The sequence below is a fragment of the Pseudomonas sp. B21-048 genome (genome assembly GCF_024748615.1).
Lineage (GTDB): Bacteria > Pseudomonadota > Gammaproteobacteria > Pseudomonadales > Pseudomonadaceae > Aquipseudomonas.
In genome coordinates this window covers 459,084-516,754 of sequence record NZ_CP087168.1, presented here as the reverse complement: position 1 = coordinate 516,754, position 57,671 = coordinate 459,084, and the positions used below count along the sequence as shown (strand labels likewise).

General features: G+C 59.0%; 43 protein-coding genes, 1 pseudogene and 1 riboswitch (2 of these 45 cut by a window edge). Of the genes and pseudogenes, 12 read left to right on the top strand and 32 right to left on the bottom strand.

All coding sequences use genetic code 11. The features are described 5' to 3' along the window. Nucleotides 1-604: the start of a phosphomethylpyrimidine synthase ThiC gene (thiC, locus tag LOY56_RS02315; protein WP_258619364.1), read on the bottom strand. It extends 1,286 nt beyond the left edge of the window; only the first 604 of its 1,890 coding nucleotides appear in the window; it begins with the start codon at nucleotides 602-604; the stop codon falls past the left edge of the window. Between the two features lie 161 nt (nucleotides 605-765). After that, nucleotides 766-871: riboswitch (TPP riboswitch) on the bottom strand. 205 nt (nucleotides 872-1,076) lie between these two features. Between thiC and LOY56_RS02310 the strand changes: the two genes are divergently transcribed. Then, nucleotides 1,077-2,516, top strand: a complete 1,440-nt coding sequence (locus LOY56_RS02310) for a TolC family outer membrane protein (RefSeq protein WP_258619363.1) — start codon at nucleotides 1,077-1,079, stop codon at nucleotides 2,514-2,516. Between the two features lie 65 nt (nucleotides 2,517-2,581). On the opposite strand, the gene waaA is transcribed toward LOY56_RS02310, so the two are convergent. Together waaA and LOY56_RS02300 are read right to left on the bottom strand one after the other, a co-directional pair. After that, nucleotides 2,582-3,859 carry a lipid IV(A) 3-deoxy-D-manno-octulosonic acid transferase gene (gene waaA, locus LOY56_RS02305; protein WP_258619362.1) on the bottom strand — a complete coding sequence of 426 codons (1,278 nt, stop codon included), beginning with the start codon at nucleotides 3,857-3,859 and terminating at the stop codon, nucleotides 2,582-2,584. Nucleotides 3,860-3,881: 22 nt separating this feature from the next. Next, nucleotides 3,882-4,772, bottom strand: a complete 891-nt coding sequence (locus LOY56_RS02300; RefSeq protein ID WP_258619361.1) for a LysR family transcriptional regulator — start codon at nucleotides 4,770-4,772, stop codon at nucleotides 3,882-3,884. Between the two features lie 104 nt (nucleotides 4,773-4,876). Here LOY56_RS02300 and LOY56_RS02295 point away from each other — a divergent pair, with 104 nt between their 5' ends. The 4 genes from LOY56_RS02295 to LOY56_RS02280 all read left to right on the top strand — a co-directional run bounded on the left by LOY56_RS02295 (nucleotide 4,877) and on the right by LOY56_RS02280 (nucleotide 8,441). Further along, nucleotides 4,877-5,209, top strand: a complete 333-nt coding sequence (locus LOY56_RS02295) for a multidrug efflux SMR transporter (protein ID WP_258619360.1) — start codon at nucleotides 4,877-4,879, stop codon at nucleotides 5,207-5,209. A gap of 249 nt (nucleotides 5,210-5,458) precedes the next feature. After that, nucleotides 5,459-6,634, top strand: coding sequence for an FAD-binding oxidoreductase (locus tag LOY56_RS02290; protein WP_258619359.1), 1,176 nt, complete (start codon nucleotides 5,459-5,461; stop codon nucleotides 6,632-6,634). Continuing rightward, entirely contained in the window at nucleotides 6,631-7,443 is an 813-nt protein-coding gene (locus tag LOY56_RS02285; RefSeq protein WP_258619358.1) for an aldo/keto reductase, read from the top strand. The genes LOY56_RS02290 and LOY56_RS02285 overlap by 4 nt, the downstream gene beginning before the upstream one ends. 32 nt (nucleotides 7,444-7,475) lie before the next feature. Beyond that, the gene (locus LOY56_RS02280; protein WP_258619357.1) at nucleotides 7,476-8,441 is read left to right on the top strand and encodes a metal ABC transporter ATPase; all 966 of its coding nucleotides are present in this window, start codon (nucleotides 7,476-7,478) and stop codon (nucleotides 8,439-8,441) included. A gap of 152 nt (nucleotides 8,442-8,593) precedes the next feature. Here the strand turns inward: LOY56_RS02280 and hldE are convergent, their stop codons facing one another. The 3 genes from hldE to LOY56_RS02265 all read right to left on the bottom strand — a co-directional run bounded on the left by hldE (nucleotide 8,594) and on the right by LOY56_RS02265 (nucleotide 12,303). Then, nucleotides 8,594-10,015: a bifunctional D-glycero-beta-D-manno-heptose-7-phosphate kinase/D-glycero-beta-D-manno-heptose 1-phosphate adenylyltransferase HldE gene (hldE, locus tag LOY56_RS02275; RefSeq protein WP_258619356.1), complete on the bottom strand. Its 1,422-nt coding sequence runs from the start codon at nucleotides 10,013-10,015 to the stop codon at nucleotides 8,594-8,596. 203 nt (nucleotides 10,016-10,218) lie between these two features. Continuing rightward, complete coding sequence (msbA, locus tag LOY56_RS02270; RefSeq protein WP_258619355.1) at nucleotides 10,219-12,021, bottom strand: lipid A export permease/ATP-binding protein MsbA; 1,803 nt, start codon at nucleotides 12,019-12,021, stop codon at nucleotides 10,219-10,221. Between the two features lie 33 nt (nucleotides 12,022-12,054). Beyond that, nucleotides 12,055-12,303, bottom strand: coding sequence for a hypothetical protein (locus LOY56_RS02265; protein WP_258619354.1), 249 nt, complete (start codon nucleotides 12,301-12,303; stop codon nucleotides 12,055-12,057). 18 nt (nucleotides 12,304-12,321) lie between these two features. On the opposite strand from LOY56_RS02265, the gene LOY56_RS02260 reads away from it, so the two are divergent. Next, the gene (locus tag LOY56_RS02260; RefSeq protein ID WP_258619353.1) at nucleotides 12,322-14,043 is read left to right on the top strand and encodes a bifunctional O-antigen ligase/aminoglycoside phosphotransferase family protein; all 1,722 of its coding nucleotides are present in this window, start codon (nucleotides 12,322-12,324) and stop codon (nucleotides 14,041-14,043) included. Next, nucleotides 14,043-15,257 carry an acyltransferase gene (locus LOY56_RS02255; protein WP_258619352.1) on the top strand — a complete coding sequence of 405 codons (1,215 nt, stop codon included), beginning with the start codon at nucleotides 14,043-14,045 and terminating at the stop codon, nucleotides 15,255-15,257. Before LOY56_RS02260 ends, LOY56_RS02255 begins: the two co-directional genes overlap by 1 nt. Before the next feature lie 34 nt (nucleotides 15,258-15,291). Here LOY56_RS02255 and LOY56_RS02250 read toward each other — a convergent pair whose 3' ends face one another. The 16 genes from LOY56_RS02250 to LOY56_RS02175 form a co-directional block, all read right to left on the bottom strand. Beyond that, entirely contained in the window at nucleotides 15,292-16,176 is an 885-nt protein-coding gene (locus LOY56_RS02250; RefSeq protein WP_258619351.1) for a glycosyltransferase, read from the bottom strand. Then, nucleotides 16,173-17,327, bottom strand: coding sequence for a glycosyltransferase family 4 protein (locus LOY56_RS02245; protein ID WP_258619350.1), 1,155 nt, complete (start codon nucleotides 17,325-17,327; stop codon nucleotides 16,173-16,175). Before LOY56_RS02245 ends, LOY56_RS02250 begins: the two co-directional genes overlap by 4 nt. Next, complete coding sequence (locus LOY56_RS02240) at nucleotides 17,324-18,208, bottom strand: DUF6625 family protein (RefSeq protein ID WP_258619349.1); 885 nt, start codon at nucleotides 18,206-18,208, stop codon at nucleotides 17,324-17,326. Before LOY56_RS02240 ends, LOY56_RS02245 begins: the two co-directional genes overlap by 4 nt. Nucleotides 18,209-18,260: 52 nt before the next feature. Continuing rightward, nucleotides 18,261-19,694, bottom strand: coding sequence for a PIG-L deacetylase family protein (locus LOY56_RS02235; protein WP_258619348.1), 1,434 nt, complete (start codon nucleotides 19,692-19,694; stop codon nucleotides 18,261-18,263). Between the two features lie 8 nt (nucleotides 19,695-19,702). Beyond that, entirely contained in the window at nucleotides 19,703-20,599 is an 897-nt protein-coding gene (locus LOY56_RS02230; protein ID WP_258619347.1) for an antimicrobial resistance protein Mig-14, read from the bottom strand. Continuing rightward, the gene (locus LOY56_RS02225) at nucleotides 20,599-21,729 is read right to left on the bottom strand and encodes a glycosyltransferase (RefSeq protein ID WP_258619346.1); all 1,131 of its coding nucleotides are present in this window, start codon (nucleotides 21,727-21,729) and stop codon (nucleotides 20,599-20,601) included. Before LOY56_RS02225 ends, LOY56_RS02230 begins: the two co-directional genes overlap by 1 nt. Continuing rightward, nucleotides 21,713-23,470 carry a carbamoyltransferase gene (locus LOY56_RS02220; protein ID WP_258619345.1) on the bottom strand — a complete coding sequence of 586 codons (1,758 nt, stop codon included), beginning with the start codon at nucleotides 23,468-23,470 and terminating at the stop codon, nucleotides 21,713-21,715. Before LOY56_RS02220 ends, LOY56_RS02225 begins: the two co-directional genes overlap by 17 nt. Nucleotides 23,471-23,786: 316 nt before the next feature. Continuing rightward, nucleotides 23,787-25,238, bottom strand: a complete 1,452-nt coding sequence (locus LOY56_RS02215) for a lipopolysaccharide kinase InaA family protein (RefSeq protein WP_258619344.1) — start codon at nucleotides 25,236-25,238, stop codon at nucleotides 23,787-23,789. Then, nucleotides 25,238-25,990 (bottom strand): lipopolysaccharide kinase InaA family protein, encoded by a 753-nt coding sequence (locus LOY56_RS02210; RefSeq protein WP_258619343.1) that lies wholly within the window; start codon nucleotides 25,988-25,990, stop codon nucleotides 25,238-25,240. Before LOY56_RS02210 ends, LOY56_RS02215 begins: the two co-directional genes overlap by 1 nt. Further along, entirely contained in the window at nucleotides 25,987-26,721 is a 735-nt protein-coding gene (locus LOY56_RS02205) for a lipopolysaccharide kinase InaA family protein (protein ID WP_258619342.1), read from the bottom strand. Before LOY56_RS02205 ends, LOY56_RS02210 begins: the two co-directional genes overlap by 4 nt. Beyond that, nucleotides 26,721-27,527 (bottom strand): lipopolysaccharide core heptose(I) kinase RfaP, encoded by an 807-nt coding sequence (gene rfaP, locus LOY56_RS02200; RefSeq protein WP_258619341.1) that lies wholly within the window; start codon nucleotides 27,525-27,527, stop codon nucleotides 26,721-26,723. The genes LOY56_RS02205 and rfaP overlap by 1 nt, the downstream gene beginning before the upstream one ends. Further along, on the bottom strand, nucleotides 27,527-28,648 hold the full coding sequence (locus tag LOY56_RS02195; protein WP_258619340.1) for a glycosyltransferase family 4 protein: 1,122 nt from the start codon (nucleotides 28,646-28,648) through the stop codon (nucleotides 27,527-27,529). The genes rfaP and LOY56_RS02195 overlap by 1 nt, the downstream gene beginning before the upstream one ends. After that, the gene (gene waaC / locus LOY56_RS02190) at nucleotides 28,648-29,709 is read right to left on the bottom strand and encodes a lipopolysaccharide heptosyltransferase I (RefSeq protein WP_258619339.1); all 1,062 of its coding nucleotides are present in this window, start codon (nucleotides 29,707-29,709) and stop codon (nucleotides 28,648-28,650) included. Before waaC ends, LOY56_RS02195 begins: the two co-directional genes overlap by 1 nt. 1 nt (nucleotide 29,710) lies before the next feature. Continuing rightward, nucleotides 29,711-30,745: a lipopolysaccharide heptosyltransferase II gene (gene waaF, locus LOY56_RS02185; protein ID WP_258619338.1), complete on the bottom strand. Its 1,035-nt coding sequence runs from the start codon at nucleotides 30,743-30,745 to the stop codon at nucleotides 29,711-29,713. Nucleotides 30,746-30,958: 213 nt separating this feature from the next. Continuing rightward, nucleotides 30,959-33,898: a bifunctional [glutamate--ammonia ligase]-adenylyl-L-tyrosine phosphorylase/[glutamate--ammonia-ligase] adenylyltransferase gene (gene glnE / locus LOY56_RS02180; protein WP_258619337.1), complete on the bottom strand. Its 2,940-nt coding sequence runs from the start codon at nucleotides 33,896-33,898 to the stop codon at nucleotides 30,959-30,961. Then, entirely contained in the window at nucleotides 33,895-34,074 is a 180-nt protein-coding gene (locus LOY56_RS02175; protein WP_258619336.1) for a hypothetical protein, read from the bottom strand. The genes glnE and LOY56_RS02175 overlap by 4 nt, the downstream gene beginning before the upstream one ends. A gap of 208 nt (nucleotides 34,075-34,282) precedes the next feature. Between LOY56_RS02175 and aceE the strand changes: the two genes are divergently transcribed. The 5 genes and pseudogenes from aceE (at nucleotide 34,283) to msrA (ending at nucleotide 44,231) form a co-directional block, all read left to right on the top strand. Next, nucleotides 34,283-36,928, top strand: a complete 2,646-nt coding sequence (aceE, locus tag LOY56_RS02170) for a pyruvate dehydrogenase (acetyl-transferring), homodimeric type (protein ID WP_258619335.1) — start codon at nucleotides 34,283-34,285, stop codon at nucleotides 36,926-36,928. A gap of 11 nt (nucleotides 36,929-36,939) precedes the next feature. Then, a complete protein-coding gene (gene aceF / locus LOY56_RS02165) occupies nucleotides 36,940-38,892 on the top strand; it encodes a dihydrolipoyllysine-residue acetyltransferase (RefSeq protein ID WP_258619334.1) in 1,953 nt (650 codons plus the stop codon). 280 nt (nucleotides 38,893-39,172) lie between these two features. After that, nucleotides 39,173-40,568 (top strand): annotated as a pseudogene (locus tag LOY56_RS02160) (alkaline phosphatase D family protein). A 223-nt stretch (nucleotides 40,569-40,791) separates the two neighbouring features. Further along, nucleotides 40,792-43,485: a bifunctional diguanylate cyclase/phosphodiesterase gene (locus LOY56_RS02155; RefSeq protein ID WP_258619333.1), complete on the top strand. Its 2,694-nt coding sequence runs from the start codon at nucleotides 40,792-40,794 to the stop codon at nucleotides 43,483-43,485. A 98-nt stretch (nucleotides 43,486-43,583) separates the two neighbouring features. Next, nucleotides 43,584-44,231, top strand: a complete 648-nt coding sequence (gene msrA / locus LOY56_RS02150; RefSeq protein WP_258619332.1) for a peptide-methionine (S)-S-oxide reductase MsrA — start codon at nucleotides 43,584-43,586, stop codon at nucleotides 44,229-44,231. Nucleotides 44,232-44,355: 124 nt separating this feature from the next. On the opposite strand, the gene LOY56_RS02145 is transcribed toward msrA, so the two are convergent. From LOY56_RS02145 to putP, 10 genes are all read right to left on the bottom strand, one after another. Beyond that, on the bottom strand, nucleotides 44,356-45,195 hold the full coding sequence (locus LOY56_RS02145) for a 23S rRNA (adenine(2030)-N(6))-methyltransferase RlmJ (RefSeq protein WP_258619331.1): 840 nt from the start codon (nucleotides 45,193-45,195) through the stop codon (nucleotides 44,356-44,358). Between the two features lie 229 nt (nucleotides 45,196-45,424). After that, on the bottom strand, nucleotides 45,425-45,748 hold the full coding sequence (locus LOY56_RS02140) for a hypothetical protein (protein ID WP_258619329.1): 324 nt from the start codon (nucleotides 45,746-45,748) through the stop codon (nucleotides 45,425-45,427). 348 nt (nucleotides 45,749-46,096) lie between these two features. After that, nucleotides 46,097-46,432, bottom strand: coding sequence for a tetratricopeptide repeat protein (locus LOY56_RS26925; RefSeq protein ID WP_408980370.1), 336 nt, complete (start codon nucleotides 46,430-46,432; stop codon nucleotides 46,097-46,099). Nucleotides 46,433-46,441: 9 nt separating this feature from the next. Continuing rightward, nucleotides 46,442-47,068: a tetratricopeptide repeat protein gene (locus LOY56_RS02135; RefSeq protein ID WP_258619327.1), complete on the bottom strand. Its 627-nt coding sequence runs from the start codon at nucleotides 47,066-47,068 to the stop codon at nucleotides 46,442-46,444. Nucleotides 47,069-47,228: 160 nt separating this feature from the next. Further along, nucleotides 47,229-48,221 (bottom strand): tetratricopeptide repeat protein, encoded by a 993-nt coding sequence (locus LOY56_RS02130; protein WP_258619326.1) that lies wholly within the window; start codon nucleotides 48,219-48,221, stop codon nucleotides 47,229-47,231. Between the two features lie 46 nt (nucleotides 48,222-48,267). After that, on the bottom strand, nucleotides 48,268-48,687 hold the full coding sequence (locus LOY56_RS02125) for a hypothetical protein (RefSeq protein ID WP_309474871.1): 420 nt from the start codon (nucleotides 48,685-48,687) through the stop codon (nucleotides 48,268-48,270). Between the two features lie 7 nt (nucleotides 48,688-48,694). Beyond that, entirely contained in the window at nucleotides 48,695-53,482 is a 4,788-nt protein-coding gene (locus LOY56_RS02120; protein WP_258619324.1) for an RHS repeat-associated core domain-containing protein, read from the bottom strand. Continuing rightward, nucleotides 53,482-54,219: a DUF4123 domain-containing protein gene (locus LOY56_RS02115; protein ID WP_258619323.1), complete on the bottom strand. Its 738-nt coding sequence runs from the start codon at nucleotides 54,217-54,219 to the stop codon at nucleotides 53,482-53,484. The genes LOY56_RS02120 and LOY56_RS02115 overlap by 1 nt, the downstream gene beginning before the upstream one ends. Beyond that, nucleotides 54,209-56,227, bottom strand: a complete 2,019-nt coding sequence (locus LOY56_RS02110) for a type VI secretion system tip protein VgrG (RefSeq protein WP_258619321.1) — start codon at nucleotides 56,225-56,227, stop codon at nucleotides 54,209-54,211. Before LOY56_RS02110 ends, LOY56_RS02115 begins: the two co-directional genes overlap by 11 nt. A 285-nt stretch (nucleotides 56,228-56,512) precedes the next feature. Next, nucleotides 56,513-57,671, bottom strand: the 3' portion of a protein-coding gene (gene putP, locus LOY56_RS02105; protein WP_258619320.1) for a sodium/proline symporter PutP. It continues 326 nt past the right edge of the window; 1,159 of the gene's 1,485 nt are visible here — the last part of the coding sequence; the start codon falls outside the window, past its right edge; it ends in the stop codon at nucleotides 56,513-56,515.

Genomic DNA, 57,671 nt, shown 5'->3' with positions numbered 1-57,671 from the left:
CGATCTCTTCACGGACAAATTCCGGCGTGATGATTTTCGGCACGCTGGCGCCGAAGCTGTGGCCGGCGTGTTGCTGGTCCAGCAGTCCCGCGGCACGGGCCACTTCGAGTTTCATGTTTTCGCGGATGGCGACGTATTCCATCTCGGCGGTGATGATGCCTTTGCGCGCATAGTGCATCTGGCTGACGTTGGCCCCGGCCTTGGCGCGGCGCGGGTTGTTCACGTGGGCGAAACGCAGCTTGGTCAGCTCGGCATCGGCGAGGCGTTCCTGGCCGAAGTTCGAACTCAGACCCGGCAGACGCTCGGTGTCGCCACGGGATTCGATCCACGGTGAACGCACATCGGCGAGGCCTTTGCGCACATCGATGATGACGTTGGGGTCGGTGTACGGACCCGAGGTGTCATACACCACCACCGGCGCGTTGATTTCGCCGCCGAAGTCGGTCGGGGTCACGTCCAGGCTGATTTCGCGCATCGGCACGAGGATGTCCGGGCGCGAGCCCTGGACATAGATTTTTTGCGAGCGGGTAAACGGCTGAACCGATTGCTGATCGACCTTGGCCGAATCACTCAGGTTGGTCGCATTTTTTGATTTTGTCGTCATCACGGGCTCTCCGAACACATCCAGGCAGTGGATTTTTGTCGGAGCGAACCTGTAAACGAATGGACGCACGGGCGCTGGAAATCAGCTGTGCTGTGCTCGATGCACGAGGGGTGTTCGATTGTCGAACAACATCCCGGACGAAGCACAAGAGGACTCGCCGGGTGACGAGAAATCTTGTTCCCTACGCAGGCGCTAACCTGATCAGGTTCAACGGGATCCGAAATTATTCGATCTCAGCCTTATAGCAAGGCACCCCGACAAGAACCCGGCCAGTCTAGACACAACCGGCAAAGAACGCCAACGCCGCGGCAATGACCGTGATGAATGGCATCATTAACCGATTGTTGCTGTACGCGCGTGCAACTACACTCGCTACGCCGTGCCGCGCCTTGACGCTCGGCCTTGACGCTGCAGCCTCCCGCGCCGTAGCCTTGGCGCTCAAATTATCAGCGTAATTTTTAGGGATAGCCTCATGCTGCGCAAACTCTCACTGGCCCTTGCCGTGTCTTGTGCGTCCAATGGAATGGCCTGGGCAGCAGAAGCGCCCTTATCGACCAAGACGGATCTGGTCAGCGTCTATCAGGAAGCGGTGGACAACAACGCCGACATCGCCGCTGCCCGCGCTCAATATGGTGCCCAGAAGGAAGTCGTGCCCCAGGCCCGCGCCGGGCTGTTGCCCAACCTGTCCGCCGGTGCCGACCTGAACAATACCCGCACCTCGATTGATCAGCCATCGCTGACCTCGACCCGCAGTGGCACGGTGTATCAGGCGACCCTGGCACAACCGATTTTCCGCGCCGATCGCTGGTTCCAGTTGCAGGCCGCCAAGGACGTCAACGAACAGGCCGCCTTGCAACTCTCGGCCACCGAACAGAACCTGATTCTGCAAAGCGCCGAAAGCTATTTCAACGTGCTGCGCAGCCAGGACACCCTGGCCTCGACCAAGGCCGAAGAAGCGGCGTTCAAGCGTCAACTCGACCAGTCCAACGAGCGCTTTGATGTCGGCCTGTCGGACAAGACCGACGTGCTGCAGTCCCAAGCCAGTTACGACACGGCGCGGGCCAACCGGATTCTCGCTCAACGTCAGGTGGACGACGCGTTCGAAGCGCTGATCACCCTGACCAACCGCCAGTACAACTCGATCCAGGGCATCGTCCATACCTTGCCGATCCTGCCGCCGGCACCGAACGATGCCAAAGCCTGGGTCGACACCGCCGCCAAGCAGAACCTCAATCTGCTGGCCAGTAATTACGCGGTGAGCGCCGCCGAGGAAACCCTCAAGCAGCGCAAGGCCGGACATGCGCCGACCCTGGATGCGGTCGCGCAATACCAGAAAGGTGACAACGACGCCCTCGGCTTTACCAACCCGAACCCGAACGGCGTGCGTTACGGTGGCGATGTCGAGCAGCGCACGGTTGGCCTGCAATTGAGCATCCCGATCTACAGCGGCGGTCTGACCAGCTCCCAGGTACGCGAGTCTTACTCACGGCTGGATCAGACCGAACAACAACGCGAAGCGCTGCGCCGTCAGGTCGTGGAAAACACCCGCAACCTGCACCGCGCCGTGAACACCGACGTCGAGCAGGTGCAGGCCCGCCGGCAGTCGATCATCTCCAACCAGAGCGCGGTGGAAGCGACCGAAATCGGTTATCAAGTGGGGACGCGCAACATCGTCGACGTGCTCGATGCCCAGCGTCAGCTGTACACCTCGGTGCGCAACTACAACAACACCCGCTACGACTACATCCTCGACAACCTGCGCCTGAAGCAGGCTGCTGGCACCTTGAACCCGGGGGATTTGCAGGATTTGACGCGTTATCTCAAAGCCGATTACAACCCGGACAAGGACTTCCTGCCACCGGATCTGGCCAAGGCTGCGGCGGAGCAATTACGGGCTAATCCGGCTCAATAAAAGCAAAAGATCGTCCGAAGGCTCGGGCCGCGTTCGGACGATCTTTTTGCTTCAGGCAACTCGGTCTAACGCTCGATCAACCGCCCCAACCCATCCAGCAACCGCTGCAACGCGCCCTGATTGGTGCGCATCACTTTCAGCCCCGCCTCTGCCATCCGCTGCGCATCGCTCGGTAATTCGAACAGCCGCTGCACCGCCAGCGCCAGACCCTCAGCATCATCGACCTCGGCCAACGCCCCGGCGCTGCGCAACTGCGCGGCGATTTCGAGGAAGTTGAACAGGTGCGGCCCGCTGAGCACCGGTTTGGCCAAGGCCGCCGGCTCCAGCAGGTTATGACCGCCGTTCGGCACCAGGCTGCCGCCGACAAACGCGCTGTCGGCCAACGCATAGAGAAACAACAACTCGCCCATGGTGTCGCCCAAAAGCACCGAAGTGTCTGCGGTAACCGGCTCGCCCGACGAACGCCGTACCGTGGCGAAATCCTGCTGTCGGCACAATTCGAACACAGGGTTGAAACGTTCCGGATGACGCGGCACCAGAATCAGCAAGGCATCGGGATGACTGGCCAGCAGTCGACGATGGGCAGCCAGCACCACCTCGTCTTCACCTTCATGCGTACTTGCGGCGATCCACACCGGGCGATCCTGTGCCTGCCACTGCGCACGCAATTCGCTGGCACGCTGCAGCAGTTGCGGGTCGATGGTCAGGTCGAACTTGATCGAACCGGTCACTTCAACGGTTTCCGGGCGTGCGCCCAAATCCCGGAAGCGCTGCGCCTCGGCTTCGGTCTGCACCGCGAACAGGCTCATCTCGGCGAGCATCGGCCGGGTCAGTTTATGGAAGCGGCCATAGCCTTTGGCCGAACGCTCGGACAGTCGCGCATTGGCCAGCGCCACGGGAATCCCGCGTTTGGCGCATTGGTGGATATGGTTGGGCCAGAGCTCGGTTTCCATGATTACCGCCAGTTTCGGCCGGGCCCGATCAAGGAATCGCTTTGCTGCGCAAGGCAAGTCGTACGGCAAATAGCAGTGCTGAATGCGCGGCTCGTTGGCGAACAGTGCCTGGATGCGCTCGGAGCCGGTCGGGGTCATGCAGGTGACGGTGATCGGCAGCGTCGGATAGCGTTGCAGCAAGGCACGAATCATCGGCGCCGCGGCGATGCTTTCGCCCACCGACACCGCATGCACCCAGAGGCCGCCCGGCTTCATCGCCGGCAGCGCAAGGGAGAAACGCTCGCCAATGCGCTTGGCATACGCCGGCGCCTTACGCGCCCGCAGCCAAAGCCGAATCGCTACCCATGGCAGCCCCAGATAAAACAGCGCGGTGTAGAGAGTTCTATTCATGGCGGCGGAGTTTATCGGTTTTTTAGCCAATCGCCTGCAAGTGCACGGCAAAACGTTCCGCCAGCCAACGGGCCGCCGGGCCGAGAGGCTCGTCACGGCGCCAGACCAGTTCGACAATCAATGCCGGCGGCGTCCATTCGCTGGCCAGTTCGACCATCAGATTCTGATACGTCGGGTACTGCACCACATGTCGTGGCAACCAGGCCCAGCCCAGGCCACGCATCACCCATTCAGCCATCACGTAGAAACTGTCGGCGCGCCAGACCTGCGGGCTGGCCGGCTCACTGCCGGGATAGACACTGGACTGCGTCGACATCAGCAACTGCCGATGCTGCGCCAATTGCTGGCAATCGACTTGCGCCTGCTTCGCCAAGGGATGCCCCACGCCGCACACGGTGACCATTTCCACGCTGCCCAGCACCCGCCGTTCGAGCGCTTCGGGAATCTGGTCGTGATAAAACAGCAAGCCCAGGTCAGCCCGGCGCTCCACCAGTTTGCGCGCGACATCGCCTTGGGCGGCACTGGTCAGCTGCACTTCGAGGCTGGGAAACTGTTCGGCCAGGGCCTCGAAGCTTTCAACCACTGCTTGATAGGGCATCGCTTCGTCCTGAGCCACACGCAGAGTCGCTTCCTGACCGCGCATCATCGCCAATGCCCGGCCATTGAGGCGTTCACATTGACGCAGTACTTCCCGCGCCTCTTCAAGCAGGGCGGTGCCGGCCTCGGTAAGTTTTGGCTGACGACCACTGCTGCGGTCGAACAGGCTGACGCCCAAATCTTCTTCCAGCAGCGCAATCGAACTGCTGACCGCCGACTGCGCCTTGCGCTGATCCCGCGCCACCGCGGAAAACGAACGCTGTTCCGCGACGCTGACAAACAAGCGCAGCTGTTCCAGATTCCATTGCATATTCATGGCTCAACCCATCTTCATAACAGATAGGTAATGACTTTACCGCATCTGACGGATCTCTAGAATGCCGACCTCAGAAAGCAACACTTTCACACGAGGATTGACCCATGACCGCTTACTACTACCTGGCTATCGCCATCTGCGCCGAAGTGATCGCTACCGTTTCGATGAAAGCGGTCAAGGGTTTCAGCACGCCATTGCCGTTGCTGCTGGTTATCGTTGGTTACGGTATTGCGTTCGGGATGCTGACCCTGGTGGTGCGCAGCGTTCCGGTAGGCGTGGCCTACGCGGTGTGGGCCGGCATGGGCATCGTAATGGTCAGCGTCGCGGCGCTGTTTATCTACGGGCAGAAGCTGGATGTGCCGGCGATGCTGGGGATGGCGTTGATTGTGCTGGGTGTTGTGGTTATTCAGCTGTTCTCCAAGACTGGCGGGCACTAAAGCCCAACCTTTGTGGCGAGGGAGCTTGTCGGAACGCCGCACCGTCCCGCTGGACTGCGCAGCAGCCCCAAAACCTGAACCCGGGATTCATCTGACACACCGAGACAGCCGGATTTACGACTGCTTTGCAGCCGAGCGGGAGTAGGCTCCCTCGCCACAGGTTTTGCATCCTCTCTATTGATCACCAACAAATCCCCTCTGCATCGAGTCTGTATACTGCGCCCTCGTCTTGAACACTGAGGTCGCTGCATGCCATCTGTTATTTCCACCGACATTCTGATTGTCGGCGCTGGTGTCGCCGGCCTCTGGCTGAATGCACGCTTACGCCGCCAGGGCTTTTCGACTGTGCTGGTGGAAAGCGCCAGCCTCGGCGGCGGGCAGAGCCTGAAGTCCCAAGGCATCATCCACGGCGGCGCCAAGTACGCGCTGCACGGTGCCCTGACCGGTGCCTCCGAAGCCATCGCCGATATGCCGCGTCGCTGGCGTGAAGCCCTGGCCGGCGATGGCGAGGTGGACCTGTCGGGCGTACGTGTGCTGTCTGATGCCCACTACCTGTGGTCCCCCGGCACCCTCGCCGGCAATCTCACCAGTTTTTTCGCCAGCAAGGCCGTGCGCGGGCGTGTCGACCAAGTCAAAGGCGAGCAACTGCCGCCGGCCCTGCAAGACAAACGTTTCAAGGGCAAGGTCTATCGCCTGGCGGAACTGGTAGTCGACGTGCCGAGCGTCATCCAGCGCTTGGCTGATCTGGCCGGTGACAGTCTTCTGGCCGGTCAGCACATCGAACCGCTGCTGGAAAATGGCGAACTGGTCGGTTTGAACGTCGACGAACGCGAGATTCGCGCCCAGCGCATCGTCCTCAGCGCCGGTGCCGGCACCGCCGACCTGCTCACGGCACTGGGCCTGAGCCAGCCCGCCATGCAGCGCCGACCCGTGCACATGATCATGGTCAAAGGTCCAGGCATCAAACCGCTGTACGCCCATTGCCTGGGTGGCGGGCCGAAGCCGCGCGTCACCGTAACGACTCACCCTGCCACCGATGGCCAGTGGGTCTGGTACCTGGGTGGCGACATCGCCGAAGCCGAAGGCGTGGCCCGCGATCCGGCAGCACAGATCGCCGTCGCGCAAAAAGAACTCGGCAATCTGCTGCCATGGATTGACCTGAGCAGCGCGCAGTGGGCGACTTTGCGGGTCGACCGCGCCGAACCCCTGCAATCGGGCCTGACCCGCCCGGACAACGCCTTCATCGCCGAGCAGGGTCGCCTGCTGGCAGGTTGGCCGACCAAACTGGCCCTCGCGCCGGACTTCGCCGATCGTGTCTTCGCCTCTCTGCAACGCGACGGCATTCAGCCGAGCCATCCCGCGCCGTTGCCGCAATTGCCAAAACCACCGATAGGTGTCCCTGCCTGGGAGCAACTGCTGCCATGAGCCAACCGACCCTGCACGACCTGCATCGCCCTTTGGGCAGCACCGGCCTGCTGGTTTCGCCACTAGGCCTGGGCACGGTAAAACTCGGTCGCGATCAAGGGGTGAAATACCCCAACGGCTTCAAGATTCCCGGCGATGACGAAGCACGCATGCTGCTCAAACTCGCGCGCGACCTGGGCATCAACCTGATCGACACCGCACCAGCCTATGGCCGTAGCGAAGAACGTCTTGGCCCGTTGCTGCGGGGTCAACGTCAGGACTGGGTGATCGTCAGCAAGGTTGGCGAAGAGTTTGCCGACGGCCAGTCGCGTCATGATTTCAGCGCTGCCCATACTCGCCTGTCGGTGGAGCGCAGCCTGCAACGTCTGGAAACGGATGTTATCGATCTGGTGTTGGTGCATTCCGACGGCAATGACCTGGCGATCCTCAATGACAGCGAGGTCTATGTCACCCTTGCCGAGCTCAAGCGCGAAGGCAAGATTCGCGGTTTCGGTTTTTCCGGCAAAACCGTCGAAGGCGGCTTGAAGGCTCTGGAACAAGGTGATTGCGCGATGGTCACCTACAATCTGAACGAACAGAACGAGAAGCCAGTCATTGACTATGCTGCTGCTCACGGCAAAGCGATCCTGGTCAAAAAAGCCTTGGCCAGTGGTCATGTCTGCCTGAGCCCCGGCGTGGACCCGGTGCGCGCCAGCTTCGAGTTGTTGTTTGAACACCCGGGTGTGGCCAGTGCTATTGTCGGGACCATCAATCCGCTGCACCTCGCCCACAACGTCGCGACCGCTGCCCAGGTCCTTCGCAGCCATTGATGCCGCCCACGCGGCCTTAAGCAGGAGCCGACATGCCGCGTACGCTGATTAGAAAGAACCCGAGCAACTTCAAGACCCTCCCGTTATTCGTCGAAGCGACTCCCGAAGGCCTGAGTTACCAGAGCGTCGGGATGCCATTGAATTTCTCCCAGACTTTGCAGCGTCGCCGCCCGGTGACGGTGGCCGACAGTGAGCGGTTTGCCCTGGAGCTGGCGAATCTTGGGGTTTCAGTGCGCCTGACCCTGCATTGGCAGAATCGCGATTACTGGGTGTTGGTGCGTCAGCGTCGGCAGGACCGCGGCGATGTGGTCCTCAAGCTGATCTCGGGTTATGTGCCGGCCCATGAACTGAACCTGCCGTTGCACACGGCGACCCAGGAAATTGCCGAAGAATGCCTGCTGGAAACCCCGGAAGGCTGGCTCAGTGGGCGCTTCAACGACACGTGGCTGCCATCGCCCTACTCGGCCGCCTTGCATTACCGCGAAGCCCTGCCGTTTCGCCTGACGCCGTTGTCCGGCTCGGCGCGGCCGGTGCGCTGTGCCAACATGCCGCTGATCGAGCGTCCGCAGGCGTATGTGCATTTGCCGACGGCGTCGCTGCAACTGATCTACGACTTGCGACTGGAGGTGCCCAAGGAAGCCAAATCCCTGAGCCTGTTTCATGTTGATGAACGATTGGAAGGCGATCAACTGGTGGCCCGGCTCGATCGTAAACGTCCCGATTTGTACTTGATGCCACTGCAGGATGGCCAGCCAATGGCCGAGCTGTATACCTTGAAAAAGGATCAGCTGTATCCGGCGAGCACCCGCGGGTTGTATCTGGCGGAGAGTTTTGCCCGGCAGGAAGGCTGGCTGGTGAAGGATGAGCGGATTCGCTGGAAGGATTGGGTGCGGCAACAGGGGTTGAGCCCGCCCGGGAAGGATTCCGGTTTGGCCCGCCTGCACGGAAAAGCAAAGCAACTGCTGAAAAGAATCGTGCCGCGCAAGGCCGCACGATAAGGAAACCTGTGGCGAGGGAGCTTGCTCCCGTTCGGCTGCGCAGCAGTCGTAAAACTCGCGCGCGATCAGTCTGAAAAACTGCGGTCTATGGCTTTGGGGCCGCTTCGCGACCCAGCGGGAGCAAGCTCCCTCGCCACAGTGACCGCGCCGTTTCAGTGATTGCGGATTTTCTCGACAATCGCCGTGGTCGAGCTGTTTTCCACCAGCCCCAACACTTTCACCGTCCCGCCATAAGCCGTGACGATGTCTGCACCGACCACCTGATCGATCCCATAATCGCCGCCCTTGACCAGTACGTCCGGCTTGACCTCGCGCAACAGGTTTTCCGGTGTGCCTTCAGGGAAGCTGATCACCCAATCCACTGCACCCAGACCAGCCAGTACGGCCATGCGACGATCGACGCTGTTGATCGGACGACCCGGCCCTTTCAAGCGGCTCACCGACGCATCGTCATTGACCGCCACGATCAGACGATCGCCTTGGGCACGCGCCTGTTCAAGGTAGGTCACGTGGCCAGCATGCAGGATGTCGAAGCAGCCATTGGTGAAGACGATCTTCTCGTTGTGCGCACGCGCGTCGTCGACCGCCAACAACAGCTGTTCCAGCCCCAACACACCACGCTCGGAACCTTCTTCGCGCTGGATAGCACGACGCAATTCCGGGGCACTGATGGCCGCCGTACCGAGTTTGCCAACGACGATGCCCGCCGCCAGATTGGCCAGGGCCACCGCGTGGGGCAGTTCTTCGCCTGCGGCGATCGCCGCCGCCAAGGTAGAAATCACCGTGTCACCGGCGCCGGTCACATCGAACACTTCACGGGCACGGGCCGGCAGGTGCAGTGCGGGATGATCCGGACGCAGCAACGTCATGCCGTGCTCGCCACGGGTCACCAGCAACGCTCCGAGGTCGAGGTCGTGCATCAACTGCGCGCCCTTGCTCACCAGTTCGTGCTCATCGGCGCAACCGCCGACGATGGTTTCGAATTCGCTGAGGTTCGGCGTGATCAGGCTCGCGCCACGGTAGATCGAGAAATCCTTGCCCTTGGGATCGGCCAGCACCGGAATGCCACGGGCACGGGCGGCCTGGATCAGCACCTGATGGTTTTTCAGCGCGCCTTTGCCGTAGTCGGACAGCACCAGCACCTTGATGCCTTCGAGCAACTCGTCGACCTGCTCACCCAGCGCCAGGGCGTCGGTGGAGAAAGGTTCTTCAAAGTCGATACGCAGCAATTGCTGGTGACGGCTCATCACTCGCAACTTGACGATGGTCGGCTGGTGCGCGATGCGCTGGAACAACGCCCGCACGCCGGCGCCCTTGAGGCTATTGACCAGGCTATCGGCTGCCTCATCGTCGCCGGTGACGCCAACCAGCGAGGCTGGCGCACCAAGCGCGGCAATGTTCAGGGCAACGTTGGCGGCACCGCCCGGGCGGTCCTCGATGTGCTCGACTTTGACTACCGGTACCGGCGCCTCAGGGGAAATCCGTGAGGTACCACCATGCCAGTAACGGTCGAGCATGACATCGCCGACCACCAAGACAGGGGCTTGATCGAATCGCGGCATGGACAACTTCATGGAGCAACCCACATACAAAATGAACAGGGGCGCGATATTAACACAGGGTTGGCGCTGGCTTGCGTGACGGCTGCAACGGGATGAATCAGCTGGCGTTTTTGCTCATTTATTGATCAAGAAATTCGTGAGGCCCTGATTCAAACACCGTACGCATTGCACGCCGGTGAACGCGAGGGCGAGCCAGGCTCACCCTCGCATCGGGGTCAGGCGATGTCTTCGGCCGGGGCATCAAGGCCCATGGCATTCAGGCGGGCGTAGTAGCCGTTCTGCGCCAGAAGCTCGGCATGGGTGCCACGTTCGACAATGTGGCCCTGATCCATGACCAGAATCAGGTCAGCCTTCTCGATCGTCGACAGTCGGTGAGCAATCACCAGGGTGGTCCGGCCTTTCATGACTTGATCCAGCGCGGCCTGAATATGCCGCTCGGACTCGGTATCGAGGGCCGAAGTGGCTTCGTCGAGGATCAGCAACGGCGCGTTCTTCAGCAGGGCCCGGGCAATCGCCAGACGCTGGCGCTGACCGCCGGACAGCAACACGCCGTTTTCGCCGACCTGAGTGTCCAGGCCTTCGGGCAACTGCGCAATGAAGTCCATCGCGTAGGCGTCTCTTGCTGCTTTCTCGATGTTTTCGCGGGGTGCCCCAGCCAGATCGCCATACGCAATGTTGTTGGCTACCGTGTCGCTGAACAACGTCACATGCTGGGTCACCTGGGCAATGTGCTTGCGCAGGTTCAGCAGTCTGTACTGCTCCACTTCAACGCCATCGATCAGGATTTCGCCCTTGTCGTGGTGATAGAAGCGCGGAATCAGGTTGGCCAGGGTTGACTTGCCACTGCCCGAACGCCCCACCAATGCCACCATTTGCCCCGGCTCTACCGAGAAACTGATGTCATCGAGTACCTGACGCTCGGTGCCCGGATAGGTGAAACTCAAGTGACGCACATCCAGCCGACCGCTGACAGCATCGCGCTCGACGGTGCCGGTATCGAGTTCGGGCTCGACATCCAGCTGTTCGAAGATGCTCTCGGCACCCGCCACACCTTTCTGGATGGTCGAACTGACTTCCGACAACTGACGGATCGGTTTGGGCAGCAGGCCCGCCAGAGTGATATAGGCCACCATGTCACCGGCAGACGCATCACCGCGCAGAAATAGCACCAGAAACATCAGCACCGCCATGGCGCTGTAGATCACCAGTTGCAGCAGCGGCGTATAGATGGCGCCGGTACGGGTCATGCGCAGTTGTTTGTCGGTATTGCCCTGGCTGGCGTTAAGGAAGCGCTTCTGCTCGTAGACTTCGCCGCCGAAGCTGCGCACCACGCGATAGCCTTGAATGGTTTCCGAAGCCACGTGGGTCACGTCCCCCATGGCGGCCTGGATTTTCTTGCTCTGCTTGCGGAATTTTTTGCTGGCGGTGCGTACCATCAGGGCGATTAACGGCAGGATCGCAACCATGACCAGCGTCAGGCGCCAATTCATGAACAGCAGCGAGGCGAACAGGAAAATCACCGTCATGCCTTCACGGATTACGACCTTGATCGCATCTGTTGCCGCCCCCGTGACCATGGTCACATTGAAGGTGATGCGTGAAATCAGATGACCCGAGTTATGCTTGTCGAAGTAGCGGTTGGGCAAAACCAGCAGGTTATTGAACAACTGCACACGCAAATCGTGAACCAATCCGAGGGAAACCTTGGCCAGGAAGTAGTTGCCCAGATAAGATCCCAGACCCTGCCATGCGGCGATCAGGATGATCAGCAAGGGCACCGCCTGCAGCAGTTGCAGATCACGCAAGTAGGGCACGCTTGGAAATAGTACCGCTTCGGGGTTGGACAGGCCGTCGACGAAGTACTTGAGGATGTAGCCGAGCATTGGCTGGGTCGAAGCGAAAATCAGAAAACCGACAATGCTGATCAGGAACAGACTGATGTACGGCCGGACATAGCCGAGCAGGCGGAAGTAGATTTTCAAGCTCGATGGGCTTGCGGCGAGACTGGAGTCGGTCATATCACGCGAATGTCGATAAAAAGGACGCCGACTTTAGCACAGCTTCTTCAGGGTTCTGGCAATCGCATAAAGGCTGTTATTGTTAAGCGCTGCATTCAGCATCAAATAGCCATCGCCCAGAAATGGCCGATCAACTTCAGGATTGAATCTCTCAGCATGCAACTCAGTGGTTTCAACAGCACGTCCAATCGAGTCTTCGATTTCATTTGCCTCTGGATTCTTCCACTCGGCTATTTCCTGCTTCTGTGTGCGATGTTCTTTCTGCCGGGCCGCAGTCTGCATCACAAGCTTTTTTATGGCTTGTTCAGCATTCCAGCGCTGATCGCCCTGTGCCTGCGCTCCCGTGACTTCAAAGAAATGCTGCGTGAACCGATCTTCATCGCGATGCTGCTGTTCGCCGCCTGGGCCTTGCTCAGCCTGAGCTGGGGGCCGCCGATGGAGCATAGCGTCATGCGTCAGTTCAAGCCCTCCTTGCATACCCTGATGCTGGTCGTCGGCTGCTACCTGCTGGTGCGCTACCGCGGCGACATCGTTCAGCCCCTGCTATTCAGCGCCGCAATAGTCGGGCTGCTTGCTTCGGTCTACAACTTGTTCATGTTTGCCCGTCTCTACGAGCCAGGCATGCGTTTGATCGGAGGCGGCGCATTCGATAATCCGCTGCTCAGCTCCCACGTATTCGGTTTCTTTTGCACCTATTGGCTGAGCCTGAGTATGACCAGCAAGCGTCGCCAGGTGCTCTGGTTGAGCATTCCGGCGATGGTGATCATGTTCGCCGCGGTGATCGCCACCGGGTCCAGAACGCCGCTGGTTGCGTTGACACTGGCGGCCTTTTGGCTGAGCTTCATTTGCTGGAACCGTCGTTCTTTCGTATTGCTGGGGACCTTGGTTATTAGCAGCGCGGCGGTTGCCGTGATGTTTTCAAAAATGATCATCGAGCGCGGCGATTCCTATCGATTCGAAATCTGGCAGTTGGCCCTGCACAAAATTGCCGATCACCCATGGATCGGTCATGGCTATAACGCCAGCCTGACCCTCGATCCCGGCATTGGTTACACCTTGCAAGAGCCTCACAGCTTCGCCTTGGGTGTACTTTATTACGTCGGCATTTTCGGCTTGCTGCCATGGCTGTTCTTCCAGGCCTGGGGCTTGCTGAACAGCTGGCGGAATCGCCTGCAACCGCTGTTCATCACAGCCTCGACCTGGCTGGTGTTCGGCATCGGGGCAGGTCTGACCGAAGGCGGCGGAATTATTTCCCGACCCAAGGAACACTGGTTTCTGCTGTGGATTCCACTGGCACTGATTGCCGCACTGAGCATCAACCAGCGAGCCCGGCGCCTGTTGGCGATGCCAGTCAAGACGCTGACCCCGCCAGCCCTGCAAGCGCTGACTGCCGGCGCCCAGGTGATCGAAGAAGACGGCCTGGGCCCCAAAGTCCTGCGCCTGGTCGATGGCAGCTTCCTCAAGCTATTCCGGCGCCGTCGCTGGTACACCTCGGGCAGCTTCAACCCCTATTCCGAACGTTTTGCCGTCAACAGCGAGCAATTATGCAACAGGGGGATCCCGACCCCTCGGATTCTGGACCTCTACCGCCTCAATGACGGCAGCAGCGCCGTGCACTATTCGCCTCTGCCAGGCAGCACCTTGCGGCAGGTGCTTCAAGGCATTACCGCCCCCGCGGTGCGTCAGGCGCTGGTTGAGCGTTTTGGCAAATTCATGGCGCAGCTGCATGAGCAAGGTGTCTATTTTCGTTCGCTGCACCTGGGCAATGTACTGGTACTGAACGACGGAGAATTCGGCCTGATCGATCTGGCGGATATGCGCATCTATCCATCATCGCTGAGCCTGTCCCTGCGCCAGCGCAATCTGCGCCATATGCAGCGTTACACCGAGGATCGACGCTGGCTGTTCGAGGATCATTTTGACGCGCTACTGCAGGGATACGCCGTAACGGCGTCGAAAGCCGCCGTTGACAATCTGTACAGGCAAGTACTGGCGGGGAGTCATCCGGTCCGGGCTCATTAATGACCGATACCAACCCGCTTATTGCACTGGCAGCCTATCTGCTGGCCATCGTCACCGCCGCTCTGTTGTTGCGCGCCGTTCCGAACATCGCCCGACACCTCAAGTACTCCGGCGAGAACCGCTATGCCAGCATCGATGGCCTACGCGGGTATCTGGCGTTCGGCGTATTCGTGCACCACTCGATCATTACCTGGATTTTCCTGCGGACCGGCGTGATCGAATTTCCGCCGAGCAATTTCTACTCACAGCTGGGCCAGGGCAGCGTTGCGCTGTTTTTCATGATCACCGGTTTTCTGTTCTGGGGCCGACTGCTTACCCAGGGCCGTCAACACGACTGGCTGGCCTTTGCGGTATCGCGGCTGTTTCGTCTCTATCCGCTGTATTTGCCGCTGATGCTGATCGTATTCGTCACCGTGTTCTACCAGCAGGACTGGGAACTCAAGGAACCGATTACTCAGTTGCTTGGCCAGACGCTGGCCTGGCTGACCTTCGACCGACCGGACGTCAACCAATACCCACAGACCGGAATGCTGATTGCCAACGTCACCTGGACGCTGAGCTACGAAGTGTTTTTCTATCTGGCCTTGCCACTGGCCGCCATGGTGTTCATCTATCGCGGTAACAGGCTACAAATGGCGCTGTGCCTGATGGGTATCTACACCCTGTATCAGTTGGTCGGCTGGGAGCATTCACTGAAAAAGCACTACCTGGCCAGTTTTTTGGGCGGCATTGGCGCCGCGTACTGGATTCGCCGACCACACCTGGTCGCCTGGAGCCAGACACGATTGGCCGGCATCATCGCCTTGCTGGCCCTGGCGATTACATTTACGGCATTCAACCGCACATTCCGCCCGATGCCGTTGCTGCTTTCATTATTTTTTGTGATCGTGGCGTCTGGCAACACGCTGTTTGGCGCCCTGAAACCGCGCAGCATCCGCTGGCTCGGAGAAATCAGCTACAGCACTTACCTGCTGCATGGTTTCGTGCTCTGGGTAGTGATGCAGCGCCTGCCACTGATGCTTGAGCTGGATGCCCGTGAAACCTGGACCTTCCTGCCGCTGCTCGCCCTGTGCAGCTGCCTGTTGATCATCATCAGCAGTCTGACATTCCTGTACATCGAGCAGCCCGGCATGACCGCCGGCAAGAACCTCTTGCAGTGGCTGCGCCAACGCCGAAAGGGCGGCAAGAGCCTGGTGGAAAAGACCGCCCGTTAAGGTTTGAAAATGTTCGCCGCCTACTGCACCAATTTCAGTTCTTTTCCAGCGGCGAAAAAAACAAGCGCCCCAGACCGCGCAAGGTCTTCTTGTTCCAGGCCTTGAACGGTATCTGCGCCAGCAGTTCCCGCGCCAGCTTGCGATCGCGATTGGCGGTTTTCAGGAACATCGAACTGAGGAACTTGTAGCGCACCTCGTCGTACAGCGGATGATCGCTGAACAGCGCGTAGGAGCGCAGGATGTTGTCGACCATGAAGCGGTGATTCTTGTAGGAGTTGGTGGCGTGTTTGCGATAGCGCGCCATCAGCACATTCAGGCCGTCGATGAAGTAACCGGCGCGAGTGACCTTCAACTCGATCAGCAGGTCTTCCAGGCGAATATTCGGATCGAAGCCACCTACTTTGTCCAGGGCTTCGCGACGGATCATCAGGGTCGGTGCCGGCGGATAAGGTTTGCGCTCCAGGAACATGTCATCGAAATCCAGGCGACGGAATGGCACATCGCGGCGCTGACGTTTCTCCGGATACAGATTGCCGTCGGCGTCAATCAACTCGATGTTGCCGGCACAGATCCCGACCTCGGGTTTGCCATCCATGTACGCCACCTGAGTGGCGATACGCTCCGCCAGCATGATGTCGTCGGAACCGAACGGCACGATCAGGCTGCCCTTTGAACGAGCGATGGCGCCGTTGAGGGTATTGGTCAGGCCCTGATTCTGTTGAACCCGGAAATCGAAACCATGCCGCGCCTGCAGGGCACTGATCCGCTCGACGCTGTCATCGCTGGAGCCATCATCGACGACCAGCAGCTCGATATTTTTATACGTCTGATCGAGGACACTGAGAATGCTTTCCTCGATATATCGACCATGGTTGTACGACGCGATGATGACCGTGACGAGGGGTTGCGAGTCGCTCATGGTTGTTCCTTGCAAGCTTGACTCAAACCGGAGTCGATCAGGTTCAGGTATTCCTGACGGAACACCTCGATGTCGTGTTGTTCCTGGAGATAACGATAGGCCTGCTCGCCTTTGGCCTTGAGTTCGTCGTCCGACAGCCCAAGGTAGTTATCCAGTGCCGCGACCAAGGTCGGCACGTCCGCCGGGGTAATCGCCAAACCGCCCGCGCCCTGAATGAGTGGCAGCATGGCCGGCACATTCGAGGCGATCACCGGCAAGTGGCCGCTCATGCCTTCGAGCAATGCCAGACCCAAGCCTTCGGCCAGGGAGGGCATGGTCCAGATGTCAAACGCACGAACATACTGCAAGGCGTTTTCCTTGAAACCCAGCAAATGTGCGCGGCCAGTCAGCCCCAAGCGTTCGATTTCGCCGGCCAGGCGCGATTCTTCACGCCCCGCACCGATGATCGCCAGTTGGGTGTTCGGGTATTTGTCCTTGAGCGCGGCAAATGCCTGCAACAGATAGGTATGGCCCTTGACCGGCACCAACCGACCCAATGCACCGATCAGGCGCACCGACGAGTCGATGCCCAGCAGCTCGCGAGCCTGTTCGCGGCTGTGCTGTAAACCTTCTGCCTGCTCAATGTCGATGGCGTTAGTGATCGCATAGGTATTCTGGTCGGTAAAGCCACAGTCACACTCGAGCAGGTACTGTTTGACCGCTGGCGACACGCCGACAAAGCGCCAGTGACGATCGATCAGACGCTGAGTCTGGCGGCGCCGGTAAAACCGGTCGTACTCGCCGAAACCATGGGAGATGCCGATGCACAGCGGAACTTTCAACCAACGGTTGAGCGTCAACATCATGTTCACCGGCTTGAAACGGTTACAAATCACCACGTCGAACTTTTCCGCGCGGCAGAACTTGTACAACTGCCACATCGCCCGCAGACGCATGCCCTTGAGGGACTTGTCGGAAAACTCGAAATACACCGAACGGTCGGCGCGGCTCATCGCTTCGCCAGGCCCGGGCTTGCCGCGCAGGAACGCCGCGGTCACTTCATAGCGATCGCTTGGCAGGGCCTTCACGATCTGCTCCGCGAGGTCGGCAAAATCATGGGTTTTGACGTTGTAGTCAGGCTGCAATTGCAGAACCTTTGACCGTTGACTCATAACTCTCCCCGGTGAAAACCAGTCGCATCGATGACCCAGGCCGGTTCAGCGGCAATGCGCTTGACCTCGGCCGGGTCGGGTGGGGGCAACCGTGACCATTCGTTGCGTTTCCAGCAGACGAAATGAAAATACGGAAACCGGCGATCGCCATCGCGATCGTTACTCAAACAGCCATTGCGCCAATACCAGTGACACGGAAAGTCATCCGTACCGTCGTGCCACTTTATACGACCACCCGGGGTACTGAACGCCTCGGTGAATTCGCTGCGGCGACGCCACGGATTGAACTTGCCTATCAAGGAGAACAAGGGCTCGGGAAAATTCTTGCGCCAGAGGAAGATTCGACTGAATGCGCCCTCATCCAGCGCGTGATGCGCCTGATCGGTAAAACGTGTCTGCCAGTTCTTGATCTGCATGAATAACTCACGCTTGCGCGCGGTATTGCGCATCAGGCAGAGATGCCCCGCCACCCGTCGTTCATGGGTAGAGAACAGGTCATAACCGGCCAGCCGCGCCGCGGTGAAATAACTTCGCAGGTCACCGTACACCAGATCAATATCGCCGAACGCCCAGAAATCATAACCCTGCAGGCGGTCGACATGGATATGCCCCAGCGCGGGCTTGATGTCGCAGAGCTTGTAGACGGCATCAGGCGCAAAGTCAATATTCAGCCGCCGCGACACCAGCGCGCAGTAATCGCTGAAGCTCATGGCCTCGACGGTTACGTTGGGCGGCAGATTCTCGGGTGTACCGCAGTCACTGAACAGCAGCCAGTCGATATCGGCGTTGCGTCGGCAACTCTCAAGGAAAAACGGCATCCAGAACGGCCAATGACCGAAGTACGGGATCAAAAAAAGAATACGCGGGCATGGATTGATCACAGAAATACTCACTGCTGCTTGAATACGCGACCATGCTAGGACGCTGGGAGCTTCATTTCTGCCTCACAGATGTTTCATCATGCTTCAGAACCCAGAACAATTCATGGCGTCTGACCGCCTTGCGAAAAAAATCGTTCTGTCCATAGACGGACGGCACTCTACCGGCCAAACCCCATTGCAATAACCGCCGCAGGCGTCGCTTGAACGGAGGCGGCGGTTGCAGATCGTGCATCATGGCCAACGCCATCGCCTTATCATGCTGCAGCGCCGGGGGAATTGGCAGGCAGCACGGCTGCATCGGCGCGGCTGCATCGAATGCTGGCGGCAAGGCGATGCCATGACCGGCATCACCCATTGGCCAACGGTCATTGTCGTGCAGATGATTGGCGTAGCCCAGCACGGTGGTCGGTTGCCATTCCAACCCTCTTAACGCTTCGAGAACCGCTGCCTGAGCACAGATGTGATCAGGATGGGGGTCGAAGGTCGGGTGCGGCAGCACGATGACTTCGGGACGGGCTCGCAGCAGCAACTCACGCAGATCGGCCAGCAAATTATTCCAGGTCGGCGCACCGTCGATGTCGCCCGGCAGAACAAATGGATTCAACTGACGGAACAAGCGGGTGTCACTCAAATCCGCTTCGCGCGAACCCACCGGCGTGGCTGGAGCGTCCTGCATCGCTGCCAGTTGCAGACAAAAATACCCCAACTGCACGCAATGTGCCTCGGGCACCCCGGCCCAGCGCGGCACAGCGATACTGTCCCAGGCCCGCAAGCGACCTTTGAGGCGCGTCGCTTCAACCTTGTTCAAGCCTAACTGTTGATAGTGTTCGGCTTCGATCTCGCCCGCGGTCAGGGTAACGATCCAGACTTCGTCGGCCTGACTGTACAAACCGTAGGCGGCCAATTCGGCGTCGTCGGCGTGTGGCGCAATCACCATCACACGCTGACGACGGTAGTCCGGCTGTTCGAACGCCCAAAGCACTGGCTCGCCACGCAATCGGCAGAAACGCCCGCGCAGATGCAAATCACCGCGCGACAGCGCCTGTGCCTGACCACTGAGATTGAGATAACGCAGGCCGTCGACACCGCGCTCGAACGTTTGCCGGTCGGGATTGTCGCCACCCGTCAATTCGACCACCGGATCGATAAAGCGCCCCAGCCAAGTACTTTTCACCCGCAGCGCCAATACCAGCGTGGCGTCATCGACCAGCATGACGCCCTCGTCCAGCCGTAGTCGCTCACCGTCCAGGTGAATTTTTGGCTGCGCCGTGTACGGCGGGAAGCTGTATTGGTAATCGTCTTTAGGCGAATAGAAAAGGTGATCGGCGAACCACGCCTCATGGGCAACCCAGCCCAGCACCGCAAGCACCAGCGGCAGCCACCAGGCCACCAGCACGCCAATAGCGATCAACAGCATCAACGCAATCAGCAGGCCTATGCGTTTGTTGCGCCGATGGCGCTTGAGCAGTTGCTGTTTGCGGCTCATGGGTTGGCTCATACGGTGAAGACCGGCACAGAATTGCACCAGCGATCCTTGTACTCACGGTCGGTCCGACCAAAGGAAAACCGCAGAGGCTTATCCAATGCGCGGGCGTGTTCCCAGGCGCTTTGGGTATTGAGGAAACTCAGCACGCTGCCAGGACTGAACTCGCGGGTCTCGGGATCGACCCCCCCATTGACGTATTCGACGCTGATCCACTCCGGCGCCTCGACACGGTAGACCAGTTGAGTCGCAATCGGAGCGTCGTTGAGGAAAATCACCGAGCCGATCAGCAATTCGCGCAACAGCTCGATCACTTCGCCCATGCGGGCGGCACCGGTGGCCGGGAAACCCCAACGGCGCTGGAACAGGTCGCAATAGATCGCCGCCAGTTCGCTGCTGGAAAACTCGGCAACCGGCCGCGCCACACCACCGGCCTCTTCCAGCAAACGCAATTCGCGGCGCTGGTTGTAGCGAAACTTCTTCGACAGCTCTTCAGGCGTGCGGGCCAGCGCCAGTTGTTCGGCCTGCAACTTGATGCCGGTGAAACGGCCTTCACTCAGCGCCGACAGGTAACGCCCGCGATGGCGCAGCGGTGCCTGGGCATCAGGCGCGGCCGGCAGAATCAGTTCAGCATTACCGAGGTCGAACAGGCCCTTTTTACCACTGCGTTTGAGCACATCCTTGGACAGTGCCAGGTCGCGCCCCCAGGTCGGGATGGCCGCTTTCACTTCGCCGTTCTGTTCCCAGGCCAAATAGCGCACCGGAATGTCAGCCAACTGCGCCAGACGTTCGATCACCAGTGGATGAGTCGCGACGCTGCCGCCAAAACGTTGCCAGGCCTGTGCATAAGTCGAGGCGTCGACCGGCGCCCAGCCCCGTTCGCGCCAGCCTTGAAATCGGTTGAGCATCAGCCCCTCGGTTCCAGTTCGGTGACGTGCGGCAAATGCCAGAAAGCATCGCGCACCGCGCGATCGGAGAAGCGTTCACGCAAGCGGTCGAACATCAGCTCGGCACACTGGCGACGTTGTTGTTCGTCCATCGCGGCCAGATACTGCAGCCCTTGAGCCAAGTGCTCGGCATCGCCCAGCGGAAACAGAATGCCCACGCCTTCGACCACTTCCCGGGCCCCACCGCACGCGGTGGCGAGCAACGGTACACCGGCGGCCATGGCCTCCAGCAACACCATGCCGAACGGTTCATGATCAGAACTCAAGGCAAACACATCGAAGGCGCGGAAGTAGCGACGCGCCTCGGGCACCTGGCCAAGAAACAGCACGCGATCGCCGATACCCAGTTCGCGCGACAGGGCCTTGAGGTCCTGCTCCAGCCGACCGCTACCCAGGATCACTAACTGACTGTTGGCTGGTAAACCCGGCAATGCCGTGGCAAAACCGTGCAGCAACGTGGCCTGATCCTTGTCCGGATGCAGGCGCCCGACGTTGCCGACAATCCAGGCATCCATCGACAGACCGAGGGTTTCCCGGGCCTCGCGAACCGATACCTGACTGGTCTGCAACGCCTGCACATCGATGCGGTTATAGAGCGTCTGAATCCGCGCGACCGGCCATTTCGGCAAGCAACGGCGCATGTCGTCACGCACCGCATTAGAGACCCCGAGCAGGCTCAGGCGCTTGCGGAAAATATGCGCGAACAGTTTGCGGGTGCCGCGCTGGTAATCACCAAACGCGTGATGCACGCCAATGACCGGCAACGAAGTGCCGAGCAAGGCGATGTAGATGGGTTTGAAGCGGTGAGCAATGCAGAAACTGAAATTGCGCGAGGCGGCGATCTTGCGCAGATCGCCGATGGCGCCCAGCTTCAGGCCACGAATAGCCTTGGAGCTGTACTCCATGAACAGCACTTCGTCAGACGCACAGCTCGCGGCGACTTCGGCATCGGCAGCCCCGGTCAGAAACACCGTGGTTACCCGATAACCGGTCCCCGCGAACAGGCTGGCGTACTGCCGGGCGCAGTCCAGAAACGGCCCGTCATAGCCGTGACAGAACTGCAGCACATGGCGTTCAGCCGAGCGTGTCATAAGCGTCCGCGCCTTCTTTGACCACCAGAATGTCTTCCATGATCAGGTACTGCAGGTCGGAACCGAAGAACATATTCAAGGCATCGGTCGGCGAGCAGATCATCGGCTCGCCGCGACGGTTGAGCGAGGTGTTCAGCGACACGCCGTTGCCGGTCAGTACTTCCAGTTCCTTCATCATGTCGTAGTAGCGCGGGTTGTATTCGCGCTTGAGCACCTGGGCCCGGGATGTGCCGTCTTCATGGACAACTTCCGGCACGCGGGTTTTCCACTCTTCAGCCACTTCAAAGGTAAAGGTCATGAACGGCGCCGGGTGATCGATCTTGATCATCTGCGGTGCAACGGTGTCGAGCATCGACGGGCAGAAAGGCCTCCAGCGCTCGCGGAACTTGATCTGGTGGTTGATGCGGTCAGCCACGCCGGTCGCGCTCGGGCAACCGATGATCGAACGACCGCCCAAGGCGCGCGGACCGAATTCCATGCGGCCCTGGAACCAGGCCACCGGGTTGCCGTCGACCATGATTTTGGCGATTTTTTCCGGCATGTTGTCGAGTTTGCGCCAGGTCGGCTTGCTCGGGTGACGGGCACAGGCCGCGAGCACGTCTTCGTTGCTGTAGGACGGGCCGAGGTAGACGTGTTCCATCTTCTCGACCGGTACGCCACGGGCGTGGGACACGTAAGCCGCAGCGCCGACCGCGGTACCGGCATCACCGGACGCGGGCTGCACGAACAGCTCCTTGACGTCGTCGCGGGCAATGATTTTCTGGTTCAGCTTGACGTTCAACGCACAGCCACCGGCGAAGGCCAGTTTGCCGGTTTCCTTGAGCACATCGCCCAGGTAATGGTCGATCATCTGCAGCGCCAGTTTCTCGAACAGCGCTTGCATGCTTGCGGCGTAGTGGATGTACGGCTCGTCGGCGATGTCACCTTCGCGCTTGGGCCCCAGCCACTCGATCAGCTTCGGCGAGAAGTAGAAACCTTTGCCCTTCTCTTTGTAACGACGCAGGCCGATGACGTTGGCGTAGTCGGTGTTGATCACCAGTTCGCCGTTCTCGAACGAGGCCAGACGCGAGAAATCGTATTTGCTGGCGTCGCCGTACGGCGCCATGCCCATGACCTTGAACTCACCGTCCAGCATCTCGAAACCGAGGAACTCGGTGATCGCGCCGTACAGGCCGCCGAGGGAATCCGGATCGAAGAATTCCTTGATCTTATGGATCTTGCCGTTTTCGCCGTAGCCGAAGAAGGTCGTGGCGTACTCGCCCTTGCCGTCGATCCCCAGGATCGCGGTTTTCTCTTTGAAACCGGAACAGTGGTAGGCACTGGAGGCGTGGGCCAGGTGGTGTTCGACCGGCTCGATCTTGATTTTCTTCGGATCGAAGCCCAGTTGCTCGAGGCACCAGACAATCTTGTTGCGATAGCGCTTGTAACGACGGTTACCCATCAGGATCGCGTCGAGGGCGCGGTCCGGGGCGTACCAGTAACGCTTGGCGTAGTGCCAGCGAGCCTTGCCGAACAGGCTGATCGGCGCGAACGGAATCGCCACCACGTCAACGTCGGACGGCTTGATGCCCGCCTGCTCGAGGCAGAACTTCGCCGATTCGTAAGGCATGCGGTTCTTTGCATGTTTATCGCGCACGAAGCGCTCTTCCTCTGCCGCCGCGACCAGCTTGCCGTCGATATACAGGGCTGCGGAAGGATCATGGCTAAGGGCGCCGGACAGGCCAAGAATCGTCAATGCCACAGGGGTCTAGCCTCTTTAGTCTGCATGCAGGCGCAACGCGCCTCAAAAAATTAATGTGCCCTCGCAAGGGGCGAGAGACAGCTAAAGGGCGGGATTATAGCGTAAACATGGCGGGAATGACCCTGCCCTTATCCACGCCGTGAAGATGGGGTCGAGCCAAGCGTTCGCCCTGATGAAAAATCAGAGCGAATACCAGCCAGCCTGAAGTTGCAGGGTTGCCCTGCAACATAGAATCTCCCCACACTGGATCTGCGTCGCATACGTTTTTGTGTACGACCGAGAACTACTGTGGGAGCGAGCCTGCTCGAGATGGGATTCAGGCAGCGCCAGAAACATCCTTGGGCAAACGCTGATCAATCACCCGATACAACGCACTGCTCTCGGGCCAATTGCGCATAAACCGCGCCCGATCCCGCGCATACGCCGGGGCGAAGCTGCCGATCGAGCCATGCTGACGCATCGAGTCCAGATCGATCAGCGCCCAGCGATCCTGCTGCCAGAACAGATTATGGCCCTTGAAATCGCCATGGCTGATCCGCTCTCCAATCAGCTCGGCGAACAGGTGATCCAAAGCCTGCAACTCGGCTTGCGGCGCTTCGCCGCTTTCCACGTACGGCGCAAATCGCTCGATGATGTCCGGCCCCGGCAAATATTCGGTCACCAGGTACGCCCGGCTGCGCAGCCAGAGAAAACGCTTCTCCAGCAACGCCAATGGCTTGGGTGTGGCGATGCCCAGGAACGCCAGCCGATTGCCTTCACGCCATGAGTGCCAGGCACGGCTCGGGCGCCAGAAACGTTTGAGCCAATGGGCAAAACCTTTGATGTTGTAGCGCTTGACCACCAGCGTGCGTCCAGCCACCTCGACCTTGCCGACGCTCGCCGCGCCGCCGGTTTTGTACAGGTGGCCCTGACCGAGCAAGGCATCGGCCTGTTCCAGCACCGGCAGCATTGCAGCCTCTTCTTCACGGCGAATCGCCCGCAAGCCGAACGCGCCGCGCTGGACGCTGAACAGCGTGCATTCGCGACCGACCTTGATCAGGAAATCCTTCAAACGCCAGCGACGGACCTTGTCGATCTGCTTCTGCAACGCTTCCATGGGCAAGGCATGCTCGCCGTTCTCCAGCAGGTAATACACCAGCAATTCTTCAGTGAAGGGTTCCAGCGATTTGGGCAACTGGGCAAAAAACACACCGAGGTTTTCCAGGACTTTCTGCTGCGACAGTGGCTTGCCAGCCGTCTCGGCACAGATCCCGGCGCCATCGATCAAATACAACTGACCGCCATGGCGCAACAGGTTGTCCAGGTGCAGGTCTTCCTGCCACAGGCCCTTGCTGTGCAATTGCCCAATCGCACCCAACGCCTCGGCCAGCACCGTGGATTGTTCATCCGCGAACACGGGCAAGTGTTCGATCTGTTTCCAGGCATCTCCCAGACTCTTGGCACCTTCAAGGAAATCGAACAGCAGCCAGCCGCCCTCGCCGCTCTTCAGACCATCAGCCAATAGCAACGGCGTGGTCAGCCCCTGAGCGGCGAGCAAACGCACGCCGTCCAGCTCACGCTGGAAATGCCGCGCCGCTTTACCGCCGACCAGCAACTTGGCCAACACCGGCCGGCCGCGCCAGACGCCGGCGCCCACATAACGCTGCCCCGGCAATACCCGCAGCAGGCTCAGCAATTGCAACTGCGCAGGCCCCGCGGCATCGGCCAGTGGGATGTTCAGCGGCAGGCTCGGGGCACGGCCGGCGTTTTTCAGTTCGGACAAACGCATCAACGCGTCTCCTTGTGACTGCGCCGCGCACTCAGGCGCGATACCCAACCGCCGACCAGCGAACTGTTCAATGGCTGACCCAGATAAACCGCCAGCAACTCGCGCAGCTGACTTTCGCTCCATTCGGGCGCTCGACGCAGCAACGGCTCCAGGTCTTTGATCCGATCACGTTGACCGAACAGCAATGGCCGGGTTTTTTCCAGATCGATCAACTGAGCCTGATAACCGTCACCCGTGGCCTGAAGAAAAATGTGCTTGGGATAGAAGCAACCGTGGACTTGACGCACACCGTGCAGGCGACGCGCCAGTTGCCCGCAGGCTTTCAGAATTGCCGAGTGTTGCGCCGCGCTCAGCTCCGACCAGCGTTGCAACAACGAATCCAGGTCCTCCCAACCATCCAGTGCGCGAGTCAGCAGAATCGCCCGGACTTCACCGTCAACGTTGCGCTTACCGAAAAACGCCGCCTGCAGCGCCGGAATACCCAGCTTGCGATAATGACTGATGTTGCGAAACTCCCGGGCAAAACTCGGCTCGCCAAAGGGCGAATGCCATGTGCGCGTCAGGTAGTTGCTTTGGCGTTTGAGGTAATAACCATGCCCTTCCAGATCCAGCCGAAACACACTGCTCCACCCACCCCGACCAGTGTTGGGTTCATCCACCGCGTCGAGCTGTTTGGCCCAGAGCGCGTCGAAGGTGCCGAGGCCATGACGCTCGAGCAGCGCACGGTCTTCAGCAGCCAGAAAATCAGTCATTCGCGCCCCTCGAAAAATCTCACCACGTGCCGGATCCGTTTCTTGTCGGCGGCATCGAGCCGGGTACATTGGCGGTATTGCAGATAGAAGCGCAGGCGCTGAGTGGACGACAGGTGATATTTGGCCACTTTGTCCAGACAAGCCAGGTCCTTGGTGATCCGGTACTTGAGCCAGAAGCCGCGCCAGAAATCACCATTGGGGCAGTCGATCAGAAACAGCCGCGCTTCATCGTCGATCAGCAGGTTGCGCCACTTCAAATCGTTATGGGTGAAACGATGGTCGTGCATGGTCCGGGTATAGCCCGCCAGCTGTCGACTGATGTTGTCGACCCAGGCCCGGTCCGCCAGTTTTGGATCATGCCGATCAGCCAGGGCTGATAAGTCTTCGGTTCGCGGCAGTTCGCGCGTGATCATCGCCCCACGGCTGTATGTCGCGCCGCGCCGTTCCAGCCCCCAGGCCACTACTTCGGCGGTGGGAATGCCCCACTTGGCGAAACGCTTGAGGTTCTGCCACTCGGCTTTCACCCGGGGCTTGCCCAGGTAACGGCGCAGTCCTTTGCCGGCGCCGACGTAGCGTTTGACGTAATAGTTGACGCCATTGCGCTGGACGCGAATGACCTCGGACAGTGGATCGCGGGTCAGTCGCTCGCCCTCGAGCGCGAACACCGCGTCAAGACTGCCGAAGTCTTCCGCCAGATCGCTGTAAGCAGGTTCCAGTGTCCAACCCGACATCAGAGCGCATCCCCGTATCGCTGTTTACGCTCGTAGAGCTTGTTGGCCTTGCCTTCGAGCCATGCCAACAGTCCCGCTTCTTCAGCCAGAATCTGGCGCAGGGGCTGTTGGAAGTACCCCTTGAGGAAACGCAATTTGTCGCGACGGGTCAGGCCAATGTCGAGCGCCGAAAAATACAGCGCCGCCAGGTCCTTGTTGCGCCAGCGTTGGGTAATCGTCGGACGGGTCTGAGCACGGTGCAGATCGATCACCGACAGCTTGAAGTCGTCGGCTGTCACCGGTTTGTCGGTGTGCAGCAGGAAGTGGCAGATGTAGCAGTCGCGATGGTTGACACCGGCGCGGTGCATCATGCCAGTCATACGCGCGACTTCGGCGATCAAGGCGCGCTTGAGTTTTGGCTCCGGCGGCTGCTTGATCCAGTCGATGCTGAAATCTTCGAGGCTGACGGTGGGCGCCAGTTCTTCAGTGATGATGAACGAATGCTGGTCCGCCGGGTTGCTGCCCTTTTCGCCGTAAGCGACGGCGGTCATGGTTGGCACGCCGACTTCTTGCAGACGTTGAATGGCCTTCCACTCCTGACCCGCGCCGAGCACCGGCAGCTTGGCGGTCAGCAGGTTCTTGAAAATCTCGCCCCAGCCGATGCCACGGTGGATTTTCACGAAGAACCCGTGACCGTCCACTTCAGTACGCAGTGTCCGGCGCGCTTCAAGCTCGCGGTACACCTCGCCCTTGAGGCCCTCGACTTCGGCGAACGGATCGCGTCCGGCCCAGAGGCTCTTGAACGGTTCAGCCAGCATCAACTTCATTAAGCGTGCTCCGCCAGAATCACATCGGCCGCGTGCTGCGGCATGCTGTAGAGGTCGGCCGTCTCGGCGAAAGCCAGACCGTTGCGGCTCCAGGCCGCCCGTGCATTTGCATCGTTCAACATGCCGGTCAGGCACTGCGTCAATTGCGTCTGATCGAAGGGTTCGCCCAGCACCAGACCGGCGTCGGCCTCGGCGATGTAATGGGCATAGCCGCACACCGCGCTCACCAGCACCGGCAAACCGGCCACCACGGCTTCAAGCAGCACCGTCCCGGTGTTTTCGTTGTACGCCGGGTGGATCAACAGATCGGCACCGAGCAGGAAACGCGGGATATCGCTGCGGCCCTTGAGGAACTGCACGTTGTCGCCGAGCCCCAATGTGGCGCTCTGCAACTGGAATACTTTGGGGTCGTCCTGGCCAATTACAAACAGCCGAGTGCGTTTTTTCAGGTCGGCGGGCAAGGCGGCCAGCGCCTTGAGGCTGCGGTCCACGCCTTTGGTCTTGAACCCGGAGCCGATTTGCACCAGCAGCAGTTCATCATCTTTCAGGTTGAATTCGCGACGAAATCCAGCACGGATCTCGGCGGCATTGGCCGGCGCGCGACGGTCCTGAGAGATACCCGGCGGCAGTAAATGGAAGCGCGCAAGCGGCGTGTCGTAATGCTTGATGAACAGCGGCTGCTGGACTTCGGAAATCATCAGCACTTCGGTCTTGGCATCCTTGGCGAACACCGCGCGCTCGTACTCGGCGAAGTGCCGGTAGCGGCCCCAACGACGGTACAGCGAGTTGCGCAGGTTTTGCGCCTTGTCTTCGAAGCAGCCGTCGGCGGCGTAGTAAACGTCCAGGCCCGGCATTTTGTTGAAACCGATCAAGCGATCCACCGGGCGCTTGGCCAGATCGGCCTCCATCCATTCAGTGAGTTTCTCGTTGCGCCGATGATTGAAGAACGCCTTGACCGGTGCCACCAGCACTTCGAAACCCGGCGGAACATCGCCTTCCCAGATCAGTGTGTAGACACGAATCTGATGGCCGCGCTGCTGACACTCCAGGGCGATGCGCATGAAGTCACGCTGTAAGCCACCGAACGGAAAATACTTGTACAGGACAAATGCCAATTGCATCAGCGCAGCTCCTCAGCCAGTAACAACGTGCTCAGTCGGCTCGCGACACGCTCGGGATTCAGACGCGTGAAGCACAGGGGCCACTCGCGTTTCAGGTCGAACCGACGGGCATCCTCGGCCGTCGGTTGATAGGTGCATTTCTTTTGCAGGCACGGCGCGCAGGAGAAGTCGCTGGCCATGTGAATCTGTGACTTGCCGTACGCGCCGGTCAGGCCCGGGTTGGTCGGGCCGAACAGCGAAAGAGTCGGCACGTCCAGCGCCGCAGCGAGGTGACCGAGACCGGTGTCCACCGCCACGCAGGCTTGCGCCCCGGCCAGGACTTTGCCGACACCCGCCAGGTTCAGCTTGGGCAGCACTTCGACATGTCGCATGTCTTTGGCGATGCGCTCGGCGCGGGCCTTTTCGACCGGATTACCCCACGGCAGTTTTACCGCCACGCCAAGATAACCCACCCGCTCGGCCAGCTCGCGCCAATAGGCTTCGGGCCAATGCTTGGTGTCCCAAGTGGTGCCATGAAGAAACACCACGTACGGATTCTTGCGCGGCAACTCCACCAGTCGCTCGACATTCAGGCCGTAGTCGCCCAGCCCTTTAGGCAGGTCGTAACCCAGGGCGACCGCGAACAGCTGACGCACTCGCTCTACCGCGTGCTGCCCACGGGCCACGGCCAGACGTCGGGAATAGAAGCGCGCGGCGATCGGTTCGCGGGCCGAGTTTTTGTCCAGCCCGGCCACCGGGGCTTTGGCATAGCGAGTCAGCAACGCGCTTTTCAGCAGGCCTTGCGCATCGATCACCAAGTCATATTTTGTCGCGCGCACGCTTTGCTTGAAGCGCTTCCACTCGCCACTCTTGATGGTCTGCCAGATGTTCTTGCGCCAGCGACGGATCGCCACCGGAATCACCTTGCCCACGGCCGGGTGCCAGGTCGGAATTTCGGCGAAGCCTTCTTCCACCACCCAGTCGAACGTGATGCCGGGGATCGCCCGCGCCGCGTCGGTCAACGCGGGCAACGCATGAATCACGTCGCCCAGCGAAGAAGTCTTGATCAACAATACCCGCAAACTACTTGACCTCGACCACAGTGCCCAGCAACCGCTGCAAGGCTTCGTTCACCGCTTTCGGCATCAGCTGGCGCAAGCAATTGTAATGACCGAAACGGCAGGTTCGATCGAAGCACGGACTGCATTCGATGCCCAGGCGCACAATCTCGACATGCTCGGCCAGCGGTGGCGTGAAGCCCGGCGATGTCGAGCCGTACACCGCCACCAGAGGGCGGTTCAGCGCGGCGGCCACGTGCATCAAGCCGGAGTCATTGGAGACCACGGCATCGGCGCAGGACAGCAGATCGATGGCCTCGGCCAGGGACGTGCCGCCACTGAGGTTCACCGACTCTTCGCGCAGACCGGGAATCAGCCGCGCGCGAATGTCTTCGCCCACCGCGTGATCGTTTTTCGAGCCAAACAGCCAGACCTGCCAGCCTTCACGGATCTTCGCTTCGGCGACCTTGGCGTAGTGCTCGGACGGCCAGCGCTTGGACTCGCCGAACTCGGCGCCGGGGCATAGCGCCAACACCGGACGGTCGAGGGCCAGACCGAACTTGGCCAGCGCGCCATCGCGGGTCACCGGGTCGATCTGCAGGCTCGGCCGTGGATAGGGCATCGGCAGCTCGACGCCGGGCTCGAAAGCCAGAGCCATGAAACGCTCGATCATCAGCGGATAACGTTCTTTGTCGAGCGTGCGCACGTCATTGAGCAGGCCGTAGCGGAACTCGCCGCGCCAGCCGGTGCGTTTCGGGATACCGGCAAAAAACGGTACCAGTGCCGATTTCAGGGAATTGGGCAGCAGGATGGCCTGATCATACTGACCGGCCAGGGATTTACCGATGCGCCGACGCGTCGCCAGCTCCAGCACGCCGTGGCCGAGCGGGAAGCTCAAGGCCTGGCGCACTTCGGGCATACGCTCGAGGATCGGCCGGCTCCACTCGGGGGCCAGCACGTCGATTTCGCATTGCGGGTGGCGCTGCTTGAGACACTGAAAAAGTGTCTGCGCCATCACCATGTCACCGACCCAACTGGGCCCAACGATCAGAATTTTCATGTGGTTTCCAAAAACGAGCCGGGGAGGCATACGCCTCCCCGCCTCGAGAATCCAGCACCTTCGGGGTGAACCGTCAGGTCATTTGGACGAGCCGATTGGGGCTCGTCGGATCAATTTAATACACATTCATGTCAATCAGCATAAGCCTCCGTGGCGAGGGAGCTTGCTCCCTCGCCACAAAGGCTCGCTCCCACATTTGAATCTCGTTGCTGTTCAGCTTAACCCCAGCTCGCGCCAGATTCGCATGACCTGCCGTCGTTCATCCACGAACTGGTCGCCTGGTATCACCCCGGCGTCCTTCTGCAAGGCCTCCCGGTGAGCGGCTGAGCGATAGGCCTTATAGGCTTCACGCAACAGGCTGGCGTCTTCGGCAGGCATCAGCCCGACCTCCTCCAACCCTTCCAGAATGCGGATATTGTCGGTATAGCGCAGCAATGACGGATGCGCTTGCGACCATGCCAGAGCCGCGTATTGCACCATAAATTCAATATCGACGATACCTCCGGCGTCCTGCTTGAGATCGAACGGCGCCGTGGCCTCGAAGGCATTTGCCGCCGTGCCCGCCGCAGTGCTCTTGCTGCCGAGATTATCGCGCATCTTGGCGCGCATCTCGCTGACCTCCTGGCGCAAGGTCGCCAGGTCCCGTGACTTGGCCAATACCGCCGCGCGAACTTTCTCGAACGCCTGACCAACATCCTGACTGCCGACCAGCACCCGCGCCCGTACCAACGCCTGATGCTCCCAGGTCCAGGCTTCGTTTTCCTGATACCGGGCAAACGCCCCCAAAGAACTCACCAGCAGACCGGACGCACCGGAAGGCCGCAGACGCATGTCCACTTCATACAACTGGCCGGAGTTGGTCTGCGCCGTCAGCAAATGAATGATGCGCTGCCCGAGCCGGGTAAAAAACTGTGCGCCGTCGATAGGCTTCGGCCCGTCGGTTTCCGCCTGCGGATCGCCGTCGTGGATGAACACCAGATCCAGGTCCGAACTGTGCCCCAATTCCAGACCACCGACTTTCCCGTAACCGACAATGATGAAACCAGGGTCGCACACGCTGCCGTCGGTGCGCAGCGGCGTACCGTACTTGGCCACCGTCTGGCGCCAGGCCAGGGCCAGAACTTGTTCGAGGATCGCTTCGGCGAGCCAGGTCAGGTAATCGCTGACCTTCATCAAGGGCAGGCTGCCGGCGATTTCCGAGGCGGCGACGCGCAAGCGGTGCGCCAGTTTGAAATGCCGCAGGGCTTCCATTTGTTGTTCGAGGTCGTCTTCGGGAATCCGCGTCAAACGCTCGCGCAACTCGGCCGCCAGTTCCGGCGCCAGCGGTGGTTTGAACAATCGGCCTTCGTTGAGCAGTTCGTCGAGCAACAACGGGAAACGCGTGATCTGTTCGGCAATCCACGGGCTCGCGGCGCACAGCGTCAGCAAGCGGCGCAGAGCCCCGGGGTTCTCGGTCAATAAAACGAGATAAGCGGAACGACGCGCCACGGCTTCCACCAGCGGCAACACCCGCTCCAGCACCAGATCGGGATTGGCGTGCTCCACAGCCTGAGCCAGCAAGCGCGGAATAAAAGCATCGAGGCGTTCCCGCCCCAGGCGCTGCATGGCACGCAATTGTGGACTGCCACGCAGACTGGCCAAGGCTTTCAGCGCCCTGGAAGCGTCGGCGAAACCGCCTTCTTCCAGCTGACGGCAGGCGGCCTCCTCGTCCTGGGCCTCTTCCCACAGCGGCAGCCATTCCCCGCCGACCGTGACTTCGCTCTCGGCGCCAGCCTCTTCATCGGGATCGGCGATCACCTGAGCAAAGTGCCAGGCCACCCGGCCTCGCCAGTACATCAGCTGTTCGTGGAACGCCGTCCAATTGGCAAACCCGAGCATAAAGGCAATGCGCGCCTGATCCTGTTCGCCATCCGGGAGCATCTGGGTCTGGCGGTCGGCAATCGCCTGGATCGCGTGTTCGGTGTAACGCAGAAATTCGTAGGCTTCACGCAATTCGCTGACCACCACTGCCGGCAGGTAACCCTGACCTTCGAGGGTGCTCAGTACTCTTAATAGAGGACGCTGCTGCAAGCTCAGGTCGCGACCACCGTGAATCAGCTGGAAAGCCTGGGCGATAAATTCGACTTCACGAATGCCGCCGGAACCCAGCTTGATGTTGTCCGCCATGCCCTTGCGCCGGACTTCCTGCTGGATCAGCTGCTTCATGGTGCGCAGCGCTTCGATGGCCGAGAAGTCCAGGTAACGCCGGTAAACGAACGGCCGCAGCATGTCGAGCAATTGGGCGCCGGCCACTTGATCGCCGGCCACCACGCGCGCCTTGATCATCGCGTAGCGTTCCCAGTCGCGGCCCTGATCCTGGTAATACTGCTCCAGCGCATTGAAGCTCAGCACCAGAGCGCCGGACGAACCGTAAGGCCGCAAGCGCATGTCGACGCGAAACACGAAACCATCGACGGTCATCGGGTCCAGGGCCTTGATCAGCCGCTGCCCCAGACGAATGAAAAACTCCTGATTATCCAGCGAGCGCTTCACGCCGACGGTGTCGCCGCCTTCGGGGTAGGCGAAGATCAGGTCAATGTCCGACGATAGATTCAGCTCTACCGCGCCGAGCTTGCCCATGCCGAGGATGACCATTTGTTGCGGTTCGCCACTGCGCCGCCCGGTGGGCGTGCCGAACTGTTGGCAATGGCGCAGATACAACCACTGGCAGGCCTGATCGATGCTGGCGTCGGCCATGTCCGAGAGGTCGCGACAGGTCTGGACCAGATCAGCCTGGCGGGTCAGATCGCGCCAGATGATCCGCACTTGCTGGCGCGCGCGCTGACGACGCAGGGCGCGGCCAAGCTGGTCGTCGGTTTCGGCTGCGTTCACCGCCGTGGCAATCTGTGCGCACAACTCGCCCGGCGCAAACGCGCGGTCCAGTTCGCCGCAGCGCACCAGTTCCAGCAACATCAAAGGGTCACGCAGACTCTGTTCAATCACAAAGTCGCTGGCTGCGGTGACGTGGGCAAATTGTGCCCAGCGCTCAGGCGTCCAGGCAGACAGGCCATGATCGTCGGGAAAAACCGAGACGGCCGTACGGAACGACTGCTCGGCACGAGAGACCAATGGCACAAGCCCGTCGGGCAGTTCGGTAAGCGAAGGCAGGCTCATGGTTTATCCTTGATCGGCGTGCGAAAGGCTGCATGTAGTGTTTTTTGAAAAGACACTACGCGATTGACTGTCAAACAAAGGTTAGAAATAGCTGTAATTTGTTTATTTTTGGCAGCAATCATCAAGCCTTCACCTTTTTTGGTTGGCAAAAGACCAACCTTAACGATTATTCTCACAACGCACCCGGAGGCCACACGCCAATCATCTGTAGTTTTACTACTCGTCTATACATTCAAAAGGCTGAAATGCCCGATGATTTGTAGTAAAACTACACGCCGCCGGAACATACCTCTCGGCAATCCAAGAATTTATATCGTCTGCCCACAAGGCCAGTCGCAAACTCAGGCAACCGATTCTGGAAGCCTTTCCGCCCTGGAGCAAGCCATGCAAGACCTCGATCCCGTCGAAACCCAGGAATGGCTGGACGCCCTGGAATCGGTTCTCGACAAAGAAGGCGAAGACCGTGCTCATTATCTGATGACCCGTATGGGCGAACTCGCAACCCGCAGCGGTTCGCAGCTCCCTTACGCCATCACCACGCCTTACCGCAACACGATTCCCGTTACCCACGAAGCACGCATGCCTGGCGACCTGTTCATGGAACGCCGCATTCGCTCGTTGGTTCGCTGGAACGCGATGGCCATGGTAATGCGTACGAACCTGAGAGATTCTGACCTCGGCGGTCACATCTCCAGCTTCGCTTCCAGTGCGACCCTGTATGACATCGGCTTCAACTACTTCTTCCAGGCCCCGACCGACGAGCACGGCGGCGACCTGATCTACTTCCAGGGCCACACCTCGCCAGGCGTTTACGCCCGCGCATTCATGGAAGGCCGCATCACCGAAGACCAGATGAACAACTTCCGCCAGGAAGTGGACGGTCAGGGCCTGTCGTCCTATCCGCACCCTTGGCTGATGCCTGACTTCTGGCAGTTCCCGACCGTATCCATGGGGCTGGGCCCGATCCAGGCGATCTACCAGGCACGCTTCATGAAGTACCTGGAAGCCCGTGGTTTCATCCCGCAAGGCAAGCAAAAAGTCTGGTGTTTCCTGGGCGACGGCGAGTGCGACGAGCCGGAATCCCTGGGTGCCATCTCCCTGGCTGGCCGCGAGAAGCTCGACAACCTGATCTTCGTCATTAACTGCAACCTGCAGCGCCTTGATGGCCCGGTTCGCGGCAACGGCAAGATTATCCAGGAACTCGAAGGCGTGTTCCGCGGTGCTCAGTGGAACGTGACCAAAGTCATCTGGGGCCGTTTCTGGGACCCACTGCTGGCCAAGGACGTCGACGGCATCCTGCAACGTCGCATGGACGAAGTCATCGACGGCGAGTACCAGAACTACAAAGCCAAAGACGGCGCGTTCGTGCGTGAACACTTCTTCAACACGCCTGAACTCAAGGCGATGGTTGCAGACCTGTCCGACGACGAAATCTGGAAACTCAACCGTGGCGGCCACGACCCGTACAAGGTCTACGCGGCGTACCACGAAGCGGTCAACCACAAAGAACAACCGACCGTTATCCTGGCCAAGACCATCAAAGGTTATGGCACCGGTGCCGGCGAAGCGAAAAACACTGCGCACAACACCAAGAAAGTCGATGTCGACAGCCTGAAGTTGTTCCGTGATCGTTTCGACATTCCGGTCAAAGACGAAGAGCTGGAAAACCTGCCGTTCTTCAAGCCGGAACCAAACAGTGCTGAAGCTCGTTACCTGAGCGAGCGCCGCACTGCACTGGGCGGTTTCGTGCCACAGCGCCGTGCCAAAAGCTTCGACATCCCGACACCACCGCTGGATACCCTCAAGGCAATCCTGGACGGCTCGGGCGACCGTGAAATCTCTACCACCATGGCCTTCGTGCGGATCCTCGCGCAACTGGTCAAGGACAAGGACATCGGCCCACGCATCGTTCCGATCATCCCGGACGAAGCCCGTACCTTCGGTATGGAAGGCATGTTCCGTCAGCTGGGCATCTACTCGTCCGTCGGCCAGCTCTACGAGCCAGTCGATAAAGACCAGGTGATGTTCTACAAAGAAGACAAGAAGGGCCAGATCCTCGAAGAAGGCATCAACGAAGCGGGCGCCATGAGCTCCTTCATTGCTGCCGGTACTTCGTACTCCAGCCACAACCAGCCAATGCTGCCGTTCTACATCTTCTACTCGATGTTCGGCTTCCAGCGCATCGGCGACCTGGCCTGGGCCGCTGGCGACAGCCGCACCCGTGGCTTCCTGATCGGCGGCACCGCCGGCCGGACCACGTTGAACGGCGAAGGCCTGCAACACGAAGACGGTCACAGCCACATCCTGGCTGCCACCATCCCGAACTGCCGCACCTTTGATCCAACCTACGGCTACGAGCTGGCGGTGATCATTCAGGACGGCATGAAGAAGATGACCGAAGAGCAGCAGGACGTTTTCTACTACATCACCGTGATGAACGAGTCCTACCAGCAACCAGCCATGCCGGCCGGTGCCGAAGAAGGCATCATCAAGGGCATGTACCTGCTCGAGGAAGACACCCGCGAAGCGGCGCACCACGTTCAGCTGATGGGCTCCGGCACCATCCTGCGTGAAGTCCGTGAAGCGGCGAAGATCCTGCGTGAAGAGTTCAACGTCGGCGCTGACGTGTGGAGCGTTACCAGCTTCAACGAACTGCGTCGCGATGGCCTGGCCGTCGAGCGCACCAACCGTCTGCACCCAGGCCAGAAGCCTAAACTGAGCTACGTCGAAGAGTGCCTGAACGGCCGTAAAGGTCCGGTCATCGCGTCTACCGACTACATGAAGCTGTTCGCTGAGCAAATTCGTCAGTGGGTCCCGTCCAAGGAATTCAAAGTCCTGGGCACCGATGGTTTCGGCCGCAGTGACAGCCGCAAGAAGCTGCGTCACTTCTTCGAAGTCGATCGTCATTTCGTGGTGTTGGCAGCCCTGGAAGCTTTGGCTGACCGTGGTGACATCGAACCTAAAGTGGTGGCCGAAGCCATCGCCAAGTTCGGCATCAACCCGGAAAAACGCAACCCACTGGACTGCTGAGGAGACATTCTGTGAGCGAACTCATTCACGTACCTGACATCGGCAGCGGTGAAGGTGAAGTAATTGAACTGTTTGTAAAGGTCGGCGACCGTATCGAAGCCGATCAGAGCATCCTGACCCTTGAGTCGGACAAGGCGAGCATGGAAGTGCCTGCGCCGAAGACCGGTATCGTCAAGAGCCTGAAAGTGAAGCTGGGCGACCGCCTGAAAGAAGGCGACGAACTGCTGGAGCTGGAAGTCGAAGGTGCTGCTGCGCCAGCCCCTGCAGCTGCCGCTGCGTCGGCTGCCAAGGCTGAAGCTGCACCGGCTGCCGCGAAAGCGCCGGCTGCTCCAGCTGCCGCGCCTGCTGCTGCCAGCGTTCAGCAAGTGCACGTGCCGGACATCGGTTCGTCGGGCAAGGCCCAGATCATCGAGATCCAGGTCAAGGTCGGCGATACCGTCGAGGCTGATCAGTCGCTGATCACCCTGGAATCCGACAAGGCCAGCATGGAAATTCCATCGCCTGCCGCTGGCGTGGTCAAGGCCATCAGCGTCAAGCTCAACGACGAAGTCGGCACTGGCGATCTGATTCTGGATCTGGAAGTGGCGGGTGCTGCTGCGCCTGTTGCTGCCGCTCCGGCCCAGGCTGCTGCTCCAGCGCCGGCTGCTGCGCCTGCTCCGGCAGCCGCTCCAGCTGCACCGGTGGCCGACAGCGTTCAGGACATTCACGTCCCGGACATCGGTTCGTCGGGCAAAGCCAAGATCATCGAAGTGCTGGTCAAGGCAGGCGACACCGTCACCGCCGACCAGTCGCTGATCACTCTGGAATCCGACAAGGCGAGCATGGAAATTCCATCGCCTGCCGCTGGCGTGGTGGAAAGCATTGCCATCAAGCTGGATGACGAAGTCGGTACTGGCGACCTGATCCTGAAGCTGAAAGTCAAAGGCGCGGCACCTGCTGCGGCTGCGGCACCAGCCGCTGCTGCTCCGAGCGCTCCTGCCGCAGCACCTGCTGCTCAGGCAGCGGCCGCACCTGCAGCTGCCCCGGCCGCTGCTCCCGCCAAGCCTGGCGCCAAGGTTCACGCCGGCCCCGCGGTACGTCAGTTGGCCCGCGAATTCGGCGTCGAGCTGAGCGCGGTCAGCCCTAGCGGCCCGCACGGTCGTGTGCTGAAAGAAGACGTGCAGGTTTACGTCAAAGCCATGATGCAGAAGGCCAAGGAAGCACCAGCCGCTGGCGCTACCGGCGGCGCGGGTATCCCGCCGATTCCGGTCGTGGACTTCAGCCGCTTCGGTGAAACCGAAGAAGTGCCGATGACCCGCCTGATGCAAATCGGCGCGTCGAGCCTGCACCGCAGCTGGCTGAACATTCCGCACGTGACTCAGTTCGATTCGGCTGATATCACCGACCTGGAAGCGTTCCGCAACGCTCAGAAAGCCGTTGCAGAGAAGGCTGGCGTCAAGCTGACCATCCTGCCGCTGCTGCTCAAGTCGTGCGCGCACCTGCTCAAGGAACTGCCGGACTTCAACAGTTCGCTGGCGCCAAGCGGCAAGGCAATCATCCGCAAGAAGTACGTGAATATCGGCTTCGCCGTCGACACCCCTGAAGGCCTGCTGGTACCGGTCATCAAGAACGTCGACCAGAAGAGCCTGTTGCAACTGGCAGCCGAAGCCGCTGCGCTGGCCGCCAAAGCCCGCGACAAAAAGCTCACCGCTGACGACATGCAAGGCGCCTGCTTCACCATTTCCAGCCTCGGCCACATTGGCGGCACCGGCTTCACGCCGATCGTCAACGCGCCGGAAGTGGCGATCCTCGGTGTATCCAAGGCAACCATTCAGCCAGTCTGGGACGGCAAAGCCTTCCAGCCGAAACTGATGCTGCCGCTGTCGCTGTCCTACGATCACCGTGTGATCAACGGCGCCGCTGCTGCACGCTTCACCAAGCGTCTGAGCGACCTGCTGGCGGACATCCGCACCATCCTGCTGTAACACCGGCCGGCCCTCCTTGACCGGAGGGCCAGTCGCGTTCCATGTTTTCCGAGCGCCACGCTCGTACCTCAACCCCGCCAATTTGGCGGGGCTTTTTTTGACCTGAAGAATCCTCTCCACACTTTATTCCTACATCAATGGCTTACGCCGCCTACAACTCAAGTCCACTTCCGCCTGATATTTTTAGCGCGTCAATAACTAGGCTTAGTGGCGAAGCTTTCCAATGAAAACTTCAACTACTTAATCTGCTTAGTTAGCATTACTTCGAATGGATTCGAATATGTTCAAACCGACTGTCGGCCCGATTATTGGCCTTACCACAACTAACCATGCCCGTATTTTCTTGCGCGGTGAACCACAGAATGACGCCTTGGTATTTGCCGGCATCCGTTATCGACGCACGGGCGAGGCAGACTGGTCCAAAGGCCTGTTTGCAAAGTTGTCAAACGTGCGTGACATGTCCGATGTGATTGCACTCAACAATCTAGCCACCGACACCGACTATGAATACCAGGCCGGCTGGTTCAGCCCCATGAACCCGGTGCATACCATTGAGTCGGTTCAGGAGCTGCCGCTGCAATGGCCGCGCGAGATCTATCGCTTTCGCACGCAGTCCAGTAAAGCCACCCAGCCACGGGCCTATGTGATCGGTTCATGTCGTTACCTGCGCATGACCGCCGGCATTGCGTCGGCCCCGCATTTGGGCGACAGGATCTTTGCCTCGATCACAAGCCTGGCCGAACACGCCGAGCCCCCCCATCAGCGCCATGCTGATGACCGGCGATCAGATCTATGTCGATGACCTGAACCTCGTGGCCCCCGACCGGGAATACAAGGACATCCTCAGCAAATACCGCACGGCCTTTTCGCAGCCTCATATCTCAAAGTTAATGTCCGGCGTGCCGACTTATATGATCCTCGACGACCATGAAATTGAAGACAACTGGCCCGCCAATAAAAACAAGGCTGATGCTTACTTATACAAAAACGCCATGGCGGCGTATGAGTTATATCAAGCGAGCCACAGTCCCGCACATGAACTGCTTGCCAATGGACAAGTAAGCAAACAACTCGAACGGTATTGGTATTCATTCGCCGAGGGCGATATCGAATGGTTTATCACCGACAGCCGAACCCGACGCAATCTGTCGACCCGTGACCGGCGCATCCTCGACGAAGAGCAGGAACAGGCGCTGCTCAAATGGCTGATCAACAGCCCGGCCCGGGTCAAATTCGTGATCACCAGCGTCATGTTCTATCCCGACCGAAAACTTAACGGCGATGACGCCTGGAAAGCCTTCCCGGAACAACGGCTACGGCTGCTGGAGACGATTCGTACGTACGGCATCAAGAACGTCTTCTTCATTTCCGGCGATGTCCACGGCTCGCTGACCAGTCGCCTGACCCACAGCGAGAATCCAGACTTCGAGGTTCATACCATCGTGTCTTCACCCCTGTGCAACAGCAAACTGCTGCCGTACGCCAAGGCATCCACGTTCATTCTCGACCAAGCGTTGGCCCGAACAGCCGCCGGAGATTATCGGCATGAGCTGACCAGTGAAGTGATCAGCCAGGATAATTTCGCGCATCTGGTCGTCGATGCTGAACGGGTTCGCGTCAATTACCACGATCGGGATGGCAAGCCATTGCAGTCGGTAAGCATCAAATTGCGTTGATCCCGAAAAGATCGCAGCCTTGGAGCTACCGAAGGCTGCGATCTTTTGATTACTTTCGGCCCCCTCGCTGGAGAATTCTTCACGCCGGCCGACATATTCTTATAGCACTTGGCCTTCATTCTCTTGTCAGTCGGTGTTGCAATGATGCAACCTTGCCGCAGGCAACAGTAAAGAGGGCGAGAGCCCGGCGCGATCAGCATATTCGAAGCGAGTTTCCCTCCATATGAAGAGCCAACCCGATGCCGCCAGCCGTATGGTGGCCGAGGTAGTGACGCAATTGCCTGTGCCCTCGCGGCTCGGCATGCTGCGTTTCGAACGGCTGAATGAACCGAGCTGGGCGCTGCTGTTTCTGGATCCCAATTGTGAACGCCAGTTTGGCCTGCCGGCGGTGGAACTCTGTGCTCTGGTCGGCTCGCCCTACGCCAGCCTGATGGAGCCCGAGGCGCGCTATCAACTGCACGACGCGATCCAGCAACAACTCACCGAAAGCCCGCATTACCTGATCCGCTATACCTTGCACACCGCCGCAGGCGTGCTGAGCCTGCTGGAACTGGGCGAGGCTTACAAACAACACAATCGACACTTGCTGCGCGGCTACCTGATGGTGGTGGACGGTCTGTTCGACGGCGAACCGCTGCTGCCGGTACTTGACCTGGAAACCCAGAACTCACGCCTGCAAATAGCGCTGGAGCTCAATCAACGCGCCCAACAGGAACAACTGCAGCATCTGGATCGGGTACGCGCCCAGCAAGATCTGATCCTGCTGCTGACCCGCCAGCGCTACAGCACCAACAATTCCCTGCAAGAAGCCGCCGAGCTGATCACCCGCAGCGCCTGCGACATCTACGAAGTCGACTGCGCCAGCCTGTGGAACCTCGACGGCTCGCTACTGACGCCAATCTCGGCCTATCACCGCGTCAGCCGTGGTCACCGACTGCCGGAGCCGATCGACGCCAGTGGTTTTCCCGATTATCTGGACGCCTTGCACACCGGCCGCGCCATCGACGCCCACAACGCCATACGCGACCCACGCACCCGGGAAATAGCCGCGAGCCTGCGACCGCGCGACGTCAATGCCATGCTCGACGCCAGCATCCGCATCGATGGCCAGGTGGTCGGCGTACTTTGCCTGGAGCAAATCGGTGTGACGCGCGCTTGGCAATCGGACGAAATCGCCTTTGCCGGCGAGCTGGCGGATCAGTTCGCCCAAGTCATCAACAACCACAATCGCCGCACCGCCACCAGCGCCCTGCACCTGTTCCAGCGTGCGGTGGAACAAAGCGCCAACGCCTTTCTGCTGGTCAATTGCGATGGTGTGGTGGAATACGTCAACCCAAGCTTCACCGCAATCACCCAGTACACCACCGAGGAAGTCCACGGCCAGCGGCTGTCGGAACTGCCGGCGCTGGAAAACCTCAGCGAACTGCTGTTCGACGCGCCGTCGGCGCTGGACAAGAGCAACAGTTGGCAGGGCGAGTTCAAGAGCCGGCGCAAAAACCTCGAACCCTACTGGGGCCAGTTGTCGATTTCCAAGGTCTACGGCGACAACCGTGAACTGACCCACTACATCGGCATCTACGAAGACATCACCCAGACCAAGCTCGCGCAGCAGCGCATCGAACGCCTGGCCTACACCGATAACCTGACCAACCTCGGCAACCGTCCGGCGTTCATCCGCAACCTCGATGAACGCTTCGCCCGAGACAGCGATACACCGATCAGCCTGTTGCTGGTGGACATCGACAACTTCAAACGGATCAACGACAGCCTCGGCCACCAGACCGGCGACAAACTGCTGATCAGCCTGGCGCGACGCTTGCGCAACAGCCTGAGCCCGAGCGGCAGTCTGGCGCGCTTCGCCAGCAACGAATTCGCAGTGCTGCTGGACGACACTGACCTCTCGACTGGCCAACAGATTGCCAACCAATTGTTGGCGACCCTCGACAAACCGATGTTCGTCGATAACCAGTTGATCAGCGTCACCGGCTCCGTGGGCTTGGCCTGCGCGCCGCTGCATGGTCGCGACCCACAAACGCTGATGCGCAACGCCGGCCTGGCGCTGCACAAGGCCAAGGCCAACGGCAAACACCAAGTTCAGGTGTTCACCGAAGCACTGAATGCCGAGGCCAGCTATAAACTGTTCGTCGAGAACAACCTGCGCCGCGCCCTGACCCAGAACGAGCTGGATGTGTTCTACCAGCCCAAGCTGTGCCTGCGCAGCGGTCGCCTGCTGGGGATGGAAGCATTGCTACGCTGGAACCATCCGGAAAAGGGCATGATCCGCCCGGATCAGTTCATCAGCGTCGCCGAAGAAACCGGGCTGATCATCCCGATCGGCAAATGGATCGCCCGCCAGGCCTGCCGCATGAGCAAAGAACTGACCGCCGCCGGCCTCGGCAACCTGCAGGTGGCGATCAACCTGTCGCCCAAGCAGTTCTCCGACCCGGACCTGGTGGCGTCCATCGCCAACATCCTCAAGGAAGAAGAGCTGCCAGCGAACCTGCTGGAGCTTGAGTTAACGGAGGGGCTGCTGCTGGAAGCCACCGAAGACACCCACTTGCAGCTCGATCAGCTCAAGCGTCTGGGCCTGACCCTGGCGATGGACGACTTCGGCACCGGCTACTCGTCGCTCAGTTACTTGAAAAAATTCCCGATCGACATCATCAAGATCGATCGAAGCTTCATCCACGAAATCCCGGACAACCAGGACGACATGGAAATCACCTCCGCCGTGATTGCCATGGCCCACAACCTGAAACTCAAAGTCGTGGCTGAAGGCATCGAGACGGCCGAGCAGCTCGCTTTCCTGCGGCGCCACCGTTGCGACGTCGGCCAGGGCTACCTGTTCGACCGGCCGATCCCCGGCGCAGAGCTGATCAAAAAGCTCAAACGTTACCCGCGTGGCCCAATCGCCTGACCATGCCGCAATCCCACAGGGGTAGTGCGTAACTGACCGGCATTAGGCACACTGGCAGTCCGTGTATTTACATCTCAACCTGACTGAGAGGACTGATCATGGTTCTGCGCTCGGAAATTCTGGTGAACAAAAACGTGCTCCCGACTAAAGAACAAGCTCTGCCTGGCCGCGAAACCCCAATGACCGTGCCGGAAAAACACCTCGTCCACGACGCGCCACTGCTGGGCCCGTTCGCGATGGACGTGGATTTCGCGATCTTCGGCCTGGGCTGCTTCTGGGGCGCGGAGCGCAAGTTCTGGCAGCGCGAAGGCGTGGTCAGTACGGCGGTGGGTTACGCCGGCGGCTTTACGCCAAACCCGACGTATGAAGAAGTCTGCTCGGGCCTGACCGGCCACAGCGAAGTGGTGCTGGTGGTCTACGAGCCGGCAAAAGTCAGCTACGAAGCGCTGCTGAAGATGTTCTGGGAACTGCACAACCCGACCCAGGGCATGCGCCAGGGCAATGACATCGGCACCCAGTACCGCTCGGTGATCTACGCCACCAACCCGGCCCAGTTGGCAGCCGCCAAGAACAGCGAGAAAGTTTTCCAGGCGGAACTGACGAAGGCTGGCAAAGGCACCATCACCACCGAAATCGAAGAAGCCCCGACGTTCTACTTCGCCGAGACGTATCACCAGCAATACCTGGCCAAAAACCCTGAAGGGTATTGCGGGATTGGCGGTACAGGCGTGACCTGCCCGATCTAACCGCGCACCGATCATTCCCACGCTCCGCGTGGGAATGCCGCCGGGGACGCTCCGCGTTCCGGTTTTAGGTGACGCAGAGCGTCACGGGATGCATTCCCACGCAGAGCGTGGGAACGATCACGGGTCAACTCTCAGCAATCAACCAATCCATCTGCCACCCACCCTGGGTCTGCCCAAGCTTCTTGGACAACCACGGCAGCAACTCACGCAATTCCTCTTCCAGCCCCCATGGCGGATTAGCAATCGCCAACCCCGAACCATTCAGGCTATTGGGCGTATCCAACGGATGCACCAGCAACTCCACCCGCAACAACTTCGGCGCGCCCGTGCCGGCCAGATCCTGATAAAAACGCCGCAACATGCGCTGGTCCTTCACAGGGTACCAAATCGCCGCCACCGTCTGCCGCATCCGGCCAATCGCCTCTTTCAAAGACGCCGCACAACGCTGCATCTCATCGAGCTGCTCGAACGGCGGATCAATCAACATCACCGCCCGCTTCTCCTGCACCGGCAACATCGCACGCGGCACATGCCAGCCTTCGCCCAAGTGAACCTTCACCCGACGATCACCGGCCATGTTGTCCTTGAGCAGCAAGCCATCTTCGGGGTGCTTCTCGTTGAGCATCAACCGATCCTGCGGCCGCGTCAGACGCCGCGCCAACTCCGGCGAGCCCGGGTAATAGCGCAACTGGCCATCCGGGTTCATGTCGTGCAGCACCTTCATGTAATCGGCGGTCAGCGCCGGCAAATCCGGTTGACCCCACAACCGCGCGATCCCTTCCAGGTACTCACCGGTACGACTGGCCTGGTCGCCCTGCAGGTCATACAGACCAATACCGGCGTGAGTGTCGAGATAGGCAAACGGCTGCTCCTTGCGCGACATCAAGGCGATGATGCGGGTCAAAGTCAGGTGTTTGAACACATCGGCGTGATTGCCGGCATGGAAGGCGTGACGATAATTCATGATTGCTCCTGCGAAGGCCGGGAAGTTTACCTTGTACGGGGCTGGACGTCAGGGCCTCACAGCCGAGCGGGCAATTCTGGTACACGGTGATCGTTCCCACGCTCCGCGTGGGAATGCCTCAAGGGACGCTCCGCGTTCCAACCACACCATCGAGCCGGGCACCGATGTGACGCAGAGCGTCACGGGCTGCATTCCCACGCAGGAGCGCGGGAACGATCATTCTGCGGCATTACTCCGAAGGCCGAGCCCGCAACCGCCGTCCAATCACATCCAGCACATCACACCCATCGCGCAATGGAATGGCACAGAGCAAGGCAAAGTCGCTGAGAATGAAGGACTCACACTCGACTGAACCGCGCATCGACATGTTCTCCAGCACCTGGGTGACGGCGCGAATTCGATAGTTGGCAGCGTCATACAAAACATCGATCGGCGCGTGGGTATCGACGAACAGCGTGGGCATGTCGTTGCAATTGCCGGTCAATGCCATGAAGCGGTTTTCGGGATGAGGGATTATTTTTTCGTAGGGAGGATCTGGGGTCAGTGTTTTCATTTTTTGGGACCTTTGGCGGATAAATTTAAGCTACCAACGGCCTTTCCTACGGGCTTGGGTGGCAGCCGTACGCGGGAGTAGGAAACTGAGGAATCCACCAAACTCAGCCACGCCGAAGCGTGCCCCGCGCACAGCCGCCGCGAACGATCTTACGGGCACGAATTAAGTGCCGCAATCAAACGACAGCGCTGATGCGCGGTGAATTTCCAAGGGTTCCTACACCCTGCCACTGCATTTGCAGCGACAGCCAAAGACTATCCATGGATCTCACTTCGCACCAGTTCATGGAAACCGATACGTTTTGAAGGAAACTTCCGACGACCTTGCCCAGAAATTTCGCCACCCCCTCTATCGCAACCCCTCGAATTCGTCTATAGCGACGGGGCGCCGTCTCTCATTTGACTTTTTAAACCAAGATTCGGCTTCTTTTTGATCCGGCGATACACCATGTAAACCGACTAAATATATTCGCCCAATTTCAAATTGAGCATTAGATTCACCAGCATGAGCGGATTCCAGAAACAATTTCAGCGCCAATTTTTCATCACGAGGGCCTCCGATACCATCACGGTGCATTTTTGCCAAACTTGTCTGAGCGAATAAATTGCCCTGATCAGCAGATTTCCCATACCACAGCCTCGCCTCTACATCATTTTGATCAACACCACGCCCTTTTTGGAGTATTTGTGCTAACTACCACTGAGCAAAAGCACTACCGTTATCGGCTGCTTTACGATACCAATACGCCGCGACCTTCTCGTCTTTCTCTACACCATTACCTCCGTCCTCATAAACTTGAGATAGAACAAGATATGACATCTTATGATCTTGAGCAGCAGCCTCACGATAAAGCTTAAGAGCTAACTCATCGTCCCTAGGAATTTTCTTGGAATAACTACCACGCCCATACAGCTGGGCCAAACCAAATTTCGCATCCGCATTACCCTGATCAGCTGCTCGTTGATACCAAATGAACGACTCTTCTTCATCTTCACTAGCCCACGAAGTCGACAGATACTTTCCCAACGCAACTTGCGCTATATCATTTCCCTGTTCCGCGGACTTACGATACCAGTAAAAAGAAGACTCTTTTCCCATCTCTACTACTCCGCAGAGATTTTTGCTCGCTGCCTGCCCAAAGGCTAATTGGCCCAAAGCGTCTCCTATCAATGCCATTTTATGCAGTTGCGCCGCCTCAGGATCACACCTCCCAGCCTCCATCGCTACCAACAAATCATTCGACTGGTTAGCGGATACATGACTAACGGGCAAAGCCGCTAAAAAAACCGAAAAAAATACAACCTTTTTAAACTCACTCAACACAACGACACCTTCCATAGCACGATCACTTATTTAACCAAACACAATCACATTATTTGCCACTACCAAGCAGAACGACCTGCCAAACTTGCTTCAAAACAAAGGGGACGGATATTTATTTTCCAAAGAAAACTTCCGACGACCTTGCCCAGAAATTTCGCTATCGTAAATTTTCAAGTTCTTTGATCGCCAAGGGATGCCACCGCTCCGCTGACTTGGCAAACCAATGCTCGGCTTTACTTCTACTCTGCGGCACGCCACCCAAACCTAACAAATACATCCTTCCAAGTTCAAACTGAGCATTAGACTCGCCCTCCTCAGCGGACTTTATAAACAACTGTAGCGCCATACTTTCATCACGAAGACCTCCGCTACCGTCACGGTACATTTTTGCCAAACTTGTCTGAGCGTATGCATTACCCTGAGCAGCAGACTTGCCATACCAACGCCTCGCCTCCGCGTCACTCTGATCAACACCACGCCCCTCTTGGAACCTTTGTGCTAATTGACTCTGAGCAAAAGAACTACCATTATCGGCGGCCTTACGATACCACTGTGCTGCGATCGCATCGTTTTTCTCTACACCGTTACTTCCATTTTCATAAATTTGAGACAGTACAAAATATGAAAGCTCATGGCCTTGAGAGGCGGCTTCGTGATAAAGCTTCATTGCTAACTCATCACTATGAGGTATTTTTTTTGACCATGCCCTAGGGCGACCATACAACTGAGCTAAACCAAACTTTCCATCCGCATTACCCTGATCAGCAGCTCGCTGATACCAAATCAACGACTCTTCCTCGTCCTCACGTACCCACGAAGTCGCAAGATGCTTCCCAAGCGCAGCTTGCGCTATAGCGTTTCCCTGTTCGGCGGACTTGCGATACCAATAAAAAGAAAATTCTTTCCCCATCTCCACTACTCCGCAGAGATTTTTGCTTGCGGCCTGCCCGAACGCCAACTGGCTCAAAGCATCGCCCATCAACGCCATCTTATGAAGTTTCTCTGCCTGGGGAACACACCTTCCTGCCTCCATTGCAACCAACAGGTCATTAGACTGGTTAGCGAGCACATTACCAACAGATAAAGTCGCTATAAAAATCGAAAAAGCTCCAACTCTTCTCAATATGCCCATTACAATAAAACCTTCCATAGCACGGCCACTTCTACAGCCAGAAAACAATTAATTTACTTTACCATCACCAAGTAGATCGATCTTCCAAACTTGCCTTTCGAAGATCATTTTTCCACTCTTCACTTGCCAGCCTTAATACATCTTCAAAAAAACCACGAGGATCGATTATTTCTGCTTCGTCCCAAGCCAAAAAAGTATTTGCATCGTAATCGCTTACGAACTGAGTAGAAAAATCAAAACCCGATAGAGACAGTGAATCTTCCAGGATTTTGAACAACAAAAACCGATGCCTATAACTTAGATTATCAAACCTACTTAAAACAAACTTTCTGATAATCTGCTCCCTATCATGTTGATCATTCGGATTATAAACCCACAAGGCAGCACCTAGAGTTTCTTCGCGATCAAAAACAGAGATTCCACCCAACCAGTAAAAAAGCGTAGGCTCAAACGGAGTATTGAATTTTGGCCACGTCAGCATCATGTTTCTCCTAATCCGGAAAGGCGGTATAAGGCCGCCCGCTTACCTGATCAAATCTAACTTCTGAATAATCAAGATTCTCTATATATCTTGGATTACTCTTATTTTTCCAGTTAGGTTTATACCCCCTTCCTCCTCCTGGCATTTCCTTCCTAATTACGGGATCTCCATCTGGGGTATATCCTGTCGGCACTGGATTCTTTCTATCCATCCTGGATACTGCATCATTTATGGCATTAAATTGCAGTAACCAGCTTTTAAACTGGGAACTAGGCCTTATTGGCTCCTTTTTCCCTTTCTTTGTTGGATGACTGCCATCAATAGATCTCTGCTTTAGTGCTTTGTCAGGTATTTCCGGATTATGTTTTGCCACGGTGTGCATACCGTACTCTTTCTCAAACTCTATGACCCGCCTCTTAGCATTTGCTTCAGCCAACTCATCAATTCGTGCTCTCCGCTGATCACCCGTCAGCTTCGGTAGCGCTGGCTCACCCTCATCAACCCTAGCGCCAGTCGTATCATCCGGCGCCCCACACCCAGGCTTATTCGGTGGCGGACAATTCCCGCTCAACCCCAACGGATCAACCCACCCCGTCGGATTCGGCGTGTACTGATACTGGTTCAGCCCACCCGCCAACTTGATCGGGTCCGGCGTCAGGTACCGGCCAACCTCCGGATCATAGTACCGATGCCGGTTGTAGTGCAGACCGCTCTCGGTATCGAAGTACTGCCCTTGGAACCGCAACGGTTGTTCGAATTGCTCACCACCGCCCAGCGCCAAATGCGTGATTTTTCCGTAGGCGTTGTACTTCGCCGACCAGACGATCTCGCCACCGTAATCCGTCAGTTCCTTCGGCGTGCCGAGGTGATCAAGCTGGTAGTAGAACGGGCAGGCCTTGCGCGGACCCTTGCCGTCGAGCATGGCCAGCGGGCGGAAGCTGCCGGGTTCATAGACGTAGCTGCGGTAATGCTCGCGGCTGCTTTCAGCGACGAGGTGGTCGCCCTGCCAGAAGAACTCGGTGGTTTTGCCCTCGACGGTTTTCTTGATACGCCGCCCGAAGGCGTCGTAGCGGTAACTGGAGCAACGGCCGTCCGGGGTGGTGACTCCAATCAGGCGGTGTTGGCAGTCGTAACGGTATTCGGTGACGAGTTTCTGCGCGGTGCCGCGGCGTTCGCGGATCAGGTTGCCGAAGGCGTCGTAGTCGTAGTGCCGGTCGCCCTGCATCAGCAGGCGATTACCCACCACTTTTGCAACGCCGGGTCGGCCCTGCATCAGCAGGTTGCCGGCCGGGTCGTGGGCGAAGGATTCCGGCGGGGTGTCGCGGGTGTGGCGAACGCGGGTCAGGCGGTTTAGCGGGTCGTAGGTGTAGTTCCGTTGGCCGTGGCGGGTGTCGGCGATATGGTCGAGGTTGCCGTTGGCGCTGTAGGCATAGTCGCGGCGATAGATCGGTTGTTGCTGTTGGCTGATGGCGTGGGCTTTCAGACGCCCCTGATCGTCGTAGGCATAGTCGCTGAGCAGCTGCCCTTGCTGGCGTTGTTGTTCGCGACCGAAGGTAAATTGGTGGCCAGTGAGTCGCGCGCCGTTGAGGTCGATGGCCGCCAGTGCGCCGCCCTTGACGTGGTGGTAATCGAGTTTGCTGCCGTCGGGCAGGCGCAGGCGATTGAGTTGGCCGCAGGCGTCGTAGCCATAGCGCAGCGTGCCCCAGCTCTGGTGTTCGGTGATCAGGCGATCCTGTTGGTCGTACTCGAATTCCAGCGGATGGTCGTGGCCGTCGTCGACGCCGATCAGCCGGCCAAGGCTGTCGTAGCGGTATTCGACCTTGAGGCCGTCGGGCAGTGTTTTGACCAGCAGTCGCCCGGCCGAATCCCGTTCATAAGCGGTGAGCAGCTGCGAGCTGTCAGCGCCGAATTCGGTTTTCTCCAGCAGATGGCCATTGAGGTCGTAGGCGTACGCCGTGCGTTGGCCGTCGAAGCCGGTTTCCTGTCGGATCAGTCCGCCGGGGGTGTAGTCCAGCCGATATTGCTCACCGGATTCGTTTTCGATTTCCGTGAGCAACAGCTGCGCGTTGTCGTAGCGATACTTCAGCTGGGTGCCGTCGGCATTTAAGCGGCGGCTGACCAGGTGCAGGTCGTCGAGGTATTCGTAGCGCGTGACGCGGCCCAACTCGTCGCGTTCGGCGGTGATCTTGCCGTAGGCGTTGTAGCTGTAGGCGCGGCTGGCGCCGGTAGGAAGAATCGTCTGGATCAGTCGGCCAACAGCATCCCATTGCGACTGGGTGACCGCGCCGTGTTCGTCCTGACGGGTCGTCTGCCGACCCAGCGCATCGTAGGAGAATTTTCGCTGCCCACCGTCCGGCAGTGTTTCCTCAAGCAACTGCCCCAAGGCATTCCAGACAAACACATGCCGGCTGGTGTCCGGGTAGCGAATCGACAGCAACCGCCCCTGAGCGTCGTAGTGGTAATGGGTGACCTGACCATCGGGATCGGTCGCTTCGGTGACATCGCCCTGGGCATTGCGCTGATACTTCCACACCGCTTTGCCGCGATAGCGCGCATGCAGGAAACCGTTGCGGTACTCGTAGGCCGTTGGCTCGTCTTGCGGCGGAATCAGCGCCACCAACCGTCCGACTTCGTCATAGCGGTATTCAGTGACGGCGCCGAGCGGATCCTGCTCTGCAATCAGTCGACCCTGATCGTCATAGGCCTTGAGGTGTTCGCCACCATCCAGCTCGACCTTGCGCACCAGCCGTGCACGGTCGTCGTGGACATAAACCTCTTCGCTGCCGTCGATGTTCTGGACCGTAACGCTGCCCTGATCGTCCCAGACATACCGTGCATCCATCTGCGCAAACGACGCCCAATGCCGGATGCAGCGTGCCGCCTTGCCAGACCGCTCCCACTCCCAGAAGAAACTCGCCCCACCGGCGAGTTGCCGCTGCAGAATCACGTGCTGGTCGTCGTAGTCGTAACGCTCGCTTTCCCCGGCGGCGTTGCTCGCTTCGATCAGTTGATCGCGTTCGTCGTAGTGATAACTGACCAGCGTCTGCTCGGTGTGCCAGGCCTCGGCGAGGGTCTGCACTGGAACAAGAACCTGATAGTCGACGGCGATCAGATGAGCGCGGTCATAGCGCAGCAGCAAGGCACGGCCAGCGCCGTTGTCGAGGCGTTGAATGCGCTCCTGACGGTCGCGGGTGATGCGCAATCGGTTGTCGTACGCGTCGCTGATCGCCGTCAGCCGACCGTTATGAAAGTGATAAAAACGCGTGTCGTCGCCAGCCTGGGCGAGGATCAGCTCCTCGGGGTCAGCGCCGAGATAAATCGCCGCGCGCGACAGGCTGTTGTGGATCGCCGGGCGTTCGCGGTTCGGCAGCGGAAAGTTGGTGCGGCGGTTTTCGTGGTCGGTCCAGGTGACCTGATCGCCCTCGATCTCCAGTCGATGGGAGAGCGAATGGCTCCAGCCAAAACCGAGGCCGCAATCGATCTCGGCGGCGCTAGTACGATAGAGCCGGGTGAAGTCGAACGGCAGAATCCCGTCCAGCGAACCGTCGGTGAGGGTCAGCAGTTCTTCGCCGGTGACCATCGACACCGGGCAACCGTTCTTGCAGGTGGACGGCACGCAAGTGGTGCTGTCACCGTTGGGGTTTGTCGCCTGTTTCGATGCGTCGTCGTGGTGTTCGTTTTGCTTGAGCGTGGTGTTGCGCTTGGCATCCCAGCGCAGTTGCATCCGACCTTTCTTCAGACCCGCAGCAACCCCGCGTGCGGCGACTGCTTTGTACTGGTCGACGTACTTCATGAAGGTGTTGAGAATATTGAAAGTGGCCTCGACGAAACGCATCGCAAGGCCAGCCAACAACGCCCCGTACTTAATCCCACGAAGTGTGAGATAGGCTTTGGCGGCGGGTATGCCGACACCCGTCCAGGCCAGCGCCAAAGCAATCAGAATATCGATCATCACCGAGACGATGACGTGGCTGGTCACCTCTGCCGAGTTGCCGGCCATTTCACTAGGCGGTAACGCCGACAGCCAAAGACTCGCAGCACGAAACAGCAGACAAAGCGCCGCTTCATCGCTAGCCAGCAACATGGCTTTTTCCATCGTTGCCGGTGATTGCTTCGCCAGATCGATGAGTTGCTGTGCACTACTGCCGAGTTGTTCAAGGTGAGCGGTTGGATTCTTAAGGATGTCAAAGACAAGGCTCAGGCCATCCCAAACACCCATGACTGCTGCCCAACTGCCTGCCAGCGTTCCGTTACCAGCGGCCACAAAAATCGACTGCGACCATTGCGGTTTGAACCCTTCCCACTCCTTGCGCAGCCAGCCCTCCAGCTCGGTGGTCAGGCCATCGTAGGAGGAGAACAGATCATCGATTTGCGTTGGGGTGACTTCACTCTGGACATGGACGCGATAGAACTTGCCTGGTGTGCCCTTAAACTTTCCTTTACCGTTTTCGTCGAGCGACGCCGGCGTGCTTTCACCGCCATCACTGGCTATCACATCGACCTGAATATTCCCCAACGGAATGTCATAAACCGATTCAAACTTGCTCTCTATTTCCAGAATTCCATTTGCCGGACACTGCGCAACACCCGACAAAAAATCATCATCGCCACTGCTCACAGCAGTCGTGGTGTTCCCAAGTTTTATCAGCCGCTCCATGTCCATCAGCGACGGCATATCCGTAGCCCGGCTGACCCTGTCCGCATTCCGGCTCAAGAAGCTGCCAAGCTGCTGGCGATACAAACTCAAGGTGTCTTTGAAACCGTCGAGCTCCTGCTCGATCCGTATGATCTGATCCATCAGTCCAGCTCCGATATCAGGTAATCCACCAAGGCTGATTTCGGTGCTTGAGGCAGGTCCGGCGCTTGCAAAAAGATCGCAACTTTGTGCCGCAATACGCGCTCTGAGAACGCCTCATATAAATCAGGTCGGTCCTCGCTCAACCACTTCATCAAGTTGTTGATGCGGGTTGTTGCGGACTCAGTGGCGAGGTGTTTGAGCAGCGATTCAGAAACTTCCCACCACGGAAAATCCCTAGCGGTTTTCAATGCACTGCCACCGATATCGAGCTGTTCCCCATTGATCAAACAACGGTCGATGACAGGCATTAACTGCGTGGCGTTAACGTCGACAGACTGAAGAATCGACAACAAATAACGCCCATCCCAAAAACGGAAAAACACCACGTTGCCGTTTGGTAAAAGAACGTGAGTGAGGCTGCGCAAATGTTCGACCAGCGCTTCTTGAGGGGCAGAAGAAACCGCCAACCACCCCCAATCGCGAGACTCAGTGGCGGCAATCCACTCCAGAAACTCACTATCCGCAGCGACGATTCCGACATAGGGCATCACCGCCTCCCACTCGGCGTACGCGGTATCAGCCCAAATCGGGCTCGGTGCTTGAGCTGAGATCGAGCGTTGCCAGGCTTTGAACGGTTCAGCCGCACTGGCGCTGCTGAAAATCGCAAACAGTTGCTCCGCCGGTTTCAGCGGCTGGCGCTCCAGCCAGGCGTGAGGTGACAAGGCATCAGGCAGCACAAACACCGTCCTTGCAGCGCTCGCATTCTTCGCAGAATGGCGCGTCGCTTTGCAGGCTGAGTATTTGTGCGGCACTGAGCAGCGCCGCCGGGGCGGCGGCGAGTTTCAACGGAACATCCGGCAGGCTCGGCGCCGCAGCCATGGCCGCCATTGGTGCGCCACCGACCTGAATCGGCACGCTGCTGAAAATCCCGCCGGGGCCGATGTTGATCCACTGCCCGCCCGCCTGAATGGTCGCGCTGGCGCCGCCGTCGATGACCACTTGCTGGCCGGCGCTGACGTGGAATTGCTGACTGGCTTTGAGGGCCTGACTGGTCACGCGAATGTGTCGGTCGCCAGCCACCACCAAGTGATCGTCCAACCGCACTTCGGTCTGGCGCTGACCGTGGGTGATGCGTTTTTCGTCAGCCTTCAACTCATGGCGGGCGGTGCCGGTGACGACGATGCTGCGGGCGTTATCGACCTGCAGCTGTTGGTCGTTCAGTACGTGCTGAGTCCAGTTTCGCTGGGCTCGCAGGTAGATTTCCTCGGCGCCCTTGCGATCCTCGATGCGCAATTCGTTGTAACCGCCGCCACCGGGACTACTTTGGCTGCGGAAAATGCTGCGGGTCTTGTCCGCCGGTAGATCGAGCGGCACCGGGGTCGCCGCGTTGGGCAGGCAACCCATCACCAGCGGTTTGTCGGCATCGGCATCGACGAACCCCACCAGCACTTCCATGCCGACTCGCGGAATCATCACGCTGCCGTAGCGGTCGTGCGCCCAGCCAGTGGCGACACGCAGCCAGCAACTGGAATGCTCGTTGAGCTGACCGTCACGGTCCCAGGCGAGTTGAACCTTGACTCGACCGTACTCGTCGCAATGGATTTCGCTGTCGGTCGGGCCGGTGACCACGGCGGGCTGATAGCCGAGCATGCGCGGCTTTTCTGGCCCCAGCGGCGGGCGAAAGGAAACGTCCCACGGCGTCGCCAGAAAGGTATTGCGATAGCCCTGGAAATCATCCGGGCTGTCGCCGGTGGCCGACTCTTCCAGCACCTGCGGCTGTCGGCCACGGTGTTCGATTTCGGTGATTAACCACAGGTCATTCCACGCCTGACGCGGGTGTTCGGCGAGGTGCAGGAAATGCCCACTGACCAATGCAGATTCGTCGCCGCGACCTTCGGCCTGGCGGTAATCTGCACCGTGGCGCTCCAAGGCCCGTTGAGCCAGATGCTTGCCGTGTTCGCGATCGGTGAATTGGCCGGGGAAGTGGTAGTCCTCGAGCACCGGGCGCTGCTCACTGTCGAGGCGGCTTTCGAGTTGCAAACGCGGTTTATGGAAGTCGTAGTCCCGGCGAGTGACGGCTGTGGTCCGGGTTTCCAGCCTCACGTTGAAACGCTTGATCGCCGGCGCATCTGCCGCCATTCCACTGCCCGGCAGGTACAGCGTCGGCTCGGGCAGCCGGGGGAAAACCGTCTGGTCATCGCCGAACACCAACAGATGCCCTTCGGGGCTGTGCTGGAAGTGGTAGTGAATGCCGACTTCTGCACATAACCGCTGGATGAACGCCAGATCGCTTTCGGCGTACTGCACGCAATACTCGCGATCGGGGTAGGCGCTGCCGAGCTGGAACTCGAAGGCATCGCGCTGGATGCCGTGGTCTTTGAGGATTTGCATGACGATCGCCGGCACGCTTTTGTGCTGGAAGATTCGCTGATTGATGCGCCGAGCGAGGTACGCCAGACGCGGTACTAGACTGATTTGGTAGCCCGTCAGACGCTGGCCGGAATCGCTCTGACCGACGCGAAAAATCTGACCGTGAATACCGGAACCTTGTGCATCGAAACTCAGAAACGCCTGACGGTGCAGCAGGCTTTCGAGGTCAATGTCGGGCCGTTCGCTGACCAGTTCCAGGTCAAAGCGGTAGGGTTGGCTGATGGCTTCCTTGCCCGTGAACTCAAGTACCTTGAGCTCATTCTGGACGCCGTCGAGGGTCAACGTGAAACGCGGTTGATTGGCAGGCGCGAACATCCGATGTGTCTCTGCAGAATGAAGGCGGGCGATTCTGCATGAGCGACAAGGGGTGTTGACGGAGAGACAAGGAAATCAGATTTTCCCTACTTTTTTAGGGATTTTTCCTTCAAAAATCGGGATGTTTGGCTACAGACATTCCCTGCAAAAGTAGTGTGTTGCCCGCGAAGGCGACATCAAAAACACCAACCCCTTTTCCTGCAAACCAAAAAAAACGGCCCGCCTCCAAAAGGAAGCGGACCGTTTTCATGTTCGGCGAAAGATCAGAGCATCAGCTCATCCCCATCACTGGTTCAGGCGGAAATCCTTTTCGGCCGCGGCAAAACGCTGAAGCATGCCGGCGGTCGGCGCGCCCATTTTGCTGACGAAGTAGATCGCCAGGCTGGCGAAGATGAAACCAGGGATGATTTCGTACAGGCCCAGCAGTTCGAAGTGTTTCCAGATGATCACGGTGATCGCGCCAACCAGGATGCCAGCCAGTGCGCCGTCGCGGGTCATGTCTTTCCAGATCACGGAGATCAGGACGACCGGACCGAACGCAGCACCGAAACCAGCCCAGGCGTAGCTGACCAGACCCAGTACACGGTTTTCCGGGTTAGCCGCCATCGCAATAGCGATCAGGGCAACCAGCAGCACCATGGCACGGCCGACCCAGACCAGCTCGACCTGGGAAGCAGTTTTACGCAGGAAGGTTTTGTAGAAGTCTTCGGTCAGGGCGCTCGAGCACACCAGCAGTTGGCAGCTCAGGGTACTCATTACCGCCGCCAGAATGGCCGACAGCAACACACCGGCAACCCATGGGTTGAACAGGATTTTCGCCAGTTCGATAAACACACGTTCGTGGTTTTCGGTCACAGGACCGGCCACTTCAGGGTGCGCCGAGAAGTAAGCGATACCGAAGAAACCGACAGCGACGGTGCCGCCCAGGCACAGGATCATCCAGGTCATGGAGATGCGACGGGCATTGGCGATCGACTTGACCGAATCCGCCGCCATGAAACGCGCCAGGATGTGCGGCTGGCCGAAGTAGCCCAAGCCCCAGCCCATCAGCGAGATGATGCCGATGAAGGTGGTGTTTTTCAGCATGTCGAAGTTGCTGGCGTCTTGCGCTTCGATGGCCAGGAACGTGGTGTCGATGCCGCCAGTCGCCAGCAGCACGATGATCGGCGTCAGAAGCAGGGCAAAGATCATCAGCGTGGCTTGTACGGTGTCAGTCCAGCTCACTGCCAGGAAACCACCGACGAAGGTGTAGGCAATCGTCGCCGCGGCACCGGCCCACAGTGCCGTCTCGTAGGACATGCCGAAGGTGCTTTCGAACAGACGGGCGCCGGCCACGATGCCGGAAGCGCAGTAGATGGTGAAGAACACCAGGATTACGACCGCGGAGATGATCCGCAGCAGGCCGCTTTTATCTTCAAAACGGCTGGAGAAATAATCCGGCAGA

Excerpts from the sequence above, each read along its gene's own strand:
- LOY56_RS02255 (WP_258619352.1), top strand. The coding sequence starts at position 14,043 with ATGACCGATACCAACCCGCTTATTGCACTGGCAGCCTATCTGCTGGCC.
- LOY56_RS02110 (WP_258619321.1), bottom strand. The coding sequence starts at position 56,227 with ATGTTCGCGCCTGCCAATCAACCGCGTTTCACGTTGACCCTCGACGGC.
- LOY56_RS02230 (WP_258619347.1), bottom strand. The coding sequence starts at position 20,599 with ATGCTCAACCGATTTCAAGGCTGGCGCGAACGGGGCTGGGCGCCGGTC.
- rfaP (WP_258619341.1), bottom strand. The coding sequence starts at position 27,527 with ATGAAGTTGATGCTGGCTGAACCGTTCAAGAGCCTCTGGGCCGGACGC.
- hldE (WP_258619356.1), bottom strand. The coding sequence starts at position 10,015 with ATGAAGTTGTCCATGCCGCGATTCGATCAAGCCCCTGTCTTGGTGGTC.
- msbA (WP_258619355.1), bottom strand. The coding sequence starts at position 12,021 with ATGACCGACTCCAGTCTCGCCGCAAGCCCATCGAGCTTGAAAATCTAC.
- LOY56_RS02120 (WP_258619324.1), bottom strand. The coding sequence starts at position 53,482 with ATGGATCAGATCATACGGATCGAGCAGGAGCTCGACGGTTTCAAAGAC.
- LOY56_RS02210 (WP_258619343.1), bottom strand. The coding sequence starts at position 25,990 with ATGACTGATTTTCTGGCTGCTGAAGACCGTGCGCTGCTCGAGCGTCAT.
- LOY56_RS02310 (WP_258619363.1), top strand. The coding sequence starts at position 1,077 with ATGCTGCGCAAACTCTCACTGGCCCTTGCCGTGTCTTGTGCGTCCAAT.
- LOY56_RS02125 (WP_309474871.1), bottom strand. The coding sequence starts at position 48,687 with ATGATGCTGACGTGGCCAAAATTCAATACTCCGTTTGAGCCTACGCTT.
- LOY56_RS02235 (WP_258619348.1), bottom strand. The coding sequence starts at position 19,694 with ATGAGCCGCAAACAGCAACTGCTCAAGCGCCATCGGCGCAACAAACGC.
- LOY56_RS02215 (WP_258619344.1), bottom strand. The coding sequence starts at position 25,238 with ATGCGTTTGTCCGAACTGAAAAACGCCGGCCGTGCCCCGAGCCTGCCG.
- LOY56_RS02290 (WP_258619359.1), top strand. The coding sequence starts at position 5,459 with ATGCCATCTGTTATTTCCACCGACATTCTGATTGTCGGCGCTGGTGTC.
- LOY56_RS02300 (WP_258619361.1), bottom strand. The coding sequence starts at position 4,772 with ATGAATATGCAATGGAATCTGGAACAGCTGCGCTTGTTTGTCAGCGTC.
- LOY56_RS02130 (WP_258619326.1), bottom strand. The coding sequence starts at position 48,221 with ATGGAAGGTTTTATTGTAATGGGCATATTGAGAAGAGTTGGAGCTTTT.
- aceE (WP_258619335.1), top strand. The coding sequence starts at position 34,283 with ATGCAAGACCTCGATCCCGTCGAAACCCAGGAATGGCTGGACGCCCTG.
- LOY56_RS02140 (WP_258619329.1), bottom strand. The coding sequence starts at position 45,748 with ATGAAAACACTGACCCCAGATCCTCCCTACGAAAAAATAATCCCTCAT.
- LOY56_RS02225 (WP_258619346.1), bottom strand. The coding sequence starts at position 21,729 with ATGACACGCTCGGCTGAACGCCATGTGCTGCAGTTCTGTCACGGCTAT.
- LOY56_RS02280 (WP_258619357.1), top strand. The coding sequence starts at position 7,476 with ATGCCGCGTACGCTGATTAGAAAGAACCCGAGCAACTTCAAGACCCTC.
- LOY56_RS02145 (WP_258619331.1), bottom strand. The coding sequence starts at position 45,195 with ATGAATTATCGTCACGCCTTCCATGCCGGCAATCACGCCGATGTGTTC.
- waaF (WP_258619338.1), bottom strand. The coding sequence starts at position 30,745 with ATGAAAATTCTGATCGTTGGGCCCAGTTGGGTCGGTGACATGGTGATG.
- LOY56_RS02295 (WP_258619360.1), top strand. The coding sequence starts at position 4,877 with ATGACCGCTTACTACTACCTGGCTATCGCCATCTGCGCCGAAGTGATC.
- msrA (WP_258619332.1), top strand. The coding sequence starts at position 43,584 with ATGGTTCTGCGCTCGGAAATTCTGGTGAACAAAAACGTGCTCCCGACT.
- LOY56_RS02250 (WP_258619351.1), bottom strand. The coding sequence starts at position 16,176 with ATGAGCGACTCGCAACCCCTCGTCACGGTCATCATCGCGTCGTACAAC.
- LOY56_RS02195 (WP_258619340.1), bottom strand. The coding sequence starts at position 28,648 with ATGCAATTGGCATTTGTCCTGTACAAGTATTTTCCGTTCGGTGGCTTA.
- LOY56_RS02205 (WP_258619342.1), bottom strand. The coding sequence starts at position 26,721 with ATGTCGGGTTGGACACTGGAACCTGCTTACAGCGATCTGGCGGAAGAC.
- LOY56_RS02245 (WP_258619350.1), bottom strand. The coding sequence starts at position 17,327 with ATGAGTCAACGGTCAAAGGTTCTGCAATTGCAGCCTGACTACAACGTC.
- glnE (WP_258619337.1), bottom strand. The coding sequence starts at position 33,898 with ATGAGCCTGCCTTCGCTTACCGAACTGCCCGACGGGCTTGTGCCATTG.
- LOY56_RS02285 (WP_258619358.1), top strand. The coding sequence starts at position 6,631 with ATGAGCCAACCGACCCTGCACGACCTGCATCGCCCTTTGGGCAGCACC.
- waaA (WP_258619362.1), bottom strand. The coding sequence starts at position 3,859 with ATGAATAGAACTCTCTACACCGCGCTGTTTTATCTGGGGCTGCCATGG.
- LOY56_RS02265 (WP_258619354.1), bottom strand. The coding sequence starts at position 12,303 with ATGCAGACTGCGGCCCGGCAGAAAGAACATCGCACACAGAAGCAGGAA.
- LOY56_RS02155 (WP_258619333.1), top strand. The coding sequence starts at position 40,792 with ATGAAGAGCCAACCCGATGCCGCCAGCCGTATGGTGGCCGAGGTAGTG.